The organism is Marivita sp. (genome assembly GCF_020055635.1).
Lineage (GTDB): Bacteria > Pseudomonadota > Alphaproteobacteria > Rhodobacterales > Rhodobacteraceae > Marivita.
The window spans coordinates 1-42,348 of the sequence record NZ_JAIPUT010000039.1 but is presented as its reverse complement, the minus strand read 5'-3'; the positions used below and the strand labels follow the sequence as shown (position 1 = coordinate 42,348).

Here is a 42,348-nt window from a genome sequence, read left to right as displayed (position 1 = left end):
CTCGCCCCCGATGTCGAATGCGGCACGCTTCTGCATCAGCCCCTGCCTTTGGTCTTGGTTGAATGCGGTTTGGCGTTCTTTTCAAGAAACTCGATCATCTTGCCCGCGATATCCAAGCCCGTTGCCTTTTCCACGCCCTCCAGACCCGGCGATGAGTTTACCTCCATCACCACCGGCCCGTGATTTGCGCGCAGCATATCGACGCCGCATGCGTTCAGCCCCATCGCCTTTGCCGCACGCACGGCGGTCGAGCGTTCTTCGGGGGAGAGTTTGACCACTGCCGCAGATCCGCCGCGATGCAGGTTGGACCGGAACTCGCCTTCGGCGCCGCTCCGTTTCATCGCAGCGATCACCCGGCCTCCGACCACAATGGCACGGATATCCGTCCCCCCGGCTTCTTTTATGAACTCCTGCACAAGGATGTTGGTGTTGGTTGACCGGAACGCTTCGATCACCGACTTCGCCGACCGGTTCGTGTCGGCCAGAACCACGCCCAAGCCTTGCGTGCCTTCCAGGAGCTTGATGACCACTGGAGTGCCTCCTGCCAGCTCGACAACCTCGTCCGCGACTTTCGGATCATGGGCGAAGGTTGTCACCGGCAAGCCAATTCCGTCGCGCGCCAGAAGTTGCATGGAACGCAACTTGTCCCGTGATCGCCCGATTCCGACGCTTTCGTTCAGGGGATACACGCCCATCATCTCAAATTGGCGCAGAACGGCCGTCCCGTAGAACGTAACCGAAGCGCCGATCCGCGGGATGACCGCATCATATCCTTCGAGCTTTTCGCCGTTGTAGAAAATCTCGGGGCGGCGCGAGGCGATATTCATGTAACAACGAAGGGTATTGATGATGTCGATTTCATGCCCCCGTTTTTCCGCCGCCTCAACTAGGCGCTTATGCGAATAGAGGTCGGCGTTTCTTGCGAGCATGGCAATTTTCATGATGTTTTCCTAAGTTTTTGGAGGAGGTCTGCCGGAATTGGCGTCGTAAGATTCCTCTTCTAGGGATTTACAAGGATCGAATGCTTGAGCAGGGCCGTGCGGCCAGTGATCATGCGAAACTTCATCTCCGTGCGCTTTGTGAGCGAAAGGGCAATTGTCCAAAGGCGCATCGAAATCCGAAGTTTGGTTCGAATGACGATGCGCGTCTCGGGACGCCGTTGGTGTTCTTTTCGTCCCGCCGGTCTTGGATCAGGCATTCGACATCGGTGTAGCGCGCGTCATCATCGAACCGGGTTTGAAACCGGACCCACGGCACGCCACGGCGGACAAAGGTGTCAATATGCGTCGAATGCAGGCCAGAAGTCCGCGCCACAGTATCGATTTTCGCTTTGAGGTTGGTTAGTCCCAGAAGCTGCGGGTGGACCCGCTCCTGCCAGCCGACAACGAGCATATGTGTCGTCTCCAGTTTCCGCGTGAAACTCCAACATGACAGCTTTGAACGTTAGTGCCAACTCGCTCACCTCGATCCCGAAAGCCGTCTTTGGCGGAAAGGCAGCACCGTTCGCATGGCTGACCTCGGCACGTCGCCGACGCGACGCTCCAACTGGGGAGGCGCTCATGCGACACTGGAAGCGTTGCTAGCGATCCCAAATCACAGTCTCGACACAGTAGAAAACAAAAAAAGGGGCGGATTGCTCCGCCCCAAGTTTACATGAGGATCTTCGCTAGATCAGTTGAACGAGTAGACCAGCGAAACGCCGTAGGTGTTGTCATAGTGATCGACGCCACGTGCCACTTCCGAGTGGTACTCGGTCAGGATGCTTGTGCGCAGCGCCACGCTGTTGGTCATCGATACGTTCAGTGCGAGATCGTTGAACACCACGGTGTCGGATTCCGACCAGATCACATCGGTGTCATTGGTCAGAAACACTGTGTCCGTTAGCTTGTGCGCATAGTCCGAGCTGATACCGAAGGCACCTTCGTCGATGTCGCCGCGAGTCACGTCGGAAATCTCGGCAAAGCGGTAGCCGGGGCCACCCTGAACCGACCACTGGCGGGTGTCTTCGTTGAAGATGCGGTAGCCCGCGCCGAGGCTCAGGAAGGTGTCGGTTTCGTACTCAGAGAACTCGTCGACCGATCCCTGCACCTTGGCAAAGCCGAACACTACCGGGGTGAAATCACGTGTGTATTCGAGGTCGTAAAACAGGCTTTCCTCGGTCTTGTCGCCGTCATCTTCGCCGTAGACGTAGTTCAATTGAAGCTCGATTCCGTTCGGGCCCCAGACATAGTTCAGGTCCGAGCCGATGCCGATGTCGAGGCTGTCGGTGTTGCCGGTGGAGGCGATGCCGCGCACCGCGATGGAGCCATCAAAGCCCTGCGGACGGCCTTCGTTGCCGAACCGGTCCAGATCGCGCTCTGCATCGTCTTCGATGGCCTCGAGCAGGTCTTCATTGCGGTCGGCGGCGACGGAGTCGCGTCCGACGAGGGTTTGCGCGGATACGGAGGTCGCGGATAGGGCGGCGACCAATGCCAGGGTCCCGACACCAGATTTCACGAGAGTGTTCATGGGTCTATTCCTTTCCCAAAAAAAGCTGACCCGCCCCCCGGAACGGTTGCCGGTTGATCGGGAGCATCTCTGCTGTCCGGGGATATAAAGACCAGATTAAGGCGAGAGAAATTCGAATTAATCGGGTGTGAGGCGAGAATTACTCACTTGTAGTTTTAGAGTGCAACACAGTTTCGGCCACATCGATGGGGGTGATCCGTTCGACGACGGATTCCTGATCTTTTTCAGCGTTTTGCACCACGTCGGCTAGGGTGCGGCGCGCAAGCCTGGCAAGGTCGGGGGGCAGATCCTCGCGCCAGATCACCCAAGACGGATATGCAAACCGTGGCGCGTCGGCCACAATATGCAGATGACCGGCATCGAGATGACGCTTGACCGACCGGGCGGGCAGGAACGCGGCGGCCCGGCGGTTGACGATATAGTCCGTGGTCAGCGCCCCAAGCGCCATGGAGCGCCCGGAATCGGTCAGGTGCGGCAGCGCGATGGCAAGCGCATGGGTGAATTCAGGGCCCCAGTCGACCGAAACGAAGGCTTGACCCAGATCGAGCGTCGCCCCCGGCCAAGAGGCCACGAGGATCAACTCGTCATCCAACGCCGGTTCGACGATCAGCCCTGGGCGCAATTGCGGCGTATAAAGCAGTGCGGCCTGAATCACGCCTTCGACCAGAAACCGCATGATGCGGTCACTCATGCCCAGTTCGCAATGCACGCTCAGCTCCGGCATCTCGGCCTGCATCGCGTCGAGCCAGCGGAACCCCAGCCGGGGCCAGAGCGAATATTGTGCCCCGATGGAAATGGCGCGGCTGTAGCCCTCGGGAATGGCGATCTGCTGCCGCGCCTCTTCCCAGAGTTTCAGCAAGCTGAGCGCGTAGGGTTCGAATTGCTTGCCTTCCGGTGTCAGCGAAGCGCCCGCTTTCGAGCGAATAAAAAGGGCGTGTCCGAGACTGCCTTCCAGGCGCTGGATCCGCAGGCTGACGGCCGATTGGGTGACGAACAATCGGTTACACGCAGCAACGAATGATCCGGTGTTGGCCACTTCGAGGAAGGTCTTGATGAGAGTAATGTCCAAGTCGGTCTTCCATGAGCATTTTTTATCACAAGCACCATTAATATTCGCTTTTCACAAAAACGCACGGCCTGTAGCAACAATCCTGCGGAGTTGAGGGCGGTGTACAGGAGGTTACTCCAAACGCCGGTTTTCACTACCTCGGCCTCAACTTCGCAGAATAGCGCCCCAAGGACTTTTTGCTTTTCACGAAGAAGCGCAAGTTACTCAACAGAAAATGCATTATAGTTCATAGTTGCTGACCTAAATCGGATCGCTCCTTCGCGGCCGCGCAATATCAGTGCTGGGTTCCGGGTAGGATTCCGGTCGACTGCGAGACCAGGCGGCATCGCAGCACTCCCTTTTCCAATAAATGCAGATTATTCCTGGCGGTCACGTTTCGGGTCCATGTACATGATCAGCACAAGTGAAGCGGCCAACGCCAGCACTGCAGCCGCCAAGGCAAAGAGCAAGGCAGGATCCGCGGCTTCCAACTCGATCAGGATCAGCTTTCGCACTACCGCCAAAAGGCCGATGACGAGGATGATCCGTACTTGCATCAAGCCTCGGTGTCCCTCGACCAACAACAGAACCGATCTTGCCAGTTCCAGTGCGATGACCGCAGCAAGCAAACGGTCGAATAGCGTCTGAAAAGTCACGTAGCCTATATCGACGAGAGGATCGGATGACACGATATATGTCAGTCGCAAAAATGACCAGGCAGCAAGGCCGATCACAACAACCATGCCAATGAGCAGAAGCGCGGAGATCAGCCGCTCGAAGAACTCGAATAACAAATGGACTGTATTGTTCATTCTCCCCGCTCTGCCGACTTTCGTCGAGCAAATCAAGACCGCTTCTCCTTGACATACGAGTTGGTCAAACTCCGGTTTAGCGGCGAACCGGAAGTCTTTCTCTGGGTCCACAACCTGACGCTTGGTTTTGCATCGGCTTGGGAAACCTGCGAGATTACGGAAAAGGGGTTCTGGGATCGTGATGCCTGCAACCAATGCCAGTCCGCACTCCGCAATTCCTACTCGGTGCCAGCCACCGCCGCTCCGCCCTCGCGGTCCGTTACCATCGGCTCGAAGCACTCGAGGCGTGGAACTGCGCGGCAAATGCCGCTTGATCACGAACTGGCACGACAACTTGCAGACCGGGGAAGTTCACGTGATATCTCCCAAGCAGCGCATGCGGGTCGGCCGGGCCGCCGCCGGTCCTGCCGAAGGCGGCGATCCGGCTCCTCCAGATTGTCCTGCAGGCAACCGGAGCGGTTGAAGCCCGGTTGCCTTGGTCCGGGTTTGCACGCGGCCGGACAGAGCCCGCGCGCCTCGGGGTTTCTTTGTTCAAGCTGACCCATCCCGACCCGCGGCCCGCTTCAAGCAAGCCGAGAAAACGGGATCGGAGCCTATGTCGCCGTGGCACGGTCGGCGTCGGTCAGCTCGTCGGGAATGTCATCGAAGCTGGCATAGTTCAGGTCGTAGAGCTTCGAGTAGAGGCCCCGCTGCGCCATCAGCGCGTCGTGGGTTCCCTCCTCGATCTTGACCCCCTGCTGGAGTACCACGATCCGGTCCGCGTTGCGGATCGTCGCGAGCCGATGCGCGATTACCAGGCCCGTCCGCCCCTCCAGCAGGCGCTGCAAGGCGCGCTGGATCTGCATTTCGGTGTAGCTGTCGATGTTGGCCGTCGCCTCGTCCAGCACCAGGATCTTCGCATCCGCCGCCAGCGCCCGGGCAAAGCTCAGAAGCTGGCGCTGACCGAGACTGAGGTTGGAGCCGCGTTCGTCCAGCATTGCGTCGTAGGCCCCTGGCATCGCCGCGATGAAGTCATGCGCGCCGACGGCCCGGGCCGCCGCGATCACGTCCTCGTCCGAGGCCCAGTATGACGAATAGCGGATGTTCTCCATCACCGTGCCGGTGAATAGATAGGGTTCCTGCAGGACCATGGCGATGTGCCGACCGAGGCTTTCCTGGGTGACGCCTCGCACGTCACGTCCGCCGACCAGAACGGCACCCTCCTGCACGTCATAGAACCGGTGGATCAGAGAGATGGAGCTGGACTTGCCCGATCCGGTGGGACCGACTAGCGCCACGCGCTCGCCCGAGGCTACGGCAAAGCTGACATCCTTGAGCACCGGGATCGCAGGGTCGTAGCCGAAGGTGACATTCCTGAACTCGACGGATCCGTCGTCCACGGGGCCGAGCGGCACGGCATCCGGTGCGTCGGTGACATCCACCTCCACGTCCAGCACCTCTGTCAGCCGGTGCCCCGAGGCCATGGCCCGCTGCATCACCGAATACTGCATGGTCAGAGAGCGGATCGGGTCGAAGAATCGCTGCACGTAGAACAGGAAGGCGACCATGACGCCCACCTCGATCCGGCCCGAGGCGACCATCATGCCTCCCGCGACCACCACCACAGCCATGGCGATGCCGGTCAGGCTGTCGACGATCGGGATCATGATCTGCGCGAGACGGGAGGCCCGGAGTTGCGCCTGGTAGGTCCGGTTCGCCAGTTCGCCGTAAAGCTCGGCGTTCAGGCGGGCACGGTTCATCGCCTGCACGGCGCGAACCCCGTGGATCGCCTCGGCCAGGGCGTTGTTGGTGACCGAATTCGCCTCATGCGCCGCCATGAAGGCCGCGCGAGCCTTCGCCAACCACAGCACGCGCACGCCGAAAAGCACCGGCAGCACCATCAGCACGAGCCCCGCGAGTTGCCAATCGAGCCAGAGCATCACCCCGACGATGCCGACCAGCAGCGCGATGTCGCCCACCGACTGCACCGAGGTCTCGAGGAATTCCTGCATCGAGTTCACGTCGCCCTGAAGCCGTGACATCAGCCGCCCGACCTCGGTCTTGTCCATGAACGACAGCGAGACGTGCTGCAGGTGGCCGAACATCTTGCGGCGGATGTCAAAGAGCACATTCTCGGCCATCTGCCCGGTTACCCGCTCCTGCACGAGCGAGGCTGCATAGTTGATCGCGATGGCGACCCCGAACAGCGCGACGATCCCCGCCAGCAGCCCGCCGGGCGCCCCCGGGGCCATGCCGTGGTCGATGGCGTAGCGGATCAGCAGCGGGATGGTCAGCTGCGACAGGGTAAAGACCAGCACCGCGGCGACCGCGATCCAGACCCGGCGCCTGTAGGGTTCGACGAATTTCCAGATGCGGCTGACCACCTTGCCGTCGAAGACCCGGCCGAAGATGTCCTCCTCGATCCGGTTGGAACCCACCACCGCCCGCATCCGGGGCCGGCCGTCGTCGTGGGGATCGCGGGGCTCGCCCCTGCGGCTGGGGCTCATTGCGGCGCCTCCTTCTCCAGCACGTCCGCTTCGGGGTGCATCTGCAGATCGTGCAGCGCCTTGTAGCGGCCGCCGAGGGCGAGCAGCTCCTCATGCGTGCCGCGTTCGACGATTTGCCCGTCCTCCATGAACAGGATCCGGTCGGCGTGCTTCAGACTGGCCAGACGGTGCGCCACGATCACGGTGACGCGGTCAGTGGCATAGCCGCGCAGGGCAGTGCGGATACGGCTTTCGGTGCCGGCGTCGATGGCGGCGGTGCTGTCGTCGAAGATCAGCACTGCGGGCTCCGTCATCAGGGTGCGCGCGATCGACAGACGTTGGCGCTGCCCGCCCGAAAGGGACACGCCGCGCTCGCCCACCACGGTTCCGTACTGCTGCGGCAGGCCGAGAACGTAGTCGTGCAGCTGCGCGCTGTCTGCGACACCGCGGATGCGGCGTTCCTCGGTGAAGGGGGCGGCATAGGCGATGTTGTTCTCGATCGTGGTGGTGAACAGGAAGCTGTCCTGCTGGACAATGGCTACAGCCTCGCGGACCGAGCCGAGCGTGACATTGCGGAGGTCCTGGCCGTCGATGGTGATCGCCCCTTCGGTGGGGTCGTAGAACCGTGGGATGAGATGCATCAGCGTCGTCTTGCCGGCCCCGGGCGCGCCGAGGATGCCGATGGTCTCGCCGCGCTTCGCCTCGAAGGAGATGCCCGAGACGGCGCGCTGGCCTGAGGCACCCTGATAGCCAAAACCGACATTTTCGAGCCTGAGGGTTCCCTCGGTGACCTCGAGGTTTTTCGCATCCGGGGCGTCGTCGATCTCCACCGGCATGTCCAGCAGCTGGAACAGCCGAGTGCCGCAGGTCGATGCGCGGGCATAAGCATTGACCATCAGCCCCAATTGCCGGACCGGCATCTGCAGGATGGTCATGAAAGTCAGGAAGGTGGCGAGGGTGCCGACGGTGATCTCTCCGGCCGCGACCTGCCGGCCGCCGTAGAGCAAGACCAGCCCCATGGCCGCGAAGAAGGCCAGGGTCATGGCCGAGGTATTGCGCACCCGAACGTCGATCCGCTGATGGCTGTAGTCGAGCGCGTCCTTCGAGGAGGCGTCGAACTTGGCCATCTCGTGATCCTGCGCGGCAAAGGCCCGCACGACGCGGATACCGGCGAGGTTCTCTTCCATCACCTGGCTGAGCACGCCCAGCTTCTCCTGAAGGATCAGCCAGGTCCGCCGCAGAGTGAGCCGCATCACGGTACTGCGCCAGGCTGCGAAGGGCACGAAAGACAGGGCCAGCAGGCCCATCACCACATCCGTCGACAGCAGCAGCCAGGCACCGATCCCGATCAGCAAAGTCAGCAGCAGCGTCCGCACCAGCGCGGTGGAGAAATACATCCGCACCCCTTCGAGGTCGAGCATTCCCACGGTGATCAGATCACCCGAATGGGTGCGGTCGTGAAACGAGAAGGGCAGTCGCTGCACCTTGTCGTAGATCGCATTCCGCAGATCCTGGGCCAAGGCATGGCCGACCGATTCCGCCGAGTAGTTCTGTACCAGGGTGAAAAGCCCGCGCAGAACGCTCACGGCGAGAAGGGTCAGGGCGATCAGGACCAGCGCCCGAACGTCCGGGTTGTCGCGGTCCGCAGCCAACGTCTGGTCGATCGCGCGGCCCAGAATGAACGGAATTGCGAGCTGCATCAGAACCGCCGGCACCGTGGCCGCAAACGCCAGCCCTGCCCGCCATGGGTAGCGGAAACACATCGCAGTGATGCGGGCGACTGCGCCCACGCCTTTCTGCGGATCGATGCTTGCGGTTCTGCGGAACACCCGGTCGGGTGTAGCAGCGGCCTGGTTTGGCGGTGTCATTCCTGTCAAGCCGCGGTCGGTCGCCGCAGCCTCCTTTTTCGCGACACCCCCATTCCGGAGCGTCGTCTCATCGGGCCATAATTCCGAATAAGGAAATGGCTACCCGACCCGCTCGGAAGGTGAAAGGGCGGATTCGCGTTCCGCAACCAGAATCTCGTCGCCGGGCCACGCCTTGCATGTTGTCGCGTTGCCCTTAAATCAGTTCTACCTGAAATCTATTTGCGACCTCGGCGTTCGTGAGATTTTTGTATTGCTCTCGCCGGAGAAGAGCGCACGTGCGGCGCCAGGCCGATCACCGTGACGTTGCAGCTGCGGCCATCATCGGTTCCGATGCATGGGAACAGGACGTTTCAATCTCTGCTGTCTGACGTTTCAGCGGGCCCGTAGGGCGGATCGGTTTCTTCATCGACGATATAGACCAACCAGGCTGCGAGGCCGAGGGCAACCAGCAGGATGGCGAGTGCGAGAAGATATTTGAAGGCCATGAATTAGCTCCGTTTCGGGGTCTCGCAAAGGCAACCCGAACCCCGGCTGCCATGTTCCGGGGAGAAACTTGATGCTCGTATAGGTGCTGCCAACACCTTCCCTGAGGGATACTATGCCGACAACGCAGCTGCCGGCCTCATCAACCATGACAAGCCAGTTGTAGCTGTTTGCACCGGCTTACTCGACATGCTTGCGCTCAACCTGACAGACATAGGAAATTGCGGCTTCCGTCGCGAATGAGTCGCATCCCCCTATCATCAGGGGATTTCCGTCTTCCCCATCAATGGATGCCGTGAGATCTTGGAACTGACGGACAAACCAAAAGTTCTCCCAATACAACACCTTGGTTTGCAACCGCACTTCTGGAAGAGATTGCGCATCCATTGAGCAAGACGCTTTCAGCCGTGGCAGGCAAAAGAGCATAGACATGGCACCCTTAATTGACAGATCCAACCAGCGCGAAGCAATGGTGACCCGTCAGATTGCAGGTCGTGGCATCCGCGATCCGCATGTTCTGAACGCGATGCGCCACCTGCCGCGGGAGACCTTCGTCGCGGATGGTTTCGAGGAATTCGCCTGCGAGGACAGGCCGTTGCCGATCGGCCACGACCAGAGGATCTCGCAGCCTTATATCGTTGCGCTGATGGTTGAGGCTGCCGAAATCCGGCCCGGTGACAGTGTGCTGGAGATCGGTGCGGGGTCGGGCTATGCCGCTGCGGTGCTGGGCCATATCGTGGACAGCGTGCACACGGTCGAACGCCATGAACAGCTTGCCGAAACGGCGCGCGAAAATCTGGCGAAGGCGGGCGCCGACAATGTAGAAATTCATGTCGGGGACGGTACGCTGGGCTGGCCCGATGCCGCGCCCTACGATGCGATCCTTGTCGCCGCGGGTGGGCCGTCTGTTCCGGCCTCGCTCAAGCGCCAGTTGAAACCCGGTGGGCGTCTGGTCATTCCGGTGGGCGAAGGCGAAGAGGACAGTCCGCAGCGGCTGCGCAAGCTGGTGCGCACGGGAGCCGACGCATGGGATGACGCCGATATCGGCGGTGTCCGGTTCGTGCCCCTGATCGGCGCACAGGGCTGGACCGAGGATGGACGGCGCTCCGCATCCAACCACGTGCCGGGGCAAAACAGCGGCAAGTCGCTTCCGCAGATGATTGCGGATGCAGCGGACCCGCTGCCTGATATCGACGATCCCGAGTTCGGCGCGGACTTTGATCGCTATGCCGACAAGCGCGTTGTGCTCCTTGGCGAAGCCAGCCATGGCACGTCCGAGTTCTACCGCGCCCGCGCCGCCATCACCCGCCACCTGATCGAAAACCACGGCTTCACCATCGTCGCCGCCGCGACGGAGTGGGGTGGCGACATGGAGGTCAAAGAGGTGCGCCCCTCGCGGGGCGACAGCTTTGAACGGGTCTGCCACGATGCGGACGTGCCGCAGTTCCTGCTCGACCTCAAGCGCGACGACGCGGTGCGCCGGCGCTTGACCGAGCAGAAGCTCGAACGGTTCATCGGCGTGATCTACCGCCCGGAAACGGAACTCCAGAGTCACTACGCCGCGGCGTCACTGGCGCAGCAGTTCGATGCGTGGGTCTGGTTCGACGAAACCCGCGCGATCACCCCGCTGGATACCGACAAGACGCGTGACGGTGTGCCGGACACCTATCCGTTCGGTCTTTGACCGGGCGTCATCCCTGCCGTGCCGCGTCTGGTTTGACGGGACGGCGATCCAGGACCACCACGAAAGGAGACAGGATCATGCAACGCAGTTCCCTCATCACCGGATATCAGCTTCGCGCCAAGGACGGCACGATCGGCAGCATTGACGATCTGCTGTTCGATGAAAGTCATTTCGGCGTGCGATGGGTCGTCGTGGACACCGGAACATGGCTTCCCGGCCTCAAGGTCCTGCTGCCTCCAAGTGCCTTAAGTGACCCGGATACCGATGTGCGCGAGTATCCGGTCGATCTCGTCAAGGACCAGATCAAGGAAGCGCCGGGTCTCGCCAGTGACCAGCCGGTGTCTCGCCAGATGGAGACCGACATTTACGGCTACTATGGCTGGACGCCCTACTGGTACGGTGGGTTCGGCTACCCGGCACCTGGCGGGATGGTTCCGGCCGGTGCGATGCCGGTCACACCGCCTGTGTCGTCGGAAGACCCGAGGGATGTGCAGGCAGGTGATCTGGGTGATCCCCAACTGCGTAGCGCCAACGAGGTGACCGGCTATAACGTCGAAGCCACCGACGGAAGCATCGGTCATATCGAGGATGTCATGGTCGACGAGACCGATTGGGCGATCCGTTACCTTATGGTCGATACCAAGAACTGGTGGCCGGGCAAGAAGGTGCTCATTTCGCCGGACTGGCGGCGGGAGATCGTCTGGAGCGAGCAGAAAATCTATGTCGATGTCACCCGCGACAAGGTCAAGAACGCACCGGAATTCGACCCGAGCATGACCATCGACCGCGGGTACGAAGACAGCATTTTCGCGCATTACGGGTTCCGCCCCTACTGGTAAGTCGTACCGTCGAACAGACGCGGTCGCGCTCTGTCGCCGTGCCGTTTGCCGTGGTCGGGTCCGGGTGATCGGCGAGTCACCGCTTGCTCCGAGGCCAGCCAACGAGGAGACAGACCGATCGAGATGATACCCCTGACACAGGATCAGATGATCCTGATTGCCATCCTCGTGTCCGCGCTCATCGGCTTCGGCCTGACGAAGCTGCGCCACGACGTCGTTGCGCTATGCGCCCTGATCGCCAGTGTCGTGACGGGGTTGACCCCCTCAGACGAGGCCTTCGACGGCTTTGGCCATCCTGCGGTGATCACCGTGATCGGTGTGCTCCTCATCAGCACGGCATTGAAGAATTCCGGGGTTGTTGATCTGATCACGGCGCAGGTCGACGAGTTCTCGAAAAAGAAACTGACGCATCTGACCCACCTCGTGGGCAGCGTGACCTTCGCCTCCAGCTTCATGAACAATGTGGGCGCGCTGGCGCTGATGATGCCGGTCGCCATCCAGAGCGCGCGGTCGCGGGATCGGCCGCCCTCGATGTTCCTGATGCCATTGGCCTTCGGGTCAATGCTGGGGGGCATGATCACCCTGATCGGCACACCGCCGAACATCATCGTGGCAAACCTGCGCACCGACAAGGCAGCCGGGGCCGAACCTTTCGGGATGTTCGACTTCACTCCTGTCGGGCTTGTCGTGGCTGTCACCGGCTTCGTCTATCTCATCTTCGTGGGCTGGCGGCTGGTCCCACAGCGCCGCAGCCAGGACAGCGACAACGACACCGTTTTCTCCCGGCAGGATTTTATCGTGGAACTGTCGCTGACCGAGGAGTCCGATTACAATGGGCTGTCCGCCGGTGAAATCCAGAGCCGCCTGCCGGAAAACGCCAAGATGCTCGGAATCTTGGCGGATGACCGGATCATGCCGATCCGAAGGGTGCAGGTTGTGGGGCCGGACGATGTGATCCTCGCCCGGATCGACCATGACACGCTGGACCGGCTGATCAGTGATGACCTCTTTTGCATTCACCGCGAAGGGGCGGAAAAAGCGCTTGGCGATTACGACTGGTCCGATCAGGAACTTTCGGAATTCCTCGTGCCTGCTGACGCCCAGGCCATCGGGCTGACCTTGGGAAAACTCGACAGGATGATCGGCCGCGAGTCCGAAATCATCGCGTTGGCGCAACAGGGCCGACGGGTAAAGCAGCGGATCGCGACCCAGAAACTTGCAGCGGGGGATGTGTTCCTCGCTCAAGGCAGCGTCGAGACGCTGCGCGAATTGCCCGGCAGGTTCGGGGTGATCCCGCTGGGCCAGAAACAACGCAATCTTGGAGCGCCACGGCGCCTGATCGCCAGCCTCGTGATCTTCGGTGCAGCGGTCGCGCTGACCTCGACCGGGGCAATGAGTTCGTCCATGGCGTTCCTGACGGCGGTTCTAGGCATGGTTGCCATCGGTTCGCTCAGCCCGCTGGGACTGTATCAGCATATCGATTGGCCGCTGATCGTGCTGCTTGGGGCTTTGTTTCCCGTCGGCGATGCCATGGTGTCCACAGAGCTTGCGAATGTGCTGGCCGGAGCCATCGTTGCGAATGGGCAGGATATTCCGGTCTGGGCGCTGATCGCCATTCTCATGGCCATCACCATGCTCTTGTCGGACGTGATCAACAATGCGGCGACGGCGCTGGTGATGTCACCGATTGCCATACGGCTCGCGGACAACCTGTCCTTCTCGGCGGACCCGTTCCTGATGGCAGTCGCTGTTGGCGCTTCCTCGGCGTTTCTGACCCCGATCGGGCACCAATCCAACACGCTGGTTTTTACACGCGGTGGCTACCGGTTCGGCGATTATTGGCGACCCGGGCTGCCACTGGAAGTGTTGATCATCTTGGTCGCGACGCCGATGCTTCTTTACGTCTGGCCACTCAATCCGTGAATTGTGTCTCGCACATAGCTTTGGATAATCGACCGGACCGCGCAAAAAAACTCGCGCGGCCGCCTGAGTTGGTGGAATGGACGCCCCTAACCCCCATGCCGATGCGAGGCACAGCGGCAGTCGCAGGACGAGTTGCGGGAGGAATGCGCGACGGACCGAAGGGCCTTTCACTCCTGCGACATGGCCGCCGAGCAGGGCGGCCGGAGGACTTGGGCTTCGGACGCACAAACCCTTCAATCAACATTGCGAAACAAAGCTCGCAATGGTAGTCTACTGGAGCACCAAGGGAGATCCCATGAGCGTTCAAAAGCAATCCGTCAGTTTCACCGACACGGCCTACACCTTTGCCAAGGAACTGGTCGAAGCTGGAGAATACCCAAATGTGAGCGCGGCAGTCTCCGGTGAGTTGGCCAAAGCCAAAGCAGTGCGTGACCGTGAACGTACTTTGTTTGAGGCAGAAATAGAGCGCCGCCTATCTCTGCCATTCGATCAATGGGAACCTGTCGGCGAAGCCTCAGACGTTACTGCAGGCGCACGGGCGCATCTTGCCACAATCGCCCAAAAGATCTGATGCGTTTTGGCAGGCATCCGTTCTTCGAACGGGACCTTATCGGTATTGTTGATCATATTATCGAGGTGACCGACGGTGACGTTGCCGCAGCCGCCCGACGCCTGGATGAAGTCGATGCCCTTCTCCAGGCAATTGCTGTAAACCCGCTATCAGGCGTTCGGCTCGGCGGCAAACTGGACGGATGGATCGTACGCTATGGCGGCGCAGGCCACCGACTGACCATCGTACTCAAACCGGATGTAGACGCCGCGGAAATATTTCTCGCACTCGTCGCCTTCGGCGGTCGGGATTGGATGAAGCTCGCGTCGGCGCGGAGTTTGTTTGCCGATTAGCCCTACGGGCATGGTAATGCGCCACTGTGATGTTTCATGCGATCAGCTTTCCCTTTGGTCCAGATGCCCAGACATCAGCACAATGCGCCCAAAAGGATTGATCGTTGCGCAGTCGGCGTCACCATGAGCTAGACGGCATTTTATTTGAGGAATGTCGGTGGAGTGGGTATTTTGGAGCATGCGCCCACCGATTCCGACAACATGAGCCCACTTGTTCCGGGGCATCCGCCGACCAGTGCCGCGTTGCCGTGAGGCAGCGTGTTCCGGGTATCCGGTTTGAGGCATTTCGTTATTCATTTTGGCGATGGTTTTGCGCATGGATGCCCCCTCGAGTTCGAGGTGGTCGGCATTGTGGACTTTGGAGTCCAACATTGCAGCAAAGCGGAAACCAAAGATCGGCCTCGCTGTCTTGAAGCCAACGGGTCTTATTTGTGGGGGGCTCTCACCCGGTTTCCGACGACACCTAACGACTGCGGGAGGCCAAGACGTCCTCTCGGTTATCCGTTTAAGTATGGCCACGACTTTCGCCGGCGTGTCTTCTTCGTCGTCATCGCGTGGCTCAGGCGAGGAAAGTCGGGCAGTTTCGGCAAAGGTGGGAACCTTCATCATTCCACCCATTCTATCGCACCCCGTTCAGAGCGCGAGATTGTTCAGACTTTCATTGGGCTGCACATGCAGCTCTGCGCTTCGACATGGTAGCCGCGTTCCGCCATCCACGACAGTTTCAGGCCCAGATGGAGTCGTGCGAGCGTCGAAACAAACCGGTTTCTCGAGATCATTCCCGGAGGCATTGTTCGTAATCCGGTTTGATGGCGCTGCCGGTTTTTGCGGATTGCGAACAGGCAAGCGCGATGGCGAGCGCGGCGCGACCATCTTGTGCGGACGCGGATGGGTTCCGCTCGGTTGTCACTGCCGCATGGAACTCGTCGAGTGCATTGTAAAAGGATTGATCATAGCGTTCGAGAAAGAAGTGTTTGAGCGGCTCGCGAGCGACGGTGCGGGTCTTGTCCCAGCGTACGAGATTGTCGTCACGGTGGTTGAGCGTCTGCACCATCCCCTTGTCGCCAAAGACTTCCATCCGCTGGTCGAATCCGTAGGCACAGCTGCGGCTGTTGTTGATGTGAACGAGGGCTCCAGACGGCATCCTGAGCGTCGTCATGGTCATGTCGAAATCGCCCTCGGCGCCGATCCGGGCGTCGAACATGCAGGAGCCGGCCGCCATGACCTCGACCGGACGTTCGCCGGCAATCCAGCATATCAGGTCGATATCGTGGATCGTGGCATCGACGAAATATCCGCCTGAGGCCCGGACATAGTCGATCGGCGGTGGGCTGGGTTCGCGCGACCAACTCATCAGCATGGTGAGCCGCCCCACCTCGCCCCGCTTCACCGCCGCGCGCAGGGCCGCATTGTCCGGATCGAAGCGCCGGTTGAAACCCAGCATGAAGGGCACGGGGTGAGCGTCAAGCGCCGCCATGGCTCGGTCCACACGCTCAAGCGACTGATCAAGCGGCTTTTCGCAATAGATCGGCTTGCCCGCGCGGGCGGCGGCTTCGATATAGTCGACATGGGTGTCGGTCGGTGTGGCGATCACAACCGCGTCGACCTTTGGGTTGGCAAGCACCGCATCCAGATCGTCCATCGCGCACCCGCCATACTGCCCGGCGGCTTTTTCAGCCGATGTCATGCGGGGGTTATAGATGACCTCGAGCCGCAGACCGGGATGAGCGTTGATCTTCGGACCATAGACATGGGCCATGCGTCCGGTGCCCATGAGGGCCAGTCCAAGCGTCTGCATCAGGCAAGCTCCTTGACGTCTTCGAGGATCAAAGCGGCAGCTTTTTCGCCGATCATGATCGCGGCAGCATTGGTATTTCCGGTGACGATGCGTGGCATGATCGAGGCATCGGCGACGCGCAACCCGTCGATACCCTGGACCCGCAGGCGGGGGTCGACCACGGAATCGTCGTCCACTCCCATCTTGCAGGTGCCGACCGGGTGTAGAAGCGACAAGCCATTGGCGCGACAATAATCCAGCAATTCGGCCTCGGACTGCACATCTTTTCCTGGTGAAATCTCGTAATCCACGCAGTCGGCCATCGGCCGCGTCTGTGCGATCTTGCGTCCGAATTGCAGACCGGCAATCGCGGCGCGCCGGTCGGCTTCTTCCGAGAAGAAATTGAACTGGATCTCCGGCTGATCGGTGGGAGTCGGGCCGGAGATCCTGACATGCCCGCGGGAGGTGGGGCGCATGTGTTCGGCCAATATGGTGAAGCCCGAGAACGGGTGCGGCTTGAGCTGTTCGTTCGTGCACCAGGCCATGAAAGTGACCATCATGTCCGGGCGGTCGATCTCTGGTCCCGAGCAGATGAAGGTATTGGAGTAATTGCCGTTGTCGGCAAAGGGACCGCTGCGGAAGATCAAGTGACGCAGAAGTTGCAGCCCGCCCTTGAGCTTGTTGTTGTAAAGATCGTTGACGGTGGAATGGACCGTGGATCGGTATTCCGCGCCTATGCCGAAATGGTCTTGCAGGTTTCCGCCAACGCCCGGCAATTCGTGCTGCACCTCGATGCCGTGGCGCCTGAGCAGCGCGCCCGGACCGATCCCGGAGATTTGGAGGATCTGCGGCGAATTGAAGGTTCCGCCGCTCAGGATGATCTCGCGCCGTGCCCGTGCCTCATGTGTGCCTTGCCTGTCGGTCCAGCGGACACCCGTGGCGCGACGGCCCTCCAGAAGGATGCGTTCGACCATGGCGTAAAGCGTCAGGTCGATATTCCGTTTCGCAGCACCGCGCAGATAGCCTGCCGCCGTGCTCCAGCGCATGCCTTTTCTGGTTGTGGTTTGGACGTAACCGGTGCCTTCCTGCTGGGCACCGTTGAAATCATCGTTGCGCGGTACGCCAAGAGCTTCGGACGCGGCGTGAAAAGCTTCGCCAAGCGCATGTTCGGTGCGGATGTCCGACACCGCGACCGGGCCGCCGGTCCCGTGGAACGCATCCGCACCGCGTTCCTGGTCTTCACAGGATTTGAAATAAGGCAACACGCCCTCCCATCCCCAGCCCGTGCACCCAGCCGCTTCCCAACCGTCGAAATCCTGAGGTTGGCCACGCATGTAGATCATGCCGTTGATCGAACCGGTCCCACCCAGAACCTTGCCGCGCGGCTGGAACAGGCGGCGATTGTTCAGATGCGGCTCCGGCGCGCTTTCGTAGCACCAGTTCACGGAACGGTTGGCATAGAGCATCGAATAGCCAAGCGGGATGTGGATAAACGGGTTGCGATCCTTGCCGCCCGCCTCCAGCAGCAGCACCGAGTGCCCGGCTTCGCCCAGCCGACCGGCCACTGCACAGCCCGCGGAACCTGCGCCGATCACGATGTAGTCGTATTGCGTTTGCGCCATCGTCTTTTACCCTGACTGGTCTTGCCCGAGGACCGTCGCACGGGGCGAGCTTGTGGCAGAACACGCGAAATGTCAGATTTGGACGAACGGTAGCTGGCAAGCCGGAACCGCTTTGGGATCATGGTCCGGTGTATCCCGCCGGACCACAGGAGATGGCCTCATGACACGCGAGGAACTGTTGCGGATTCTGACTTTCGTGGAATCGAACCGCGAATTATCCGAAAAGCGCACAAGCCTTGCCAAGGTGGACCCGCGTTGGAATATCGTGGCCTACGCCATGCGTCGTCATCTGGAAGGCAAGTTGCTGACCGTGACCTCGGCGGCGATGGCGGCGGACGTGCCTTATGGCACAGCGATGCGGCGGATCACCGAGTTGATCGAGGAAGGACTGCTGCACAAACGGCCCAAATCGCGATCCGGAAAATCCTTTTCACTGCATCCCACGCGAAAACTCATCGCGGAATTCGAAAGCTTTGCCATGCAGCTCAAGGCGATGGTGGGCAACACCTTCGGGTTTACGACCGGCGACGGAGAAATGGGCGATTTCTATTTCGGCGGCTACTACATGGCCTCGCGGACGCTGCCATATCCCAGTGCCATGCGGATCGGAGTCGGGGTAGACCGAACGTTCCGGATTCTCAGCCCGATCGATCCGACCTTCAAGACGCTCAGCGAGTTTTCGTCGAATCTGGATGAGTTGTGCGGGACCAATATAGAGATCGTAAATCTCCCTCTGGACGAGCTGCATGGGGAGATCATGCGAAATGCCGGGCGGCAAGTCTCCAAATTCGACCTGATGGCTGTGGACCTTCCATGGATCGGGCAGTTGGCCACCGAAGGTGTGATCGAGCCGCTGGACGAAATCATGCGGGCAGAACGGTATAACCCATCCGATTTCCACAACGCAGCCTACAAAGGATCATCTTGGAACAACAACCAGTACGGCCTGCCGATCCAGCCGACTGCGGAACTGCTGTTCTGCCGCTCGGACCTCTTTGCCGAGGCCGGGCTGACCTGCCCGAGAACGACCGAAGAGCTTTTACTGGCGGCCCGGGTCTTGCATCGCTCAAGGTTCAATATGGCCGGGATCGTGATGAATTTCGGCCGCGGCACACCGATGGCCCACACCTTCATCCAGACACTCGCGGATTTCGGCCAGCCGATCATCAATCTCGATCCGCTGGGGGATGAATTCAATGTCGCCGAGATCGAAGGGGAGAACTATCGCCCGCAACTGAACACCGAAGCGGCGCGGGCCTCGGCGGAATTTTTACTGGAACTGGCGGAGTTTTCCCACAAAGATAGCCTGACCTGCAACTGGGATCGGCGGATCAACATTTTTTCGCGCGGCGAGGCGGTGATGACCTATGGCTGGAGTATCCGTGCCGCCGCCTTCGAGCTGAACGAGGACTCTCCCGCGCATGGAAATGTCAAGTTTATGCCGCATCCGCACGGACCGGGCGCGCCGACCGTGTCGCCAATCGGAGGGTTTTCGCTGGCGGTTCCTGCCGGACTCGACGATCAGCGCAAAAAGGCGTCCTGGAAGGTGATGGAGTATCTGACGCGACCAGAAATGCTGAAATGGTACGTCCTGAACGGCAACCTCACCAGCCCGCGCTTCTCGACCAGCGCCGACCCGGAGGTGCAGACCAGTTCTTCGCTGATCAGCGAAGTGGACGCCATGGAGCGGCGGGGGGAATTGCAGACCTGGCCGCGCCCTCCGATCCCTGAATTCAGCGACCTGTTGAGTGTATTGGGCGATGAGATCCACATGATGTTGCAAGGGGTTTTGACGGTCGAGCAGGCCCTGTCCCAATCACAGAACCGGATCGACGCGATCATGCGCGCGCGGGGGCATTATTGATCAGTCATACGGGCCGCGTCCCAAGACGCGGCCCGAAATGACACGAGACCGGGTTCACCAGGACGGGCGCTCGAAATCGTCCACGTTCTGCGGCAGCACCTTCGGCGTCTCGATGCCTTGCAGGTCCGGCACGTCGATGCCGTTAGCGACCTTTATCGCGGTCTGGATGGCCAGGATTGCGTCATCGACCGGGGATTGCTTGTTGGATCCCGAATGCCAACCGGCCTTCATCGCGTCCCAGCCTTCGCCGAACTGATTGCAGGTCACGACCTTGACCTCTCCCGGTTCCTTGCCGGCGCCCTGCAGTGCGCTGATCACGCCCAAGCCCATACCATCGTCAAAGGCATAGACCCCGTCGATCTCGTCGCCGAACTGGGTAAGGAACGTCTCCATCACGGTCTGCGCCTTCTCCCGGTTCCATTCTGCGGTCTGGCTGGCGAGAACGTTGATTCCGGGATAATCGTCCGCCATCTTGTCGAGGAAGCAGTTCTTGCGCAGGATTGAAACGGAGTATCCGGGCGTACCTTCGACCACCACGATATCGCCTTCGCCCCCGAGTGAATCTGCCAACATCTCGGCGGCTTGCTCGGCCTGAGCGCAATCGTCGGGGCCGGTATGGCCGACGACGTAGCGGCGTCCCGCTTCGCCGATCGGCGAGTTCGAAGTAATTACCGGGATCCCTGCGCGCGATGCGTTGCGGATCGCCGGAATAAGCGCATTCTGAGATGTGGGCCAGACCACCAGCGCGTCCATGTTTTGTGACGCCATATCCTGGATCTGGTCAAATTGCGTGGCCGGGTCGCCTTGCGGGTCCATCACGGTCGCCTGGATGCCAAGCTCCCGGCTATAGGCTTCGGCGGTTTCGGCATATTTTGCCTGATAGGCGTTGGAGCCGGGATAAAGCACGGTGATGCCGATCCGTGTCTCGGAAAGCGGCTTCTTGAGCTCTCCGTCAAGCCAGTCCGGCACATCCTGTGCTGTTACGGCACCTGCTGAGCAGACAACAGCGGTGGCGAGGGCCAGTGCTTTTGTGAATTTCGTCATGTTTTCCTCCTCTGGACACTGCCATTCCTCCTCTGTGCACGCCCCGTTGGCAGCGTTTCGGGGTGCTTGCCTCTGACTGTTCGGCAGAAGGGGGGCGCGCTCAATTGCTTAAATGTCCAAATCTGATTTTCGGTAATTTGCAACGAAGACCGACGTCAGAGCGCTGCTCGGAAGTCCTCCGGGCAAAGATTCATTTTGGACATAACGGTAGTTTTTCGGACCCCGGACGCTTTCTATCGTCAATGCAGGGAGGACATTCAATGGGACAGACGATCAATGGCTTGTTGCGCCGGCACGGGCTGGCACTGGCCTTCCTGGTGTTTCTGGGAGTAGTCGCGCTCAATGCCGATGCCTTTCTGTCGCCGGGCAACATTCTCGATGTGCTCCGGCAGGTGTCGATCACGGGCATGATGGCGCTGGGGGTCACCTTTGTCGTGCTGACCGGGCGCCTTGACCTCTCGATCGGTTCGCTGTTGACGCTGCTGACCGTCATCGTCGTCGATCAGCACAATATCGCAGGGCCTTTCCCAGCGATCGTCATGACGCTGCTGGCGGGGTTGGCGGTGGGCGCTTTCAACGGAGTGCTCGTGGGTTTTGTCGGGCTGAACGCTTTGATCGTGACTCTGGCGATGTTGTCTTTTTTACAAGGTCTTGTCCTGCTGTATTCGGGCGGGTCGAACGTCAATGTCGCAAACGCGCAGGAGACCTGGTTTGCAGTTTTCGGACGGGGTGATTTTCTGGGTCTGCCGGTGCCGGTTATCCTGTTTTTGGTCGGTGCCGTAATCGCAGGCGTTGTTCTGCAATTCACGACCTTCGGGCGGCGCGTCTATGGTGTGGGCGGCAATGAGACCGCCAGCGTCTTTTCCGGGATCGACGCGCGCTGGACGGTATTCTGGACCTATGTCGTCTCGGGTTTCACAACCGGTGTTGCGGCCGTCATCATGGGCAGCCGCGTGATGGGCGCGCAGAACACGATCGGACAAGGTTATGAGCTGACGGTGCTTGCCGGTGTAATCCTTGGCGGCACCTCGCTCCTGGGCGGCTCGGGCAGTATCTGGCGCACGGTCATCGGGATCTCGATGCTCGGTTTCATCCAGAACGGACTACTGTTGCTGGGCTTTCCCTACTACGTGCAATGGCTCGTCACCTGGGCTGTCATCATCATCGCAGTCTGGATTGATCTGGGCGCCAAGCGCGGAAGGATTTTCGCATGAGCCACGCAACCGATATCCGTGCCGGATCGCCGCTGCAAAGCGTGCTCGGGTGGCTGCTCAGAAACCATATTTGGGTGTTCCTGGCGCTGACAATCATCGTCTTTTCCTGGGCAAGCCCGTATTTTCTTACCGTCAACAATATTGGCAACATCCTGACCCAGGGCGCGTTCATCGGCATTCTCGCCATCGGCATGACGATGGTAATGATCAACGGCGAGATTGATTTGTCCGTGGGCGCCGTCCTTGCACTGGCCTCCGCATTGGCAATTGGGTTGCAGGATCACATGGGCGTCTGGCCCGCGGTGTTCCTTGGCCTGATGTCGGGCGCGGCGCTGGGGTTCCTCAACGGGACGCTCGTGGCGCTGTCCGGGATGCATTCCTTTATCGTGACGCTGGGTGGGCTGATCGGCATTCGGGGCCTGGTTTTTGTCTACTCGGGTGAAAACGCGCTGATGGTGCCGGATTTCAGTTATACCGAGATTCCCGAGGTGTATCTTGGCCCGATTTCCCTTACGGCAATGATTTTTTTCGCGCTTGCGCTGTTTTTCCAATGGGTGCTGTCGAGCACTCGGCATGGCCGCGAAACCTATGCAGTCGGTGACAATATCGAGGCCGCGCACGATGCGGGCATCAACGTCAAGCGCCACAAGATCATAAATTTTACAATCTGCAGCACGCTGGCGGCGGTTTGCGGCATACTGCTATCGATGCGGCTTGGCACGGCCGAACCCAATGCAGGCAGGATCTGGGAATTGTGGACGATCATCGCCGTGGTGCTTGGCGGCACGCGCCTGCAAGGCGGGTTCGGCAGCATGTGGATGACGATCGGGGGTGTGCTGACATTGGCGGTCTTGCGGAATGGCCTGCGGCTGCTGAACACGCCCAATTATGTGGAACTGATGGTGATGGGCGCCGTGCTCGTGTTGGCCCTCGTTCTGGACAAAGTTTTGAACCACAAGGGGTACACCTGATGGGCGACGTCATTCTGAAGGTCGAAGGCATTACCAAGACGTTCCCGGGTGTCACAGCGCTTGACGATGTAAGCTTTGACATCCGCTCCGGCGAGGTTCACGCGTTGGTGGGCGAAAACGGGGCCGGAAAATCCACCTTGATGAAAGTGCTGGCCGGGCTGCACAAGCCCGATGCCGGTGAAATCATCTACCAGGGAGCGCCGACCCAGGTCGCCGGCCCCTTGGATGCGCGGCGAAAGGGGATATTGCTGATCCACCAGGAATTGTCGCTCTCGCCGGAACTATCGGTGGCCGAGAATATCTACCTGGGAGCTTGGCCCACAAACCGGTTCGGGGTGCTGAAGAAGCGCGAATTGCGTCGTCACGCGGCAAGCGCGTTGGACGCACTGGGATGTGGCTTCGGCCCGGATACGCGCGTTGGCACCCTGTCGGTAGCGATGCAGCAGATGGTCGAGATCGCCCGCGCCGAAGCGTTCAACGCGAACGTCGTGATCTTCGACGAGCCCACGGCATCATTGACGGACACCGAGAAGGATCAATTGTTCCAGACCATTCGCGGCCTGAAGGCGCGGGGTGTCGGCATCGTCTATATCTCGCACAAGATGAACGAGATTTTTGATATAACCGACCGCATCACGGTGCTGCGCGACGGTCAGGTGCAGGGCACGGTCGATACGGCCGAAACCGACTTGAACCAGGTCACCCGCATGATGATCGGGCGTACGTTGGATACCTATTTTATCAGGGCCAAAGCCGAGTTCGGGGCAGAAGTGCTGCGCGTCGAAGGGCTGAGCAAAGCGGGTGTTTTCCGCGATGTCGGTTTCTCGGTACGCGAAGGCGAGGTTTTGGGATTGTACGGGCTTGTCGGGGCCGGGCGGTCGGAGGTTGTCGAAACCGTCTTTGGCGTCCGCAAGGCCGACAGCGGAAAGCTGTATTGGAAAGGCGGCGAGATCGCCCTGCCCTCGCCTCGGCAATCCATTGACATGGGCATGGCACTGGTGCCCGAAAGCCGAAAGGAACAGGGGCTTGTGCTGATGATGGGTGGGCGGGAAAACACGTCTCTGCCGCATCTTGGACTGTTTTCGTCAGTGTCGATCATGAACCGACCAAAGGAACTGGCGGTGTTCGAGAAATACCGCTCGGCCCTGTCGATCAAGACCACCGGTCCGGATCAGGCGGTGTCTCAGCTTTCGGGTGGCAACCAACAGAAATTTGTTCTGGCCAAGTGGCTTTGTGCGGATCCCAAACTGATCATTCTCGATGAACCGACTCGTGGGATCGACGTGGGGTCGAAATCGGCCATTCACGAATTGATTGCGGACTTGGCGCAAAAAGGGCTGGCAGTGATCGTGATCTCTTCGGAAATGCCCGAGGTTCTCGGCGTCAGCCACCGGGTTCTGGCCATGTCCGAGGGCGCGATTGTTGCAGAATTCGAAGGGGACGCGATGACCGAGGAAAACCTGATCGACGCTGTGTCCCATCATCGTGACGATGCGGCGGCATGACCGACAGGAGGATCAGACAATGAGCAAACCGGAGATCGGCATCGGACTGGTAGGATCGGGATTCATGGGGCGCTGCCATGCAAATGCGTTCCGCAGCGTTGCGGGGCTGTTCGACGTGCCGGCCGAGCCGCGACTGCGCGTGCTTGCGGATGCAAGCGACGAACAGGCTGCACAGGCTGCGCTGTCTCTTGGCTTTGCGCGCGGAACAGGCGACTGGCAGGATCTGGTCGCGGATGAGTCCGTTGACATCGTGGCCATCACCGCACCCAACGTGCTGCATGCGCCGATTGCCCATGCGGCAATTGCGGCGGGCAAGACCGTCTATTGCGAAAAGCCTCTCTCGACCACGGCAGCGCTGGCGCTTGAGATGACCGAAGCGGCAGAGGCGTCGGGCATCGTCACGCTCGTGGGATTCAATTTCTTGCGCAACCCGATGATCAAGCTGGCGCGCGACATCATCTCGAGCGGCGAGATTGGCGAGGTCACCGGCTTTCGTGGCCGCCATGCCGAGAATTACATGGCCGACCCCGACGTGCCACATTCCTTCCGCACCGACCCGCAGGGCGGTGGGGCAGTGGCCGATATCGGCAGCCACATCATTTCGATGGCGCGCTATCTTGTTGGCCCGATCGCCAGGGTGCAGGCGGATTGCAGGACGATCCACAGGACCCGGCCGAAAGCACCCGGCGCGTCCGAGCGAGCGCCCGTCGAAGTGGACGACATGACCCACGCGCTGCTGCGCTTTAATAGCGGGGTGAGCGGTAGTCTCGAGGCCAATTGGGCCGCCACCGCCCGCACCATGGACCTGTCTTGGGAAATCAGCGGAACCAAGGGTGCTATGGCTTTTACCCAGGAACGGATGAACGAATTGCAGCTCTGGTCCGGCACGCAGGGGCGAAGCGGCTATACGAGGATCGAATCCGGCCCGGCCCATCCGCCTTATGGCCAATTCTGTCCGGCACCGGGACATCACTTGGGCTTCAATGATCTGAAGGTGATCGAGGTGGCCGAATTGCTGGCGGCGCATTCGGGCGGGCCGGCCTGTGGTCCCGATTTCCGCGAGGCCTACGAAGTACAGCGCACGGTTGAAGCTATGCAGGCATCCCATGCCGAACGGGAATGGGTCTGCGTCTAACCTTATAGACCCATTGCCCGTTCACAGCGGGCCTGGGCATCACGCAGGGCGGCGGCGGGTTTCTTGTTCCGCAGCAGCATGGTGTGGATTTCCTCCCCCAGGATGCGAACAAGCGCGTTGAATTGCGGCACAGCCGGACGCGCCCAAGTCTGAAGTTGACCCGCGCGGGCCATCTTGTCGACGGTGGCGATGACCGGGCGACCGTGAGCCACGACCGGGTCGTTGCAAACGCTGAAGCGTGAACTCACAAGGCTGCCATTTTCAATGTAGAGTTTCGTGGCGGCAGCCGAGGTCAGAGTACGCGCAGCCAGGCTTACGTCTCCGATCCGCGCGGATTTGAGGTTGGAGGGCACGCAGATGTTCCAACCACCCAGCGGCGCATTGCGCGGGATGCCAGGTGCCGTAGGGTGCGGGAGATACCCCGTGTGCCCAAAGCTTGGCAGTTCCGGATGGTTCTCGACCAACGGCAGGATCTGGGTGTAGCTATAGGCCATTGCAGCTTTCCCGTCCGCATAACAACGGGCGCGCTCGTACCACGACATCTGCAGCACGTTGGGCGGCGACCATGAGAGCACTTCAACGAGAAACTCCGCCGCTTCGAGCGCCTCCGGGCTATCAAGCATCGGAACAAGCTCTTTGCCGGCAAGCTGCTGATCGCGGAACCCGTTCCCCATGCGCGACAGGTTCAGTATGGGTTGCCCAAAATCCGCCATCAGCATCATGAAACTCGTGCCCACCGGCGTTCCGCGCGCGCCATTCCAGCAGATACCGCTCATCCCGCGAGCCGGATCGTGCAGCCGGCGGGCGCATTCCAGCAAGTCGCCGAGGCGCTCTGGTGGCTCCAATCCCTGTTGTTCGAAAATGTCGGTGCGGTACAGAAACAGCTCCGGCGTGGTCTGGACAGGAATGCCATAGAGGATATCGTCGCGCTGAACGGTCGAAAGCGCCTCAGGGTGGAAATCCATCAAATCGCGCGCCTCACCTCCATCCAGGATTTGCACGGGCCGGATCGCCTCGGCCTGGATCATCTCTTCCATCCAGCAGACATCACATGTGACCAGGTCATAGCGTGACTGACCTCGCCCGGCGTTGTCGAGAATTTCCCGGTGCAGCCGGTCAATGCTGAGCGCCCGAACCTCGATTTCAGTGCCGAAATGCATCTCGAACTGCCGTTTGAGTTTCTGCATCGCCATGAAACCCGCATCCGCGTGAAGAAGCAGGCGCAAACCGCCGGGCAGATTCAGCTTGCTGGGCATGACAGGCAGTGGGGCCACAGCGGCAGTGGCCAGATACGAGGCGCCAAAAAAATAATCCGTGTCTTCCGACAGTCCGAACGCTGTGCCCAGCAGCGATTTCACCCGACGCACATAGTTCATCCATGCATCGATCATCCGCCGCGTCGGATGCAGCGAGAAGGTCTTGCCGCTACGAGTGCGGGGACGTTTGGCGATCAGGCCTTTCTCCACCATTTCCTCGATCAGACGGTGGGCCGTGCCCCGCGCCAGTCCTGAACCGTCGATCAGCGACGATGGTGTCTCCAGCCGCCCGCGAAGATGCGATCGCATGAGCTGGACCATGATCGGCACTTCGCGCGCGGGCATCCCCAGCAACAGGGTGTCCTGGGTTTCGGTCATGAACCGGCTGACAAAATCGAGAAACCGTTCCAGCTCGTGCGCCGACATTTCGTTGAAAAAATTCCCGGGCACGGCGGGCTGTGGTTTCTTGGAGTCCAGTTTCGTCATTTTTGTCTGGGCCACCGAGCGTTTTATCCTCTCGCCGGGAAGAATACCGCAAGTGCGGACATGTGGCACGACGGAAAAATTCCAATGTGGACAAACCCGAAGTTGAGAGTGGGCGCTCTGCAAGCAAAGCTGGGAAAAACAGCAGTCGCAAAGGAAATCATATGCTGCGTTTCGGAATCATTGGAGCCGGTCGCATCGGAGACATGCATGCCCGACTGGTCGCGTTGCAGCAGGATGCCTCCGTGACCTGGTGCTATGACGTTTACGCCGACAACGCCAAGGCCACCGCCGATGCCGTCAGCGCCCGGGCAACCACGGATCTCGATGCGCTGCTGGGCGCCGAGGATGTCGATGCAGTGCTGATCGCCTCGCCGACCAACACCCACGTGGAGATGATCCTGCGCTCGGCCGAAGCCGGCAAGCCCATCCTGTGCGAAAAGCCGATCGATGTGGACATCGACAAGGTCGAGGAATGCAAGGAAAAGCTCAAGGCGTTCGATGTTCCGGTGCAGTTGGGCTTCAATCGACGCTTTGATCCCAGCCATGCCGGGGTGCAGCAAGCCGTGGCGCGCGGAGATGTGGGCGCGCTTGAGCTTTTGGTGATCACCAGCCGCGACCCCGGTCCGCCACCGCCGCGCCCAATCCTCGAGGCCTGCGGAGGTTTGTTCCGCGATACCACGATCCACGACATGGACATGGCCCGGTTCGTCATGGGAGAAGATCCGGTCGAGGTTTTCACCATGGCCGCCAACAGGGTGGACCCGATCTTTGCGGAATTGAACGACGTGGATACTGCCATGATCGTGATGCGCGGCGCATCGGGCGCGCTGTGCCATATCAACAATTCGCGGCGCACCAATTACGGCTATGACCAGCGGGTCGAAGCCTTCGGCCCCCAAGGCATGGTGCGCTCGAACAATCACCGCCCCTCCGAAGTGTCACGCTATGGTGCGGGCGGCACGGCGACGCGCGACGAACTGCTTTATTTCTTCATTGAGCGCTACCGCGCGGCCTACGAGGCAGAGATCCGTGACTTCATTGACCAGATTACGGCGGGCAAGCCTCCCAATGTGACATTTGAAGACGGTCGGCGGGCGCTCTTGCTGTCGGAGGCTGCGCTGAAATCACATCAAACGAACAAGCCAGTGCAGGTGGATTACTCATGACAGATTATGAAAGCCCCTACGGCAATGCCGCCTATCGTGCGGCCTCTGACAAAGATGTGCCGCTGGACCGGCAATTCGAGGGCAAGGTGGCGGTGGTCACAGGTTCGACTCAAGGGCTCGGGCTTACGGCAGTGAAGTTGATGCTTCGGCGCGGGCTTAAGGGTGTGCTGATCATGGGTCGCAAGGCGGCCGAGGGCAAAGCAGCCGCAGAAGCCTTGAGCACCGAGACGCAGCGTGTCGTCTATCATCAGGCGGACCTGACCGATCTCGATGATTGCCGTTCGGTACATGAGCGCGCAATCAAAGAATTCGGCACCTACGACGTCCTCATAAATTCCGCCGGCAAGACCGACCGGGGCGGCATTCTGGACGGAGACGCGGAGCTTTGGGAGCAGACCTTTGCGATCAATGCAAGGGCGCCCTTCTTTCTGATGCAGAACGCAGCAAATCATTGGCGCGATGCAGGCAAACCCGGGACCGTGGTCAACGTGGCAACGGTCACTGCCCATGGCGGAGTGCCGTTTCTGACGGTCTATGCCGCGTCCAAGGCAGCGTTGGTGGCGACGACAAAGAACGCGGCCTTCTCGCTGATGCGCGACGGAATCCGCGTCAACGCGCTGGCCATCGGCTGGATGGACACCCCGGCAGAGGATGTCATCCAGAAGACGTACCACGACATGCCCGAGGGGTGGCAAAAAGAGGCCGGGGCGAAATTGCCCGCCGGACGGCTGCTCGACATGAACGAGGTGGCGCGCTGGATCGCCCATCTGGCCAGCGACGAGTCGGGTATAATGACCGGGTCGATTCTTGATTTTGATCAGGGGGTTATCGGTTGCTACGAGTCCACGCCGTTGCCGGAGCAACTCCGCTGAGACCGGACGCCACAAAACTAGACCGGCAGGCAGCCGGCGGACGGACAAATTCAATTCGGAGGAAGCTATAAGTATCACGAAAATGCTGCGATCAACCATTTTGGCAACCGCGCCATCTGTTGGCGCTCACGCAGCGATGGCCGAGAACTTACGCGCCGAACCCGGCCTTGGCGCGCGCACCTGAGCCGGCACTGGCGATTCCAGATTGGACAGAATGCAAGGCGACGGGCGGCAGACCACGGGATAGCATCTTGTTGAGCGATACCAGAGTGGAACCGTTGCGCGGATCGTCGTGAAAGTGACGGCAGGAAATCTGGTCTGGAGCACGGACGATCGGCCAGATCAAAGGGAGGTCTCAAAATGACCATCGTCAACAGACTGACAGGAACCAGCGCGTTGGTAAACGCCGCGCTGACCGGGTTTGACGCGCCGCTCTGCAAAGGAAAGTAACTCAATTCTGCCCGGCGACCGGGTCATTTGAACCAAGGGAGGACACAATGAACAGATCCATCAGACACCTCATGAGTGGTAGCCTGCTTGCAGCGCTCGCCATCAGCGGGTTTGCCGCGGCCCCGGCGGCTGCTCAAGAGGCAAGCGTCTTCTTCATGCTGCCCAACTCGACCACCATCCGCTTCGAGCGACGCGACGCGCCGCTGTATGTGGCCGCCATGAAGGAGCGGATGCCGGGCGCCACGGTGACCGTTCAGAACGGCGAAGGGGATCCGGAGCGTCAGCAGCGGCTGGTCGAGGATGCGCTGGCACAGGGCGCGGACCTGATCGTCTATACCTCGTCCGACGCCAACCTGGCGGCCGGGGCGCTCAAGGCGGCGGAAGAGGCAGGGGTGCCCGTCTTGCTGTACGAGCATGACGCGATTGGCGGCAAGGCAGAGGCCCATGTGCTTTTCAACGCCCGCGCCGTGGGGCAGGCCCAGGGCAAGCGCGCCGCCGAGCTGATCGAGGCGATGCCCGAAGGCACGGTTCGTATCGCCCGCGTCAAGGGCAATCAGGGTGAGTACGGCACCACGCAATACGAACTGGGCCAGAATGAATATCTCCAGCCGCTGATGGCTTCGGGCCGAGTCGAAGTGGTCTGCGAAGATTTCACCCCGAACTGGGATCCGGTCGAGGCGCAGGCGTTCGCCGAGAACTGCCTGACCCGCACCGGCGGACAAGTGGACATGTTCTTGGGGATGAATGACGGCACCACCGGCGGCTCTGTCGCGGCGCTGATCAGCCAAGGCTACCAGAAAGGCGATGTGGTCGTGACCGGCGGTCAGGACGCAACCATCGAGGCGGTTCAGTTTATCGTTCAGGGCTGGCAGGACAACACCATCTTCAAGGACCTGCGGGTAATGGCCGAAGCCGCGGCGGATCTGTCGGTCGACATTCTGAATGCCGGGGATCTGTCCGCTGACTGGATCAATGACAGTGTCAGCAACGACTTCATGGATGTCCCAGCCGCTTTTCTGCCGGTGGAAAACGTGACAATCGACAATGTCTCCACCGTCGTCGACGCGGGTCTCTACACTTGGGAAAAGATCTGTGATGGAGCCGCAGCCACCGCAATCTGCCAGGAAAACATGTAGCAGGTAACTCCGCTCAAGTAGAGCCGTCGGCGGCGTTGGCTGCCGACGTACCCCGCGTATCAGAGGTGACTTCAGATGACAGAACCCATTCTCCGCCTGCGCGGGATCACAAAGCATTTCGGCCCTGTCAAAGCGCTGACAGATGTCTCGCTCGATCTTGAACCGGGCAAGGTCGTGGCCCTTGTCGGTGACAACGGTGCCGGGAAATCGACTCTGGTCAAGGTGATGGCCGGCGCGCATCGCCCCGACAGCGGGGAGTACCTGTTCGAAGGACATAAGGTCGAGGGGGCGACCCCGGCAAGCGTGTCGGACATGGGGGTACAGACGGTCTATCAGGACCTCGCCTTGTGCAACAATCTCGATGCGGTGCAGAATCTCTTTCTCGGGCGCGAGATGACAGGCCCTTGGTGGACAGGATTCCGTGTGACCCGCGCCCACGCCGAAAAGAAGGCCAAGGACGTGCTCAGACGAATGCGGCTCGACTCGATCTCGCTCAGCCGAAATGTCGGGGCCATGTCCGGCGGTCAGCGTCAGAACATCGCCATCGCCCGGTCCATCCTGTGGGAACCTAAGGTGGTCCTGCTCGACGAACCTACCGCGGCCCTCAGCCATTCGGCGTCAGAACAGGTGGGCAACCTCGTGCGCGAATTGGCATCGCACGGGCTGGCCGTTCTGGTGATCAGCCACGACATTCATCACTTCGTTCTGGACAATACCGACCGGATCGAAGTGCTGCGGCTGGGGCGCAATGCGGGCAGTTTCAATTCCAGAGACGTGACCGGCGAACAGGTAGTCAACGTAATGGTTGGTGGCAACGAAGCCGTCAACATGGCAGGATAAGACAGGCGTTCCAATGGCAAACACAGCAACCGCACCCGAGATAACCTTGCCTGCAAGACGGGGCCTGACCGAGCGGCTGGGCAATGAATTGCGCTTTGTTCCAGTGGCGCTGGGATTGGTTGCGCTCTTGATCTTCTTTTCCTTCCAGTCGGATGTTTTCCTGACCAGCCGAAACCTCAACAACTTGCTGATCCAGTCCACAGTGACCGGGATCATCGCTCTGGGGCTGGTCTTTGTCTTGCTCACCGGCGAAATCGATCTGTCTGTGGCCGCTACCTCCGGCGTCGCAGCGGTGTTCATGGCCAAGATGGTGGTGGATACCGGGCTCCCGATCCCCCTCGCCATCCTCCTGGGCGTGGGGATCGGCATGCTCATCGGGGCTTCATCGGCGCGATGGATTACTCTGATCGGCGTGCCGTCTTTCGTGGTCACGCTGGGAGTCGGACTGTTGCTCAATGGTGTGCAATTGCTGCTCCTGCCCAACACCGGGCGCTACAATCTGCTAAATACCGGTGTCGAGAAACTGGCTGCGACCTATGTTTCGGGTCCCGCCGCCTGGGCGTTGGTGCTGGTCGCGTCCACCCTGTTTGCGCTGATCCGATTGACCACTTTCCGCTCGCGTCGGAGCGCGGGTCTGCCTGCCTCGCTGGGCGGCGGCGTGATCTTGCCCGTGGCGATTGTCGGCGTGGTACTGATCGCCTTACTCATGTTTCTTGAAAACCAGCGTGGTCTGCCGATGCCGGTGATCCTGTTCATCGGCTTGCTGGGCGTCATGTGCTATATTGCCCACGAAACTCGCTTTGGTACCTATCTCTACGCCATTGGTGACAATGCCGAGGCCGCCCGGCGCGCCGGAATCAAGGTGGACCGTATCAAGATCACTGCCTTTGCCATCGCGGGCGGCATGGCGGCCTTTGGCGGAATCCTGTCGGCGTCGCGGATTCTTGGCGTCTCGGTCTCGTCTGGCGGCGGTGTCGGAGGCGGCGCTTTGCTTCTTGAGAGCATCGCTGCTGCTGTCATTGGTGGGGTCAGTCTCTTTGGTGGACGCGGCATGGTGATCGGTGCCCTTTTTGGGGCGCTGATTATCGGCACTGTGTCCAACGGTCTCAATCTGATGGGCGTGGCCAATGAAGCGCGGTTGATCGTGACTGGCTTGTTGCTTGTGCTGGCCGTGTCAATTGATCGCGGCATCGAGAAACTCGCCGGTCCAGCCGGATAAATGATCGGTGGTCAGGCCCGCTGGAATGCCTCATCCTCAATCGTTTCCCGGGCGATGAGCGACCGAAGGCATCGGGGCTGTAAATGACATGCTGCTGGGCGCCAATTCTGGTTCGAAAGAAAGAAGTTATTGTGAGAAGACTGTATTATTGCCGAATACTAATGCCGGACAGGGACGACGGGCGCGCATTAATCTTGCAGGACGTATGTGCCGGGCGCGGCGGAGAGCGGAGGCAACCCGCGGCCTGGAGCGCCCATGTCCGGTGGCTCCGCAAGGCCACCGCCCCGTGTCGTCAGCCAGTCCGACCATTCGGGCCACCAAGACCCGGCTTTCGGCACGGACCGGGCCAGCCACGCGTCGGGGCCAAGGTAAAGCGCGCCCGCCGGGCGGTGCGAAAGGCGGTATTGTCGCCCCGCATGTCCCGGTTCGCTGAGGATGCCGGTATTGTGCCCACCCTTGGTCAGCACGAACGTGAGGTCGCAATCGGTAAAGAGCTGGGTCTTGTAGACCGACCGCCAGGGCGCGATGTGGTCGGTCTCGGTCGCCACGACAAAAAGCGGCACCGACAGGTCCTTGAGCGCGATCACCCGAGCCTCGACCGCGAAGCGCCCCGCCGTCAGCCGGTTCTCCAGGAACAGGCTGCGCAGGTATTGCGAATGCATCAGCGCCGGCATCCGCGTCGTGTCCGACAGCCAGACGCCGATGTCGGTCGGAACGTCTTCGCGCCCCAGGAAATACCGCTGGACGGCGCGGGTCCAGATCAGGTCCTCGGCCCGGATGGTGGCAAAGGCGCGAGCCATCTGCGGGCGGTCAAGATAGCCCTGTTCCCACATCAGATCTTCGAGAAAGGCGATCTGGCTTTCGTCGAGGAACAGCAGCAACTCGCCCGCCTCGGCAAAATCCACCTGCGCCGCCATCAGCGTGACCGAGGCCAGTCTGTCGTCGCCGTCGCGCGCCATCGTGGCCGCCGCGATTGCCAGGATGGTGCCACCAAGGCAATAGCCGACGGTGTGGACAGGCGCGTCCGGGATGGTGGCGCTGACCGCGTCCAGCGCCGCCATCACGCCGCGCTTGCGGTAGTCCTCGAGCGACAGGTCGCGCTGAGCTGCGGTCGGATTCGTCCAGGAGATCATGAAGACGGTAAAGCCCTCGTCGACCAAGTAGCGCACCATCGAGTTAGCGGGCGACAGATCGAGAATATAGTATTTCATGATCCAGGCCGGCACGATCAGGATCGGCCGGGCCTGCACCTGTGGCGTCTGCGGCGCGTACTGGATCAGCTCCATCAGGTCATTGCGGAAAATCACCTGTCCGGGTGTGCAGGCCAGTTCCTCGCCGATCCGGTAGCCCTCGGGCGCGGGATCGCGTTGGCCGGTCAGCGTCTTCACCGCGTCATGGGCGAAATGTGCCGCACCCTCGGCCAGGTTGTGGCCCGCCGTCCGCACGGTCTCCTCGATGATTTCCGGATTGAGCAGCGGAGAGTTCGACGGGGACAGGACGTCGAGCGTCTGCCGAGCGAGGAACCGCGTGCGATGGGCATCCTCCGGGCGCAGGCCCCGCGTCGGTTCGGTGGCATGGTCCCACCAGTCCTGCACGGACAGGAACCCCTGTTGCCAGAGGCGGAACGGGAAGGCCTGCCAGCCCGGATGGGTGAAGCGCTTATCATAGAATTTCGGCGCGAAAGGAGGCGGGCTGTCCAGATCGGCCGCAAGCGCCATCACCTTCAGCAGGTTGCGCTGCGCATGCTCGGCCAGTTCCATCTGCCGGCCGGGCGAGCGCGCCAGATGCTGGGCCCAATCGCTCCAGGCCTCCAGGAACGCATGCGGCGAGACCCCGCCGCTGAGCCGCGCCAAGGCGCCCCGCGCTGCGCGGTCGAAGGCGTGGTGCGGATGGTCCTGCGACGGATCGCGCAAAGGTGGCACGACGGCAGGAAGCTGGACAACCGCCGGAGCGGGTGCTGCGCGAGGCTTCTGTTTCTGAGATCGTGTCATGAGTAAACTCCCAGTCGGATCCGTTTCTCGATTTCAGTCAGCGCAGAGAAGGCAACGCCGATTGGCACGATCGGAGGGCCATTCATCAGCGGAACCGCTTTTGCCCAAGATGGCGCTGAGCGGTGGCAAATAGGTGACAACAATTTGCAGCGCGGTGATGACAACAACCACGGCCCAGCCCACCCTTGTCGCGCGCCGCGAACCCGGAGGACCGACTCGCCCATAGGCGGGTTAGCGCGAGGCCGTATCGCCCGCCATTCGGGGCGACCGGTGTCGATATGAGTTTTAGGTTGGATAATTCGGTTGCGGGTTTGTCCTCCGCTTAATCGCGCTGAAACTCCCTGGTTGTTCAATAGCGAAACCTCCTTGATGAAAAAGCCATTGGTATCTCTCATCTTGGATAGGTCTTAGCGTCCTCTCGCGATCGCGCATTGGACAGCTGCTTCGGCGATTGGGTGCAGGTCTGCGGAAGATGCACCCGACCGCGCACGCAGCATGATGCCCCGGGCTATTGCGGCAAGCATACCCGCCAACGCGGTTTGGTCCTTCGGTTCGACGCCAATGCCGTCATGTTCAAGGCGTTGCGCGATACGATCTTCAAGAGCGGCGAAACGAGTTTTCAATTCCTGCCGAAAAGTTCCGTTTGCACCCGCGACTTCGGCCAGAACGCACGAAATCAAACAGCCGGGGGTGCGGCTGTCGAGCGTGGCCAATGTCACGACTGCCTCAAAAAATGCAGTCAGGTCCTCTTCGAGTGTCCCCACCGGGCCGAGTGACTGCGCCACCGGACCCAGCCGTGTTTCGACGTAATGGGCGATGGCGGCCAGAAACAGACCCTCCTTGCCGCCATATTCTTGGTAAAGACTGGCACGGGGCATTTCCGTTTCACGGCAAAGCCTGTCGATCGAAGCTCCGTTGTAGCCCTCTTGCCAGAAGACGTGCACCGCTGCATCCAGCGCTTGGTCGATTTTGAAGCCCCGTGGGCGACCGCGCGGTCGTGGTGCGTTTGTGAGGGGTTGCATGGTCTCACCCTTTTTTGAACGGATCGTTTCAAAAATAACTGTCATTCCCGATTTCCGCAATATACAGAATGATCATTCTTAAAAAATGGAGTCTCTCATGAGCCGCGAACCCTTGATCGACATGTCGCCAACCACTCTCGAAAACGCGGAAGGCGAGGCCAAAGAGCTTCTGGCCGGAGCAAAGGCTGGCCTCGGCTTTGTGCCAAACATGTATACCTACATGGCCAATCTGCCGGGTGTTCTGGACGGGTATCTGAGCACCTACAAATCCTTCCGCGAGACATCCGGCTTCACTCCGGCCGAACAGGAAACGGTGTTTCTGACCATCAGTCGGATTAACGGTTGCACCTACTGTACCGCTGCTCACTCGATGATCGCCGACAAGAAATCGGGCGTGCCCGCCGACAGCCTGAAGGCACTGCGCGACGGAGGCGACCTGCCTGAAGCAAAGCTGGATGCCGTGGCAAAGTTCACCGAGGCTATGGTTGTGTCGCGCGGTACCCCGGGAAAAGCCGCAGTAGATAGATTTATTTCCGCGGGTTACAGCGAAAAACAGGTGCTGGGTGTTGTGTTGGCCATCGCGTGCAAAACGTTCTCGAACTACACCAATCATCTGGCCGGAACGCCGGTGGATGATGTGTTCGCGCCTTACAAGGTTGATTGATCCGAAAGCGCCGTGCTTTGACCGCCCAAGCGCGGCGCACTATGCCCGAATTCGTGTGTGGAGCCCCTCACAAGGGTAGTCGTTTCACCGTATGCCAGAAGCTGAACATTCAGGTGCCGGACTTGTCGAATCTGATCGCCGGCGTTTGTGCCAGAAGATCGCGAGAGTAGGCGGCTTTCGGGCCGGCGAAGAACGCCTCGGACGGACCCGTTTCGACCAGCTTTCCGTCCTTCAGGACCGCGATGTCATTCGACATCTGCCGGACCACGGCGAGATCGTGGCTGATGAAAATAGTGGTAAGGCCGAACCGGGTCTGAAGGTCCTTTAACAGGTTGAGCACTTGCGCCTGTATGGACACGTCAAGTGCACTGGTGGGTTCGTCGCAGATCAGCAGACCGGGCCGCGACAGAAGCGCCCGCGCCACCGCGATCCGTTGCCGCTGGCCACCCGAAAACTGGTGCGGATAACGATCCAGGGACTGAGCGGGAAGGCCGACGAGGGCCAGCATGGCTTCTGCCAGCCTTTCGCGGCGGCGCTGGTCCTTTTCCAGACCGAAGAGCCAGAGAGGTTCGGTCAGCACGTCGATCACCCGATGTCGGGAATTCAGGCTGGAATAGGGGTCCTGAAAAATCATCTGGATCAGCCGCCGCGACGCATCACCTCTGCGCCTCGAGCGCATCGGTGCCAATGGAACGTCGTCCAGTCGCATCTCACCCTCTGCGGGCTGGACCAGCGCCGCGATGACCTTGGCCAGGGTGGATTTCCCCGAACCGCTTTCGCCGACCAGACCCATGACGGAGCCGGGTCTGACCCCCAGCGATACCGCGTCCAGCGCCACGAACTCCTCGCGCGCGGCAAAAAAGCCCTTCCGTTCTCCACCAAAGCGCACGGTGATGTTCTGCACGTCCAGCGCCGGCCCGCCCCCGCCGATCCCCGACAAAAGCCAGTCCTCGGCTTCTCTGGCCTGGGCTGCATCCGCTGCATCGGCTGTTTCGCCCGCGACCTTGGGAAGGTGGAAATTTTCGAGCTTGCGGTCAAGCGGCGGCACGGCGGCCATCAGCGCTTGGGTATAGGGATGTTCCGGCTGGCCCAGAATACGCCGCGTTGCTCCCTGTTCCATCACCCGACCACCCCGCAGAACCGTCACCCGGTCCGAGACCTGCGCAATCACGCCGATATCGTGCGTGATAAGAATGAAACCGACCTGCCGCGTTCGCGCGAGCTTCTGGATCAGGTCCAGAACCTGCGCCTGCACCGCGACGTCGAGCGCTGTCGTGGGCTCGTCCGCGATGATCAGTTCGGGGTTCGTGCACAATGCCAGCGCAATCACGACGCGCTGGCGCATGCCACCGGAAAATTGGTGCGGGTAGGCCTTGATGCGCGTTGCGGCATTGGCAATACCGATTTCTTCCAGCAGCCCAACGGCCCGTCTCCGCGCGTCATCGAGCGACAGGTGTTCATGCGCGAGGATCGTTTCGATCAACTGATCCTCGATCGTCATCAGCGGGTTAAGGCTGGTCTGCGGATCCTGAAAGATCATCGATATCCGTTTGCCGCGCATACGGTGCGCCGCAACAGGAGACAGCGTCCGCAGGTCGGTTTTGCCAAGGGTCATGCGCCCCGCGGTGATCTCGCCCGCGGCGGGAAGAAGTCCCATGATCGCGGCTCCAATGGTGGATTTCCCGGCCCCCGATTCACCGACGAGTCCGTGGATCTCTGCCGGGCGCACATCAAGCGACACGTCCTCGACAGCCATCGTGGCGCCAAATCGGTCTCGGAACCGGACTGACAGGTGTTCGATCGTCAGCATCAGCGCAGACTCGGATTGAAGAGATCACGGAGAAAGTCACCTAACAGATTGATCGCCACGACCAAAACGACCAGAAAGACGGTGGGAATCCACAGGATCCACCATTCACCCGAGAGCAGATATTGCATGCCGATCCGGATCAATGTCCCGAGAGACGGTGAATCTGCGGGAAGGCCGACCCCCAGGAAGGATAGCGTCGCTTCAAGCAGAATGGCTGATGCCAGATCGACTGTCGCAATGACAAGCAGCGGTCCGACGATATTCGGCAGGATGTGCCGCAGCATGATCCGAACCGGGTGCTGGCCCATCATGATTGCGGCCGAAACGTAATCCTTGTTGCGCTCGACAAAGACCGAGGCCCGCGCCGTGCGTGCAAAATTGACCCAGAGCGATAGTGCGATCGCCAGCGTGATGACGGCCAGTCGCAGGTCGTCGTGCAGGGCGGCGGGCAGGATCCCCCGCGAAATGCCATCGATAAGCAATGCGGTCAGGATCGCCGGAAGTGCCAACTGTACATCCGCGATCCGCATCACGACAGCATCGAAGCGTCCGCCGAGATATCCCGCGGCCAGCCCGAGGCTGACGCCCAGCACCAGTGCGACTGCCATCGCGACGGCGGCAATTCCCAGCGATAGCCGGGCGCCATAAAGGATCGACGACAGCAGGTCGCGTCCTTGGTCGTCCGTGCCAAGCAGAAAGCGCGGATCGGCGCCTTCCTCCCACGCTGGGGGCAACAGGCCGTCGATCAGCGAAAACGACGACAGGTCATAAGGGTCGGTCGGGGCGATCCAGGGAGCGAACAGCGCGCCGGTCACGATCACGATCGTGACGACAGCGGCAAGCATCGCGGCAGGGCTGCGCGTAAACAGCCAGATGCCTTCGGACTGGACAAGACGGGTCAGCATCAGGCGCTTTCGCGCACGCGCAGTCGCGGGTCAATGGCGAAGTAAAGAAGATCCACCAGCAGATTGATCAACACGAAGAAGAAGGCGATCACGACGAGATAGACGCTCATGACCGGGATATCGACGAAGCGGATCGATTCCAGAAAGAGAAGACCCATGCCCGGCCACTGGAACACGCTTTCCGTCACGATCGAAAAGGCGATCACGCCACCGAACTGCAAGCCGATGATCGTGATGACCGGGATCATGGTGTTGGCCAGCGCGTGGCGATAGCGGATACTGCGCCAAGGCACGCCCCGCGCTATGGCAAAGCGGATGTGATCCGTCCGCATGACCTCCATCATCTGAGCCCGCACCAACCGCATCGTCAATGTCAGCTGGAACAGCCCCAACGTCAGGGCAGGGAGTACCAGCGATCTCCAGCCTTCGACCGTAAGGAACGAGGACCGCCACCAGCCAATTTCCACCGTACCACCGCGACCGTAGGTCGGAAGCCAGCCAAGCTGGACCCCGAATAGAAAGATCAAAAGGATACCGATGACGAAGGTCGGGATCGAGACACCGATCAGGGTGCCGATCAGGATCGACTGGCTGAAGATGCCCCTTGGCCTGAGCGCGGTATAGACACCGGCCGGTATTCCCGCGACCAGGGAGATCATCAGCGCCACAGTGCCCAGCTCCAGCGTCGCGGGCAGCCGGGTCAGCAGCATCTCATCGATCGGTTCGCGCGTGCGAAAGGAGTAGCCGAAGTCGCCCCGCAGAATGTCTCCGGTGAACCGGATGAACTGCACCACGAAGGGATCGTTCAGCCCCAGCTCTTCACGCAGCCTTTCCTGGTCTTCAACAGATGTCTCGACACCGGTCATCTGGCTGATCGGGTCCCCGACGAAGCGGAACAGGGAGAAAGCGAGAAACGCCACGGCCAGCATAACAAAGATGGACTGGACCAGCCGCTTCAGTATGAATCTCGCCATCTCGCCATCTCGCCAGTACTGCCCGATCAGTTCACTTCGACCCAGCGCAACATGAAGAAGTTGTCAGGGCGCTGTACGACGTCGATATTTTCCTTCATCGCCCAGATCAACGGCTCGGTATACAGGGGAACGTAGGCCACATCGTCCTGAAGGATACCGGCGACCTCTTCCAGCATGTCCTGACGGGCCTCCGCGTCGATTTCCTGCTGGATCGGCGCCAGCATGTCGTCGATCTGTGGATTGGAGTATCCGCCAAAGTTCCAGGTTCCCAAACGCTCTGTCGGGGTATGTGCTAAAAAGCGGATCGGATGCTCGGCATCGAACGTGCCGGGCGACCAGCCCAGCATGTACATATCGAAATTGTCAGCCCGAAGCTCGTCCCAGTATCCGCGCACCGGCATGGCGTTGACGTTCGCGTCCAGGCCGATGCGAGCAAGCATGGAGGCCACGGCGCGGCACACCGCTTCGTCGTTGATGTAGCGGTCATTGGGGCACATGAGGCCGAACGAGAATCCGTCAGGATAGCCGGCCGCGGCCAACAGTTCCTTCGCAGCTTCGGGATCGAATTCGGGGCGATCTGCATGGTCCTCGGAATAGCCCGACAGGCCCGCGGGCAAAAGCTGGCTGGCAGGTTCGGCGGCACCGCGCATGATCACGCGGTCGATGGTGTCCACGTCGATTGCCTTGGCGACGGCTTCACGCACCTGAACGTCAAGAAACGGATTCTCTTCGGTGATATCCTCGGAATAGCGCAGAGCATCGTGATCGTGGCCAAAGCCCAGCATGATGACTCGCGTTTCAAGCCCTGTCAGAACCTTGAAGCCGTCGCGGCTTTCAACCTGCTCTACGTCCTGAAGCGGAATCGGGGAAATGAAATCGATCTCCCCTGACAAGAGGGCAGCCAGACCCGTGGCGGGGTTGCCGATAGGCGTGAAAACGGCCTCAGTCAGGTTGTGCTCTGCGGTGTCCCACCAGGCTTCATTCGGGGTCAGCTCGGTGCGGATGCCCGGGTCGCGGGCGGTCAGCACAAACGGTCCGGTGCCATTCGTGTTGCGCGTGGCGTGGTTCTCCGCGTCGCGCGCCGGAACCTCGGCGTCATTTTCGGCGGCCCAGTCAGCGTCGAGGATCATGAAGTTCGCAATTGAGCCCGGAAATAGGGGATCGGGAGCTGTTGTCATGAAATCGACAGTGGTGTCGTCGACCTTGACGACCTCGGTGATGTTGGCGAACCAGGATTTCACGTCGGACGGTTCCGAAATGGCACGCTCATAAGAGAAGATGACGTCGTCGGCATTGAACGGGGCACCATCGTGAAAGGTCACGCCCTCGCGCAGTGAGAACCGCCACCCTGCGCCATCGGGAAGAGCCTCCCATGACGTGGAGAGCGACGGCTGAATCGCCATGTCCGGTCCGCGACGGACAAGGCCTTCATAGACGTTGTTCAGGAAGGACAGCACCGGCGTGGCGTTCACGGCGTGAGGGTCCATCGTCTGTGGGTCCGTCGTTCCGGCCCAACGGAAGCTTTCGGCTCCGGCGGGCAAGGCGCAAAGCACTGTGGTGCCTAAGGCAAGTGCGGTTGCAGGAAGCGTGGCTTTGAACATGTCGACCTCTCTGTTGTTTGTATCTGCCGCGTAACGCGGCGACTCTTGCCGCGATTAAGACATATCCAGAACAATCATTCCAGATCTTGAGAAGAAAGTTTCCGATCACGCCCCTGAGGCACAAGCTGGAGAAAGGGTGTTGTCACGTTAACTCGCCGAGTTTGCAAGTTGCATTCCGGTCGTTGATCAAGCGGCATGTGCCGCGGATTTCCACGCTTCGAATGCTTCGAGCCGATGGTAGCGGATGGTGAGAGCGGAACGGCGGCGAGCTGGGACAGAGAAAAGATTGCG

The 42,348-nt window shown here is 60.5% G+C and carries 37 protein-coding genes; 16 read left to right on the top strand and 21 right to left on the bottom strand.

Annotation, left to right across the window (positions count from 1 at the left end):
* Nucleotides 1-35 precede the first annotated feature (35 nt).
* From rimK to LCF60_RS16630, 10 genes are all read right to left on the bottom strand, one after another.
* The gene (rimK, locus tag LCF60_RS16675) at nt 36-941 is read right to left on the bottom strand and encodes a 30S ribosomal protein S6--L-glutamate ligase (RefSeq protein ID WP_363318427.1); all 906 of its coding nucleotides are present in this window, start codon (nt 939-941) and stop codon (nt 36-38) included.
* 59 nt (nt 942-1,000) lie between these two features.
* On the bottom strand, nt 1,001-1,111 hold the full coding sequence (locus tag LCF60_RS16670; protein ID WP_292293284.1) for a hypothetical protein: 111 nt from the start codon (nt 1,109-1,111) through the stop codon (nt 1,001-1,003).
* Nucleotides 1,063-1,392, bottom strand: a complete 330-nt coding sequence (locus tag LCF60_RS16665; RefSeq protein ID WP_292293282.1) for a RimK/LysX family protein — start codon at nt 1,390-1,392, stop codon at nt 1,063-1,065. The genes LCF60_RS16670 and LCF60_RS16665 overlap by 49 nt, the downstream gene beginning before the upstream one ends.
* Nucleotides 1,393-1,671: 279 nt before the next feature.
* Nucleotides 1,672-2,508 carry a DUF481 domain-containing protein gene (locus LCF60_RS16660; protein WP_292293281.1) on the bottom strand — a complete coding sequence of 279 codons (837 nt, stop codon included), beginning with the start codon at nt 2,506-2,508 and terminating at the stop codon, nt 1,672-1,674.
* Between the two features lie 139 nt (nt 2,509-2,647).
* Complete coding sequence (locus LCF60_RS16655) at nt 2,648-3,577, bottom strand: LysR family transcriptional regulator (RefSeq protein ID WP_292293280.1); 930 nt, start codon at nt 3,575-3,577, stop codon at nt 2,648-2,650.
* A gap of 356 nt (nt 3,578-3,933) precedes the next feature.
* On the bottom strand, nt 3,934-4,368 hold the full coding sequence (locus LCF60_RS16650) for a phosphate-starvation-inducible PsiE family protein (RefSeq protein WP_292293279.1): 435 nt from the start codon (nt 4,366-4,368) through the stop codon (nt 3,934-3,936).
* Between the two features lie 593 nt (nt 4,369-4,961).
* Nucleotides 4,962-6,854 (bottom strand): ABC transporter ATP-binding protein, encoded by a 1,893-nt coding sequence (locus LCF60_RS16645; protein ID WP_292293277.1) that lies wholly within the window; start codon nt 6,852-6,854, stop codon nt 4,962-4,964.
* Nucleotides 6,851-8,623, bottom strand: a complete 1,773-nt coding sequence (locus tag LCF60_RS16640) for an ABC transporter ATP-binding protein (protein ID WP_292293276.1) — start codon at nt 8,621-8,623, stop codon at nt 6,851-6,853. Before LCF60_RS16640 ends, LCF60_RS16645 begins: the two co-directional genes overlap by 4 nt.
* 428 nt (nt 8,624-9,051) lie before the next feature.
* Nucleotides 9,052-9,186 (bottom strand): hypothetical protein, encoded by a 135-nt coding sequence (locus LCF60_RS16635; protein WP_292293274.1) that lies wholly within the window; start codon nt 9,184-9,186, stop codon nt 9,052-9,054.
* A gap of 178 nt (nt 9,187-9,364) precedes the next feature.
* Nucleotides 9,365-9,571: a hypothetical protein gene (locus LCF60_RS16630; protein WP_292293273.1), complete on the bottom strand. Its 207-nt coding sequence runs from the start codon at nt 9,569-9,571 to the stop codon at nt 9,365-9,367.
* Nucleotides 9,572-9,614: 43 nt separating this feature from the next.
* On the opposite strand from LCF60_RS16630, the gene LCF60_RS16625 reads away from it, so the two are divergent.
* The 5 genes from LCF60_RS16625 to LCF60_RS16605 all read left to right on the top strand — a co-directional run bounded on the left by LCF60_RS16625 (nt 9,615) and on the right by LCF60_RS16605 (nt 14,533).
* Entirely contained in the window at nt 9,615-10,868 is a 1,254-nt protein-coding gene (locus LCF60_RS16625; protein ID WP_292293272.1) for a protein-L-isoaspartate(D-aspartate) O-methyltransferase, read from the top strand.
* A 77-nt stretch (nt 10,869-10,945) separates the two neighbouring features.
* Entirely contained in the window at nt 10,946-11,707 is a 762-nt protein-coding gene (locus LCF60_RS16620; protein ID WP_292293271.1) for a PRC-barrel domain-containing protein, read from the top strand.
* Nucleotides 11,708-11,830: 123 nt separating this feature from the next.
* Nucleotides 11,831-13,630: an SLC13 family permease gene (locus LCF60_RS16615; protein ID WP_292293270.1), complete on the top strand. Its 1,800-nt coding sequence runs from the start codon at nt 11,831-11,833 to the stop codon at nt 13,628-13,630.
* Between the two features lie 295 nt (nt 13,631-13,925).
* Nucleotides 13,926-14,201 (top strand): hypothetical protein, encoded by a 276-nt coding sequence (locus tag LCF60_RS16610; RefSeq protein ID WP_292293269.1) that lies wholly within the window; start codon nt 13,926-13,928, stop codon nt 14,199-14,201.
* The gene (locus LCF60_RS16605; protein ID WP_292293267.1) at nt 14,201-14,533 is read left to right on the top strand and encodes a type II toxin-antitoxin system RelE/ParE family toxin; all 333 of its coding nucleotides are present in this window, start codon (nt 14,201-14,203) and stop codon (nt 14,531-14,533) included. Before LCF60_RS16610 ends, LCF60_RS16605 begins: the two co-directional genes overlap by 1 nt.
* A gap of 42 nt (nt 14,534-14,575) precedes the next feature.
* Here the strand turns inward: LCF60_RS16605 and LCF60_RS16600 are convergent, their stop codons facing one another.
* From LCF60_RS16600 to LCF60_RS16590, 3 genes are all read right to left on the bottom strand, one after another.
* Nucleotides 14,576-14,851, bottom strand: a complete 276-nt coding sequence (locus tag LCF60_RS16600) for a hypothetical protein (RefSeq protein ID WP_292293266.1) — start codon at nt 14,849-14,851, stop codon at nt 14,576-14,578.
* A 457-nt stretch (nt 14,852-15,308) separates the two neighbouring features.
* Nucleotides 15,309-16,331, bottom strand: a complete 1,023-nt coding sequence (gene iolG, locus LCF60_RS16595; RefSeq protein WP_292293264.1) for an inositol 2-dehydrogenase — start codon at nt 16,329-16,331, stop codon at nt 15,309-15,311.
* Nucleotides 16,331-17,932 carry a GMC family oxidoreductase N-terminal domain-containing protein gene (locus LCF60_RS16590; protein ID WP_292293263.1) on the bottom strand — a complete coding sequence of 534 codons (1,602 nt, stop codon included), beginning with the start codon at nt 17,930-17,932 and terminating at the stop codon, nt 16,331-16,333. Before LCF60_RS16590 ends, iolG (LCF60_RS16595) begins: the two co-directional genes overlap by 1 nt.
* Before the next feature lie 478 nt (nt 17,933-18,410).
* On the opposite strand from LCF60_RS16590, the gene LCF60_RS16585 reads away from it, so the two are divergent.
* A complete protein-coding gene (locus LCF60_RS16585) occupies nt 18,411-19,796 on the top strand; it encodes an extracellular solute-binding protein (RefSeq protein ID WP_292293261.1) in 1,386 nt (461 codons plus the stop codon).
* A 54-nt stretch (nt 19,797-19,850) separates the two neighbouring features.
* Here the strand turns inward: LCF60_RS16585 and LCF60_RS16580 are convergent, their stop codons facing one another.
* Nucleotides 19,851-20,840, bottom strand: a complete 990-nt coding sequence (locus tag LCF60_RS16580; protein WP_292293260.1) for a sugar ABC transporter substrate-binding protein — start codon at nt 20,838-20,840, stop codon at nt 19,851-19,853.
* 260 nt (nt 20,841-21,100) lie between these two features.
* Between LCF60_RS16580 and LCF60_RS16575 the strand changes: the two genes are divergently transcribed.
* Genes LCF60_RS16575 through LCF60_RS16560 form a run of 4 tightly spaced genes read left to right on the top strand, consistent with a single transcriptional unit; the run spans nt 21,101 to nt 25,665 of the window.
* Nucleotides 21,101-22,054, top strand: a complete 954-nt coding sequence (locus LCF60_RS16575; RefSeq protein WP_292293259.1) for an ABC transporter permease — start codon at nt 21,101-21,103, stop codon at nt 22,052-22,054.
* Nucleotides 22,051-23,025: an ABC transporter permease gene (locus tag LCF60_RS16570; RefSeq protein WP_292293258.1), complete on the top strand. Its 975-nt coding sequence runs from the start codon at nt 22,051-22,053 to the stop codon at nt 23,023-23,025. Before LCF60_RS16575 ends, LCF60_RS16570 begins: the two co-directional genes overlap by 4 nt.
* On the top strand, nt 23,025-24,530 hold the full coding sequence (locus LCF60_RS16565; RefSeq protein WP_292293257.1) for a sugar ABC transporter ATP-binding protein: 1,506 nt from the start codon (nt 23,025-23,027) through the stop codon (nt 24,528-24,530). Before LCF60_RS16570 ends, LCF60_RS16565 begins: the two co-directional genes overlap by 1 nt.
* 19 nt (nt 24,531-24,549) lie before the next feature.
* Entirely contained in the window at nt 24,550-25,665 is a 1,116-nt protein-coding gene (locus LCF60_RS16560; RefSeq protein ID WP_292293255.1) for a Gfo/Idh/MocA family oxidoreductase, read from the top strand.
* A gap of 2 nt (nt 25,666-25,667) precedes the next feature.
* Here the strand turns inward: LCF60_RS16560 and LCF60_RS16555 are convergent, their stop codons facing one another.
* Entirely contained in the window at nt 25,668-27,476 is a 1,809-nt protein-coding gene (locus LCF60_RS16555; protein ID WP_292293253.1) for an extracellular solute-binding protein, read from the bottom strand.
* Nucleotides 27,477-27,568: 92 nt separating this feature from the next.
* On the opposite strand from LCF60_RS16555, the gene iolG (LCF60_RS16550) reads away from it, so the two are divergent.
* From iolG (LCF60_RS16550) to LCF60_RS16530, 5 genes are all read left to right on the top strand, one after another.
* Nucleotides 27,569-28,573 (top strand): inositol 2-dehydrogenase, encoded by a 1,005-nt coding sequence (gene iolG, locus LCF60_RS16550; RefSeq protein ID WP_292293251.1) that lies wholly within the window; start codon nt 27,569-27,571, stop codon nt 28,571-28,573.
* Nucleotides 28,570-29,445, top strand: a complete 876-nt coding sequence (locus tag LCF60_RS16545) for an SDR family oxidoreductase (RefSeq protein WP_292293249.1) — start codon at nt 28,570-28,572, stop codon at nt 29,443-29,445. Before iolG (LCF60_RS16550) ends, LCF60_RS16545 begins: the two co-directional genes overlap by 4 nt.
* 497 nt (nt 29,446-29,942) lie before the next feature.
* Nucleotides 29,943-31,031, top strand: a complete 1,089-nt coding sequence (locus LCF60_RS16540) for a sugar ABC transporter substrate-binding protein (RefSeq protein WP_292293248.1) — start codon at nt 29,943-29,945, stop codon at nt 31,029-31,031.
* A gap of 75 nt (nt 31,032-31,106) precedes the next feature.
* Nucleotides 31,107-31,871: an ATP-binding cassette domain-containing protein gene (locus tag LCF60_RS16535; RefSeq protein WP_292293247.1), complete on the top strand. Its 765-nt coding sequence runs from the start codon at nt 31,107-31,109 to the stop codon at nt 31,869-31,871.
* Entirely contained in the window at nt 31,840-33,090 is a 1,251-nt protein-coding gene (locus LCF60_RS16530; RefSeq protein WP_292293246.1) for an ABC transporter permease, read from the top strand. Before LCF60_RS16535 ends, LCF60_RS16530 begins: the two co-directional genes overlap by 32 nt.
* A gap of 188 nt (nt 33,091-33,278) precedes the next feature.
* On the opposite strand, the gene LCF60_RS16525 is transcribed toward LCF60_RS16530, so the two are convergent.
* Together LCF60_RS16525 and LCF60_RS16520 are read right to left on the bottom strand one after the other, a co-directional pair.
* On the bottom strand, nt 33,279-35,081 hold the full coding sequence (locus LCF60_RS16525; RefSeq protein WP_292293244.1) for an alpha/beta fold hydrolase: 1,803 nt from the start codon (nt 35,079-35,081) through the stop codon (nt 33,279-33,281).
* 407 nt (nt 35,082-35,488) lie between these two features.
* Nucleotides 35,489-36,148 carry a TetR/AcrR family transcriptional regulator gene (locus LCF60_RS16520; RefSeq protein ID WP_292293243.1) on the bottom strand — a complete coding sequence of 220 codons (660 nt, stop codon included), beginning with the start codon at nt 36,146-36,148 and terminating at the stop codon, nt 35,489-35,491.
* A gap of 52 nt (nt 36,149-36,200) precedes the next feature.
* Between LCF60_RS16520 and LCF60_RS16515 the strand changes: the two genes are divergently transcribed.
* A complete protein-coding gene (locus LCF60_RS16515; RefSeq protein WP_292293242.1) occupies nt 36,201-36,767 on the top strand; it encodes a carboxymuconolactone decarboxylase family protein in 567 nt (188 codons plus the stop codon).
* A 109-nt stretch (nt 36,768-36,876) separates the two neighbouring features.
* Here LCF60_RS16515 and LCF60_RS16510 read toward each other — a convergent pair whose 3' ends face one another.
* The 4 genes from LCF60_RS16510 to LCF60_RS16495 are packed head-to-tail and all read right to left on the bottom strand — an operon-like array spanning nt 36,877 to nt 41,943.
* Nucleotides 36,877-38,577 (bottom strand): ABC transporter ATP-binding protein, encoded by a 1,701-nt coding sequence (locus LCF60_RS16510; RefSeq protein ID WP_292293240.1) that lies wholly within the window; start codon nt 38,575-38,577, stop codon nt 36,877-36,879.
* Nucleotides 38,577-39,482: an ABC transporter permease gene (locus tag LCF60_RS16505; protein ID WP_292293238.1), complete on the bottom strand. Its 906-nt coding sequence runs from the start codon at nt 39,480-39,482 to the stop codon at nt 38,577-38,579. Before LCF60_RS16505 ends, LCF60_RS16510 begins: the two co-directional genes overlap by 1 nt.
* Entirely contained in the window at nt 39,482-40,456 is a 975-nt protein-coding gene (locus LCF60_RS16500; RefSeq protein ID WP_292293237.1) for an ABC transporter permease, read from the bottom strand. The genes LCF60_RS16505 and LCF60_RS16500 overlap by 1 nt, the downstream gene beginning before the upstream one ends.
* 26 nt (nt 40,457-40,482) lie before the next feature.
* A complete protein-coding gene (locus LCF60_RS16495) occupies nt 40,483-41,943 on the bottom strand; it encodes an ABC transporter substrate-binding protein (RefSeq protein WP_363318426.1) in 1,461 nt (486 codons plus the stop codon).
* Between the last annotated feature and the right edge of the window lie 405 nt (nt 41,944-42,348).

Excerpts from the sequence above, each read along its gene's own strand:
- LCF60_RS16565 (WP_292293257.1), top strand. The coding sequence starts at position 23,025 with ATGGGCGACGTCATTCTGAAGGTCGAAGGCATTACCAAGACGTTCCCG.
- LCF60_RS16665 (WP_292293282.1), bottom strand. The coding sequence starts at position 1,392 with ATGCTCGTTGTCGGCTGGCAGGAGCGGGTCCACCCGCAGCTTCTGGGA.
- LCF60_RS16525 (WP_292293244.1), bottom strand. The coding sequence starts at position 35,081 with ATGACACGATCTCAGAAACAGAAGCCTCGCGCAGCACCCGCTCCGGCG.
- LCF60_RS16625 (WP_292293272.1), top strand. The coding sequence starts at position 9,615 with ATGGCACCCTTAATTGACAGATCCAACCAGCGCGAAGCAATGGTGACC.
- LCF60_RS16585 (WP_292293261.1), top strand. The coding sequence starts at position 18,411 with ATGCAGCTCAAGGCGATGGTGGGCAACACCTTCGGGTTTACGACCGGC.
- LCF60_RS16495 (WP_363318426.1), bottom strand. The coding sequence starts at position 41,943 with ATGGACCCTCACGCCGTGAACGCCACGCCGGTGCTGTCCTTCCTGAAC.
- LCF60_RS16620 (WP_292293271.1), top strand. The coding sequence starts at position 10,946 with ATGCAACGCAGTTCCCTCATCACCGGATATCAGCTTCGCGCCAAGGAC.
- LCF60_RS16610 (WP_292293269.1), top strand. The coding sequence starts at position 13,926 with ATGAGCGTTCAAAAGCAATCCGTCAGTTTCACCGACACGGCCTACACC.
- LCF60_RS16575 (WP_292293259.1), top strand. The coding sequence starts at position 21,101 with ATGGGACAGACGATCAATGGCTTGTTGCGCCGGCACGGGCTGGCACTG.
- LCF60_RS16645 (WP_292293277.1), bottom strand. The coding sequence starts at position 6,854 with ATGAGCCCCAGCCGCAGGGGCGAGCCCCGCGATCCCCACGACGACGGC.
- LCF60_RS16600 (WP_292293266.1), bottom strand. The coding sequence starts at position 14,851 with ATGCGCAAAACCATCGCCAAAATGAATAACGAAATGCCTCAAACCGGA.
- LCF60_RS16630 (WP_292293273.1), bottom strand. The coding sequence starts at position 9,571 with ATGGATGCGCAATCTCTTCCAGAAGTGCGGTTGCAAACCAAGGTGTTG.
- iolG (WP_292293264.1), bottom strand. The coding sequence starts at position 16,331 with ATGCAGACGCTTGGACTGGCCCTCATGGGCACCGGACGCATGGCCCAT.
- LCF60_RS16545 (WP_292293249.1), top strand. The coding sequence starts at position 28,570 with ATGACAGATTATGAAAGCCCCTACGGCAATGCCGCCTATCGTGCGGCC.
- LCF60_RS16560 (WP_292293255.1), top strand. The coding sequence starts at position 24,550 with ATGAGCAAACCGGAGATCGGCATCGGACTGGTAGGATCGGGATTCATG.
- LCF60_RS16580 (WP_292293260.1), bottom strand. The coding sequence starts at position 20,840 with ATGACGAAATTCACAAAAGCACTGGCCCTCGCCACCGCTGTTGTCTGC.
- LCF60_RS16520 (WP_292293243.1), bottom strand. The coding sequence starts at position 36,148 with ATGACAGTTATTTTTGAAACGATCCGTTCAAAAAAGGGTGAGACCATG.
- LCF60_RS16670 (WP_292293284.1), bottom strand. The coding sequence starts at position 1,111 with ATGCGCCTTTGGACAATTGCCCTTTCGCTCACAAAGCGCACGGAGATG.
- LCF60_RS16515 (WP_292293242.1), top strand. The coding sequence starts at position 36,201 with ATGAGCCGCGAACCCTTGATCGACATGTCGCCAACCACTCTCGAAAAC.
- LCF60_RS16660 (WP_292293281.1), bottom strand. The coding sequence starts at position 2,508 with ATGAACACTCTCGTGAAATCTGGTGTCGGGACCCTGGCATTGGTCGCC.
- LCF60_RS16635 (WP_292293274.1), bottom strand. The coding sequence starts at position 9,186 with ATGGCCTTCAAATATCTTCTCGCACTCGCCATCCTGCTGGTTGCCCTC.
- LCF60_RS16505 (WP_292293238.1), bottom strand. The coding sequence starts at position 39,482 with ATGCTGACCCGTCTTGTCCAGTCCGAAGGCATCTGGCTGTTTACGCGC.
- iolG (WP_292293251.1), top strand. The coding sequence starts at position 27,569 with ATGCTGCGTTTCGGAATCATTGGAGCCGGTCGCATCGGAGACATGCAT.
- LCF60_RS16570 (WP_292293258.1), top strand. The coding sequence starts at position 22,051 with ATGAGCCACGCAACCGATATCCGTGCCGGATCGCCGCTGCAAAGCGTG.
- LCF60_RS16650 (WP_292293279.1), bottom strand. The coding sequence starts at position 4,368 with ATGAACAATACAGTCCATTTGTTATTCGAGTTCTTCGAGCGGCTGATC.
- LCF60_RS16535 (WP_292293247.1), top strand. The coding sequence starts at position 31,107 with ATGACAGAACCCATTCTCCGCCTGCGCGGGATCACAAAGCATTTCGGC.
- LCF60_RS16540 (WP_292293248.1), top strand. The coding sequence starts at position 29,943 with ATGAACAGATCCATCAGACACCTCATGAGTGGTAGCCTGCTTGCAGCG.
- LCF60_RS16510 (WP_292293240.1), bottom strand. The coding sequence starts at position 38,577 with ATGCTGACGATCGAACACCTGTCAGTCCGGTTCCGAGACCGATTTGGC.
- LCF60_RS16615 (WP_292293270.1), top strand. The coding sequence starts at position 11,831 with ATGATACCCCTGACACAGGATCAGATGATCCTGATTGCCATCCTCGTG.
- LCF60_RS16590 (WP_292293263.1), bottom strand. The coding sequence starts at position 17,932 with ATGGCGCAAACGCAATACGACTACATCGTGATCGGCGCAGGTTCCGCG.
- rimK (WP_363318427.1), bottom strand. The coding sequence starts at position 941 with ATGAAAATTGCCATGCTCGCAAGAAACGCCGACCTCTATTCGCATAAG.
- LCF60_RS16605 (WP_292293267.1), top strand. The coding sequence starts at position 14,201 with ATGCGTTTTGGCAGGCATCCGTTCTTCGAACGGGACCTTATCGGTATT.
- LCF60_RS16500 (WP_292293237.1), bottom strand. The coding sequence starts at position 40,456 with ATGGCGAGATTCATACTGAAGCGGCTGGTCCAGTCCATCTTTGTTATG.